This window comes from Helicobacter rodentium ATCC 700285, from assembly GCF_000687535.1.
Taxonomy (GTDB): Bacteria; Campylobacterota; Campylobacteria; order Campylobacterales; family Helicobacteraceae; genus Helicobacter_D; species Helicobacter_D rodentium.
Map to the genome: position 1 here is coordinate 56,826 of NZ_JHWC01000005.1, position 56,736 is coordinate 113,561.

The window sequence follows — 56,736 nt, forward strand, 5'->3', positions numbered from 1 at the left end:
GAGCGAATCAATCAAGCTTTAAAAAATTTATTGGAGGAATCTTAAGTTTGGTTGAAAATAGGATTATAGATTGCCACAAAAATTTTGCAAATTTTCTCGCAATGACGGAATCCAAATGCCTCGTCCTTGCGCCTTGTTGCTTTGTTGTTGCGAGGGCTTTGCCCGAAGTAATCTATCATCACGCAAAAGAGCAGTCTTTACAATAAAATCTTTAAGCCAAGATTCTTTATTGCGGATTGTGTGCTACATCTTTGCCCTGATCACTCCTTTTAAGGACAACAAAATAGCGTTTGCAATCGCACAATCAAAAAAGCTCAAAGTTTTTGCTGTTTTGGAAATTATAGGTTTTACCCTCAAAGTTAAATTTCAAACCATAAGCGTGAAGCATTAAGCGCGTTGCTCCAAAACATTGAATGCGTTTAGAATCGCTAAAGAAGTTTTGTCTCTCTTGTGTGATAAACTCATAATCCAAGTATTCTCTGCTGTGTTTATCCTCTGCTCCATAGAGCGGGTCTCCTAAAATCGGAAAACCAAGCGCATACAAATGGAGGCGAATTTGATGTGTGCGTCCTGTTTTTGGGCGCACTTTTAGCAGTGTGCAACAAGTGTTTCTTGGAAGAAGTTGTTTGCTTTGTTTTTCTTTAGAAAAAGCAGAAAATGAGCAATTTGTAGAATCTTGTTGTGAAATTTTTAAGTGTTTCAAAAATGATGAATGAAAATCCAATAACCCGAGTGTTTCAAATTCGCTTTTTGCTTCCTTAAACTTTAGCGATTCTGTCCCGCTTTGCCCCAAAAACTTAGAGCGCACACACAAATCCCCACCTTTTTGCTGTGTCGCAAGGGGCAAGGAGAGGCAAAAATCCCTTATTCCAAAACAGCTTTTACTAAAATCCCCTCGCACAAGTGCTAAATATTCTTTCATCACTTGATTGTTTGCAAACATTGCACCAAACTCTGCTATACTTTTTTTGTGCTTACCCACTACTACAAGTCCGCTTGTTTCTTTGTCTATGCGATGAACTAAACTAGCCTCCTTCCCATAAAGAGAGCGAATCTCATCTACCAAACTATGGTGCGCGAACCTGCCTTTTGGGTGGATTAGCATTTTAGCGGGTTTATTGAAAATAGCAAAATCTTGATTTTCATAGATTGGTTTTAATCCAATGGAGTCCGCTTCAAACACGAGGACACAGACACTTTTTTCTAATATCTTAGCTTTGTCATTATTGTTTAAAGGCTTTCCTTGATAAATTACTCTACCTTTGTTGATGTATTTTTGGGATTCTGCCATATTTAAGTGCAAATGTTGCATTAAAAATTGATAGGCTTTTAGGGGTGTTGGAATCAGAAATTCTTTAGTTACAAAGGGCATTGGGCAACTTTTAAGTAGGATTATGTTAAGATATTTTAACATACCTTAAGTAAGGATTCAAATATGGTAGAAAGATACGCACGAGAAGAGATGAAGAAACTATGGGATTTGAATGCAAAATATTCCGCTTGGTTAGAAGTAGAAAAAGCACTTGTAAGAGGATGGAATAAGCTAGGGTTAATCCCTGATAGTGATTGTGAGAAAATTTGCAAAAATGCAAAGTTTAATATCCAACGCATTGATGAAATTGAAGCGGTTACAAAGCACGATTTGATTGCTTTTACAACAAGTGTTTCAGAATCTTTAGGCGAGGAATCACGTTGGTTTCATTATGGTATTACTTCTAGTGATTGCATTGATACAGCTGTCGCCTTGCAAATGCGGGATTCTCTAAAGATAATTTTAAAAGATGTGGAGCTTTTACGCGAAGCAATCAAAAAAAGAGCAATAGAACATAAAGACACGCTTATGGTGGGGAGAAGTCACGGAATCCACGGAGAACCAATCACTTTTGGGTTGGTTTTGGCGATTTGGTATGATGAGATTGGACGCCATTTAGATGCGCTAAAAGCTACCCTAGAAGTTATTTCTGTTGGGCAGTTAAGTGGTGCAATGGGGAATCTTGCGCATACACCGATAGAATTAGAGGAACTTGTCTGTAAAGATTTGGGGCTAAAAGCCGCACCTGCTAGTAACCAAGTCATTCAGAGGGATAGATATGCGCGATTAATGAGTGATTTAGCACTAATGGCTAGTAGTTGTGAAAAAATTGCAGTAGAGATTCGGCATTTACAGCGCACAGAAGTGTATGAAGCAGAAGAGTATTTCTCGCAAGGGCAAAAGGGAAGTAGTGCAATGCCACACAAGCGAAATCCTGTTTTGAGTGAGAATATTACGGGGCTTTGCAGAATGATTCGTTCCTTTGCGATTCCAGCAATGGAGAATGTAGCCCTTTGGCATGAGCGCGATATTAGTCATTCAAGCGTAGAGCGGTTTATTTTGCCCGATTCTTTTATTACTACAGATTTTATGTTGGTGCGTCTTACCTCACTTATTGAAAATCTTGTTGTTTATCCTAAAAATATGATGAAAAATCTAAACCTCACGGGTGGGCTTGTGTTTTCCCAACGCATTTTACTAGAGCTTCCCAAAAAAGGTGTGTCGCGTGAAGATGCCTATAAAATCGTGCAACGCAACGCAATGAAAGTTTGGAGGGATTTGCAAGAGGGCAAAGCAGCAGTGAATGAAAAAGGAGAATCGTTATATTTGCAATATCTTTTGTCTGATTCTGAATTGGTTGGGTTAATCGGAGAAAACGCTATTAAAGAATGCTTTGAGTTTAGTTACTATACAAAGAATGTGAATGCGATTTTTAAGCGCGTATTTGAGAGATAAAATAAAAATGTTACAATTTAAACCTTATGAGACAATTACAAACAAAGGATTCCTATGTTTAATGACAAAAGCATTTTAATCACAGGTGGGACAGGGAGTTTTGGCAAATGCTACACTAAAACCTTGTTGGAGCGGTATAAGCCCAAAAAAATCGTAATTTTCTCGCGTGATGAGCTGAAGCAATTTGAAATGGCGCAAACTTACAATGCGCCCTGTATGCGGTATTTTCTGGGCGATGTGCGCGATGAAAGCCGATTAAAAGAAGCTACCATAGGAATAGATTATATTATCCACGCCGCTGCGCTTAAACAAGTCCCCGCTGCGGAATACAATCCCACAGAGTGCATTAAAACAAACATTTATGGTGCGCAAAATGTGATTAGTGCAGCCCTAGCAAATGGAATTGAAAAGGTGATTGCGCTTTCCACCGATAAGGCGGCAAACCCTATCAATCTCTATGGGGCGACAAAATTAGCAAGTGATAAGCTTTTCATTGCGGCAAACAATATTGCAGGGACGCGCAAGACGCGTTTTTCTGTTGTGCGCTATGGCAATGTCATTGGTTCGCGTGGCTCTGTTGTGCCATTTTTTCAAAAGTTGATTGTGGAGGGGGCGAAAGAATTGCCCATTACAGATATTGAAATGACGCGTTTTATGATTACCTTACAACAAGGCGTGGATTTTGTGCTAAAAAACTTTGAGAGAATGAAAGGTGGGGAGACTTTCGTTCCTAAGATTCCATCAATGAAAATGGTAGAAGTGGCAAAGGCTCTTGCGCCAAATTTACCGCATAAAATCATTGGAATCCGACCGGGTGAAAAAATCCACGAGACAATGTGTCCAAGCGATGATAGCCATATTACTTACGAGTTTAGTGATTATTATGTGATTGCCCCTACGATTCAGTTTAGCTTCATCACTGACTTTAGCAAAAACGCTCTTGGTGAGAGTGGAAAGCTTGTTCCGCGAGGGTTTTCTTATGATTCTGGCACAAATAAACAATGGTTAAGCCACGCAGAGTTTTTGGAGCTGTTGCGATGATTCCCTATGGCAAACAAGAAATTACACAATCCGATATTGACGCTGTTGTAGAAGCCCTTAAGTCTCCCTTGATTACGCAAGGACCTAAAGCGCAAGAGTTTGAAGAAAAGGTAGCAAGTAAAGTGGGCGCACAATTTGGCGTGAGTTTCAATAGCGCAACTTCCGCATTGCATTGTGCCGCCCTCGCTCTAGGCTTGGGCAAAGGGGATTATTTATGGACGACACCCAATAGTTTCGTAGCGAGTGCGAATTGTGGAATCTATTGCGGCGCAAAAGTGGATTTTGTAGATATAAATCCGCAAACCTACAACTTAGACGCAGAAAAGCTAGAAAAAAAGCTAAAATCTACCCCCAAACACAGACTTCCAAAGGTGCTTGTAGCGGTGCATTTTGCAGGGCAAAGCTGTGATATGGAATCCATTAGAACCTTAAGCAGAATCTATAAGTTTAAAGTCATTGAGGATGCTTCTCACGCGCTTGGCGGGAGTTATGGCGAATTTCCCATTGGTTGTTGTAAGTTTAGTGATATTACGATTTTTAGCTTCCACCCGGTAAAAATCATTACTTCCGCAGAGGGTGGAATCGCAACAACAAATTCACCCAAACTTGCTAAAAAAATGCAAATGCTAAAAAGTCACGGAATCACAAAGGATTCTGCAGACTTGAAGCGCAAGACACAAGGAGCTTGGTATTACGAACAGCAAATGCTAGGCTTTAATTACCGCTTAAGTGAGTTGCACGCCGCACTTGGAATCTCGCAACTCTCACGGCTAGAGGATTATGTGCGCACACGCAACGCACTTGTAAAAACCTATAACGAAAACTTGAGGGATTTGGAACTGATTACACCTTTTGTTGCGTCCTATAATTACAGCGCATTTCACCTCTATGTGATTGTGCTAACCAAAAAAAGCGGAATTACGCGCAAAGAATTGTTTGCAAAACTTCAAGCGGCTGGAATCGGGATGCAAGTGCATTATATCCCGATTCACTTGCAGCCTTTTTATAAAAAATTCGGTTTCAAAAAGGGAGACTTTAAAACTGCAGAATCCTATTATAAAAACGCAATTTCTCTGCCACTTTTCCCAACTTTAAGCGAACAAGAGCAACAAAAAGTGATTACCTTGCTAAGAGAAAATGTTGCCAAAAAGGTGTGAAATGCAGTCTAAATGTATTTGCATTATCCCTGCGCGGGGTGGGAGCAAGAGGATTCCTAGAAAAAACATTAAGGAATTTTGCGGAATCCCAATGTTAGCCCATAGCATTCAAATTGCAAAAAAAAGCGGAATCTTTGATGCTATTTTAGTCTCCACAGAGGATTCAGAGATTTCAAAAATCGCCATAGATTACGGAGCAGGGGTGATTTGCCGCCCGACACATTTAAGCGATGATTACATAGGGACGCGTGAGGTGATACTCCACGCGATAGATTTGTTACCGACATTTTTTGCAATGGGCGAGGAGGGCGATTGCGGTGAATTGCTTGACGCCACACAAATTTGGGTGTGCTGCTTGTATGCCACCGCACCATTGCTGGATTTCCGCACTTTGCAAGGCGCATTACAAAGGGCAAAAGAGGAGGCACAGGAGTGCTACTGCTTTAGCGCGGTGGAGTATGACTACTCTCCCTTCCGTGCCTTTAGCATTCAAGAGGGCAAAAATGCAATGCTTTTTAAAGAGCATTTTGCTAAACGCTCACAAGATTTAGAGAAAATCTACCACGATGCGGGGCAATTTTACTTCGCTACCGCGCAAACTTGGTGGAATCGTGAAAATATCTTTGAGGATTCTGTGAGTATCGTGCTACCCCCTATGCGTGTGCAGGATATTGACACATTAGAGGATTGGAAACTTGCGGAGCTGAAGTATCAGCTATTGAATCCTTAATCTAATGTTTTTGTAAATTAATCAACCTATAACGCAATTGAGTATCAAGCAGTTCTTCGTAAAGTTTGCGAAATTCTAAATGCCAAGTATCAAGCTCAAAACCCTTGCTAGAATTCAAAAGACTTTCTGTATCGGCAAAGGGATAACCAAGTGTAGAATCATTTGGGTAAATTCCCTGCTCATCAATCCACACACTGCGATTATAGGCAAATTCAAGTTTGTCGGATTCTATTTTGCCAAGCATATTGCGTCCTCCAAGATTGAGGGTTTCTACCCCGCTTAAAGTTAAAGCATATAGGGTTGGAAAAATATCTTTGTGTGAACCTACTCTTGTTTTGTTGTATGTAATGTCTTTTTGGTAGGGTTTGGGGATATAAAGATAAAAAGGAACACCAAAACCAAAAGCTTTTTCTGTACCAAAGTCTATTTTTAAATCTCGCACCCTATGATCTCCTGTTGCAGCAATAATGGTATTATCTTTCAGTGTGCTTTGTTTGATTTTGTTTAAGAATCTTGCAAATTCGTTATTGGCATAAACATAAGTATTAAGGATTGCGGAAGTGTTTTTGGGTATTTTGTCAAAAATTTCTAACGGGATTTGCTCTTTAGAAAATAAAATCGGCACTTCAGGATAAGGAGGATGGTTTGAGATGCTTAAAGCAAGAATCAAAAGCGGTTCTTTTGTGTTAGATAAGAGCTCCAATGCTTTTTGATACATAAACTCATCGCCTACTCCATAATGAGGATTATAATGTATTTTGCTTGATATTGGATAATCTTGAAGCAAAGTAATTTCATCAATGACTTCATCAATGCCTTGTGCTTTCATAAAAAAGCCTAAATCAAACCAAGTTGAATTGCCTGCTGTAAGAAAAATCACTCTATAACCTTGCTGCTTATAAACGTCTATTGGGCTAAAGGGTAAATAATGTTTCTTATATTTTGATTTTGAAAGAACAATGGGGCTTTGAAAAAACAAACAAAAGAAACTTGAGGCTGTGCCATTTTGACAAGGTAAAAAACGTGTCCATACAAAATCCTCTTCAAAATGTTGAGCAAGTTCTCCTAGCAGATTCAAGTTTTCCCCTTGCAAAGACAGCATTTGTGTGCCAAAACTTTCCATTAAATTAACCATAATATGCGGTTTATTGGCTAATGCAAAATCATTTTTGGGACTTGTGGCAAAAAGAGGAAAAATTTTTTCTAATTCCTCCAATCTCTCCATATTTGCAGGTTTTAAATCTAAAGTGTCTTTTTTGTAATCTCTTAATGCAAAATTAAAACTCATTAAAGGATTGAGGGCGAGAGCATTAAAATTTTCTAAATTAGAAAAACGATAATTTCCAGCTCTCATTGCAACATAGCTAAAATGTCCTCTTAAAGCTACAATGTAAAGCGCAAGGAAAATTAAAAGCAGAGCTAAAACAACAGGAAATTTCAAGTTAACACTAGGTAAATTTAAATTTAAAATTTTCTTATTTAGCCAAACGCAAAAAGCACTAAAAGCTAATGCGATAAGCAATAAAACTCCTAAAGGATAATCCTTAAAAACTATGTCCAAAATCGCTTGGGTATTGTCGTCTTTTAGCCCGAAAATAAAAATATCAATTTTTGTGTGATAAAGTTCGTATATAATTTGAGTATTTAAAAGATTTTAAAATACTTAGAGTCATTGCAACCAAAAGCGGCAAAAATGTGGTAGAAATAAGTCTTAAATCGCTAATAGCACCCAATGAAAAAAGTTTTATTGTATCTTTTAGATTGTCTTGCATTAATTCAATGCCAAGAAATTCTAAGCTCATTGTCAAGCGCATTAAGCAAAAAAGCAGGAGAAAAAGAAATGTAAAAATAATAATTTGAAAAAAGATAAAACGCATTTAAAGAACCCTTTAATTTTTAGTAAAATTGTATAATACAGAAAGTATGTTAAAGATTTAATGAAGCATTGACAATTAAGCTTTTAAAAAGTATAATTGCGCTTCTTTATTTTAGTCGGGGCGTAGCGCAGTCTGGTTAGCGCACTTGGTTTGGGACCAAGGGGTCGAAGGTTCGAATCCTTTCGCCCCGACCATTTTCTATTTGTATCAATGGTGGGCGTAGCTCAGTCGGTTAGAGCATCAGATTGTGGTCCTGAGGGTCGTGGGTTCGATTCCCATCGCCCACCCCATTGAATCTTAAGAATGAGCCACATAAACCTCTATTTTAAATCAATCTTTTTAAATTTACTGCTGCTTAAGCTAAAATTTGGCTACAATTCCATCTTATGAATGAAAGAATAAAAAACTTTATTAAAAATCATCATTTGTTAAGTTTGGCTGTCGTGGAGGAAAAATCCAAGACGCTTGAAGTGTATAGTGCAAGTTGTTATTACGCATTTGATGAGGCAAAGCTTAGCCTACTTTTCAAGAGTGAATGCGATTCTAAACATATTCAGCTTTGTATCTTAAATCCTAAAGTGGGTGTGATTATCGCAAAGGATTCCAAAAAACTTGTCGACATTCAAGGTTTGCAAATCAAAGCATTGTTTAAACCCGCAATAAAAGAGCAAAAGAGTATTTATTATGCCCTCTATCCTTTTGCAAAACTTGGAAGTGGAGAGATTTACTCACTAGAGATTCTATGGGCAAAATATACCGATAATCATCTCTTATTAAAAGAGAAATTAACATATATTAAGGAATAAGATATGAAAAAAGTTTTATTGTTAATGAGTGGAGGCGTAGATTCAAGTTATTGCGCTTATTTATTGCAAAAGGCAGGATACCTCGTGTATGGAGTGTATTTGAAACTGCACGACAAAGAGGAAAAACATCAATACTATGAAAAGAATATTCAACAATGTGCGGAGAAATTAGGAATCTCTTATGAAATTGTAGATGAGCGGGAGCTTTTTAAAAAAGCAGTTTATGATTATTTTGTAGAATCGTATGCTAAGGGACACACACCAAACCCTTGTGCTTTATGTAATCCGCTTGTGAAGTTTGGAATCGCATTTAAACTAGCGGATAAAATGGGCTGTGATTATGTCGCCACAGGGCATTATGCGCAAATCAAAAATGGCTATATAGCACAGGGTGTAGATACGACAAAAGACCAAAGCTATTTTTTGTTTGGATTAAAAAAACAATGGATTCCACGCATTCTCTTTCCTTTGGGAGATAAAATCAAGGCAGAAATAAAGCCTCTTGCGCTTAAAGAACTCCCTTGGCTTGGAAGCTTGGAGAGTTATAAGGATTCGCAAGAAATTTGTTTTGTGGAAAATACTTATATTGATGTGTTAAAAAAACATTTCAATGTGGAATCGCAAGGCAAGGTGCTAGACACGCAAAATAGGGAAATAGGCACACACAAAGGTTATATGCAATATACGATTGGCAAACGCAAGGGCTTTAGCGTCAAAGGTGCGCTTACTCCGCATTATGTGTTAAAAATCAATCCGCAAGACAACACGATTGTTGTGGGAGAAAAAGAGGAGTTGGCAACCCACCAAGTGTGTGCGTTAAATTTTTCCTTGCCTCAAGAAATTTTTGGGGATAAGGAGGAGCTAGAATGCGAAGTAAAGATTCGTTATAGAAGTCATAAGGCAAAGGCAAAAGTGCAATTAACGCAAGAATTGGATACGCAAGGCAATCCAAGAGAGATTTTGGTTGCGAATCTGCAAGAACCAACTTATGGTGTTGCAAGCGGACAGGCTTTAGTATTATATCAAGAGGATAAGGTGTTGGGGGGAGGGTTTATTCTCTGATGTAGAATCTGCAAAGGCAAGAATGGATTAAAATTGCCGTAAAACTAGAGGATTCTATTCCTTAAGTGCGCACCGCTTAAGGTGCGAGGTTTTATAGCCTTAAAAGCAAGGGTAGTTTTGTTCGCCTTGCTTTTAAGAGTTGGAATCTTTGAGATTTTATTTTTTAGAGTTTTCCTCTTTTTGCGCTCTTGCTTTTAATTCTTTGGTAAGATTTTGAAATTCTTGACTTGCTTTTCTATTGTTATACTCGGCTTTGTAAATATCGTATTCTGCTTGATTTTGGATATATTTAGCAAGTGTATAATTTAGTTCCGCACAAGTTTTATTGTATTTTTCAACCTCTTCTTCGGATAGTTGATACTCGCCCATTTCTTTTTCTAGGGTTTTTTGTTTTTTGGCTAAAGATTCTAATTCGGAAGCAGAGCCGATTTTCCTTGCCTTTTGGTTAATTTCTTTTATTTCATCTATATAGGATTGCACAAGTTCTTTGTGATAGGGATTGCCCCATACGCCATAAGTAACAACCTTTTCACATTCCGCCACTTGCTTTTTAAAAGTCCCAAAATCATCGGAAAATTTATCCACCAAATTTGCTTTTGTCCCACTTGCACCACAACCCACTAAAACGATTCCTAATGCACCTGCCAATGCGAGATTTGTTAAGAATTTTTTCATTCATTACCTCCAAAATTTAAAAATAATTTCGGTATAATATTAAAAATATATTAAAAATATAATTTAATTAATTAAGTTAAAATATTTATTATATTATTTTTTAAAAGATAAGTATCAATGCGTTGTTTTGTTTTTCTGCTGTATAACATTATGGATTGCCACGAATGCTACGCATTCTCGCAATAACAAAAAGTCGGCTGCTTCGTCATTGCGAACGGAGTGTTGCAGTCCATAATCAAGCATAATGTAAATATAGCAATGGAAGCTGTAAGGTAATTCAAAGTATGGATTATCGCAAGATTCCAATGAAGCTTGCGCAATGATGAAGTGGTAAATCTTTAAGCGTTTGCGGATTGCCACAATTCTACAAGTGGAATCCTACAAGGGTAAAGTAATGAGTGTTAAACACTTCTCACAAAGGCAAAAGGCTAATTAAGCCTTAGTTCCTCTTAAGCTGATTAACGATTTGGAGCATAGAATCCGCGGTTTGAATGGATTTAGAATTTGCTTCATAGGCTCTTTGTCCAACGATTAAGTCTGTCATCTCCTCTACTAACTTTACATTACTCGTCTCTACAAACCCTTGTCTTAGTTGCCCAAAGCCATTTAATCCCGGAGTTCCTACGATAGGGTCTCCTGAAGCATTGGTATTCAAATAGAGATTATCGCCTAATGCGTGCAAACCTGCGGGGTTGATGAAATTCACGGTTTCAATCTGTCCTAGTTGGTTTGTATCTGCTCCTTGCACAACAGTTACCGTTCCATCTACTCCGATAGTTAGCTGTGTTGCGTCGTCGGGGATTGTAATATTTGGCACAAGCAAGTAACCTTGAGAATTGACAACATTCCCCTCATCGTCCCTTTTGAATGAACCATCGCGTGTATAGGCAATCGTCCCATCAGGAAGTTCAATTTGAAAAAATCCATTTCCTGTGATTGCAACATCAAGGCTTTGCTCGGTTTCTTTGAAGTTTCCTTGAGAAAATAACTTTTGCACCGAAGTAGGGCGCACACCTAACCCCACTTCAATCCCTGTTGGGCTAAGTGTAGTTTCTGAAGTGCTTGAACCTGCATATTGAATCACTTGATGAAACAAGTCTGCAAATTCTGCTCTTTCTTTGCGATAACCAAATGTATTAACATTAGAAATATTGTTTGAAGTAACATCAATAAATAATTGCTGTCCTAACATACCTGTTGTTGCGGTGTAGAGTGCTCTCATCATTGGGAATCCTTTTTATGCTTTTGCTGCTAATTTTGTGATTGCTTCTGTGTTTAGCTCGTCCATGTGTGTTTTTAACACTTTAGAATAAGCTTCCACTAAACGATTGGTTTCAATCAATCCTGTCATTTCATAGACAACATTGATATTACTTTTTTCCAAAAACCCTTGACGCACTGCGCCACTTTGTTCTAACGCTTCGCGTTCATTGCTTCTCTCTTGCGGATAGGCATAGAGATTATCGCCCACTTTTTTAAGATATTTTGGATTCTCAAAAGAGACAATACCAATATTTGTGAGTAATTCCATTTCGCTAATTCCCTCATTGTTTAAGTCTCTTGTATAGATATTTCCGTGTGTATCCACTTCAACTTGGAATCCGTCAATAAATTCAATGTATTGTGGAGCGTCTAAATATTCGCGTGGCAATACAGGAAAGCCCTCTTTATTAACCAATCTCCCTTGTTCATTTAAGACAAAAGAACCATCACGCGTGTAACGAATCCCATCGGGTGTTTCAATCATAAAATACGCATTTTCTCGCCCAAGTGCGAAATCAAAGGTATTGTCTGTTTGCATCATTCCACCCAGTGAGCGGTCTGTAAATTCCTCCACGATGTGTGGCACACGATTTAAAGAGCGGTTGTAGAATTTTGCAGCATCTTTTGTCTGCTCATCAATAGGTAAAAACTCTTTGTGTTGCTCATAAAGTCTTAAAAAATCGCCAATCACAACATCATCGCGTTTGAATCCGGTTGTGTTTGCGTTTGCAATATTGTTTGCAATTACATCTAGGCGGTTGATTTGTGTAACCATACCGCCAACAGAACTATAATATCCACCTTGCATTGTATGCCTTTTGTTAAACTTTTGTGGAAGTTAAAGCAAAAGGTGTTCCAAAATTCTCTTTGCATTGATTGCGTTGTGAGATTCCATATTGCACTCCACTTCGTCATTGCAAGACTTCGTAGAAGTTGTGGTATGCTTTTGTGTAAGTATTTGCGTCCGACTTAGTGTAAATCTATAATTTGCCATTGTGTCATTGCGAAGCCTTTTTAAAAGGCTGTGGTAATCTATAATCTAGCATATTTTAGGTTTTACAATGGAATCTTTAAAAGGTTTGAAGCTGTAGAGTGATAGGCGAGATTCTGCATTATGGATTGCTTCGGCTTCGCCTCGCAATGACAAGGTGGCTAGTTTTCGTCATTGTGAGAATGCGTAATATTCGTGGTGTGCGTTGCGTAAGCAACTCACCCGCTTTAGCGCAAATCCATAATCTTAAATCGCTTTAAAGATTCCATTGTAAAAATAAGGTTTGTTAAGATTACAAATTGCTTCGTTACACTCGCAATGACGCAAGGGGTTCTCACCTTTTTGTATCCGCTTCCTTAAAAATGGAAATTAATTTTTATTGCTCATTTGCGCTTTGTTTTCAGTTTTATAGAGCCAAATAAACACTTCCACGACTGCTTTATAAAGTTGAGGCGGAATCTCCTCATCTAATTCTAAGTTAATCAGTGAATCCACAAGTGCTTTGCTTTGAAATAAAGGAATTTCGTATTCTTTAGCTTTTTCAATGATTCTTTGCGCAAGGAAACCCTCGCCTTTAGCGATGACTTTAGGTGCGCGTTGTTTGTTTTGCTCATAGGCGAGTGCGACTGCTTTTTGATTAAGAGGAAGTGGCGACATTAATAGCTCCCTAAGATTCTATCCACTGCTTCCCAGCTTAGGTTTTGAGCAGTGTTAGAATCCTTTATTGTTATGGAATTTGTATGCAAAAAATGCCATACCATACGCGCAAGGCAATCGGTTTCTATATTGACGCGCATTCCTACTTTGTAATTTTTAAAAAGCGTGGAATCAAAGGTATGCGGAATAATCGTTAAGCGCAAGGAGTCTTGCAGGATTTCATTAATGGTTAAACTAATGCCTTGAATCGCAATGCTTCCTTTTGGCACACAGAGTGCAAGGATTTTAGGGGTGGTGCGGATAAAAAAGTCTGTGCCGATTCTATGGGATTCTATTCTTGTAATTTCTCCGATTCCGTCAATATGCCCTTGCACAAGATGTCCATCTAATCTATCGCTTAGGAGCATAGCAGGTTCAATATGCACCAAATCTTTGTAGCTTTCTAATGCAAGTTGTTGTTGTGTTTCCTCACTAAGTTCCAATACAAAACCCTTGTTTAAAACTTGAATTGTGGTAAGACAAGCACCATTTACAGCAATAGAATCTCCAATTTTTGGCTTGTATTTTGCATTGATAGTGAGTTTTGCATTTTGCAAGGATTCCACTTTTCCAAACTCACGCACAAGTCCTGTAAACATTTACAACCTTTAAGTAAAATTGCATTAAAATTTGCAAATTGTAGCATAAAAAGGAGTAATATGCAGCTTTGTGATACACATTGTCATTTAGATGATGAAAGATTTGTGGAGGATTTTCCTTTAATGATAGAACGCGCGAAAGTTGCAGGAATCACGCGTTTTATTATTCCAGCAGCGCACCCAAGCGATTTGTTAAAAGCGCAAAAACTAGCACATAGTTATGAGGGCGTGTATTTTGCCACGGGGATTCACCCTGATGCAGCGTATCTTTATGATGAGAAATTTATACGGGGATTTTTGGAGGATTCTTTGTGTGTTGCTATTGGTGAATGCGGATTGGATTATTATAGAATGGAAGAGAAGTTGCAAAGCTTTAACACAGAGGATAAAGAAGAAATAAAAGCAATCCAAAAGCGTGTGTTTCTTGCCCAGATTCATCTTGCTATGGAATCGCAAAAGCCTTTGATTGTGCATATTAGAGACGCTTCGTTGGATAGCTTAGAGATTCTGCGTGAATTTGCGCCAAAGCTTAAGGGCGGAATCCTGCATTGTTTTAATGCAGATTTCCAGCTTCTATCTCTAGCGAAATTTAATTTTTATTATGGAATCGGAGGGGTTTTAACCTTTAAAAACGCAAGAAAGCTTGTAGAAATATTGCCCAAGATTCCACTAGAATCTCTTTTGCTTGAGACAGACGCTCCCTACCTCACGCCTCACCCTTATCGTGGGAAGCGCAACGAGCCAAGTTTCATTCCTTTAGTATTAGAAAAAATGAGTGAAATTTTAAATTTACCCCAAGAAACTTTAGCAAATCAAATCCGACAAAATACTGCAAGGCTCTTTGGAGTGTTATAAGGGGCAAGGATTAAAAAATCCCTGAAATCTGTGTAGAGATTTTATCCTCTAACACAGGAATCGCCTCTTGCAAAGTAAGGTTTAGCTTAGTTGCTTCCGCAAAAAGTTTGGTGGATTTTTCGGAGTAATTTCCTGTATAGGTCTGTCCGCTATATTGGACTTGATTGGAATTAAGCTTGCCCCCACCTTGTGTGCTAGCAACATTCCCGCCAAAGCTATTCATAAAACCAGCCCTTTGTCCATCACGCACACTTGATTGTCCGCTATCGGTTGCATTATAATTAATTGTGCCACCCTCAATTCTTTGTCGCACATTAATATCTACCTGCATTTGAAAAATTGTATCTTCGGTAAGTTTGCCCAAAAGCGCACCTGTCGCCGCACCTGCTAATCCACCGACAACCGTTCCTGTTGCAGAATGGTGATTATATCCTCCTACACCTGCACCCACGGCACCACCTAATACCCCCGCACCTACGGCGTTATTTTCTTGCTTTATATCACAATAAAGCACATTAGCTTGTAAGATGAAATTTGCTTTCTCTGGGTCATCTACAACTATGTAGCCTTTGCTTTGGAGTTTTTGTAAGATTTTAGATTCTAAATTTATTTCTTGTCCGCTTGTGTTGCGTAGTGCAACAAAAATTGTTTGTTTAGATTTTGCCACAGGGTCAATAAAAATACTTTGCGACATCGTAGCTTTGGTTTGAAGATTTGTTGTTAGACAACCGCTTAATGCTAGAGCGCACACGATAGGAATCCATATTGTTTTCATTGTTTGCCTTTCATTAGATTGAAAATTTGAGCAAAATTATACTAAATTTTCTTTGCAATGTAACTTTATTAAAGAAATACATTATTGTAGATTTGCGCTGAAGCAGGTGAGTTGCTTGACGCAACACACGCTAAGTATTGATAAAGCAATTCTCGCAATGACATACTACCACCTCGTCATTGCGAGGAACGAGCAAAGCAAATGACGAAGCAATCTATAATCTTATCTTTCTTGCGCGATTCCATTGCAACCATTAATGACTTCTTTTATTTATAGATTGCCACGATTCTACTAACGCAGAATCTCGCAATGACAGAATATCTTATCCCTCCGTCATTGCGAGGCAAAGCCGAAGCAATCCATAATCACAAACTTCTTTAAAGATTCCATTGCTGAATCTGATTTTTGCATAATTATAGATTGCCACGACTTCTTACGAAGTCTCGCAATGACGGGAAGCAGTAAAGCATAAAATATAAAGTATGCAGGATTATAGATTTGCAAATGTGGGTGCGTGTTGCGCTAACAACTCACCCAAACTTGCACAATTCCCTTGCAATGGCACATAATTGTAGCGATTTAATTAAAGGCTATTTTGCAAAAGCATATTGAGTCGCTTCACAAACGCCTTCACATCTTTGAGTTTGCCGCCCTCTAGCAGTTTGGCTTCTTCAAGCAGTAAATGCGCCACTTCCTCTTGCCTTTGGGATTCCGCGTCTAGCAGTTTTGTTAGAATCGCGTGGTTTGGATTTAGCTCCAAGATTGGCTTAGGCTCTGGAATCTCTGCGCCCATACCCATTGCGCCCATTTGTCTCATCATTTTCATCATCGCAGAATTTGGGTCATCTGGGTCGCTTACAATGACTGATGGCGCATCAATGAGCCTAGCACTCAAGCGCACTTCCTTGACTTCCTCGCCCAAAGTTTTGCTAAACTTCTCTAAGAGTGGCTTAAACTTCTCTTTGGTTGCTTCCTCAATGTTTTCCTCGCCTAAATCCTCTAATGCCTCCTTAGAAGTGATAGAACGCAAAGGAGTTTTATCAAATTCTTGCACCATTGGCATTACGATTCCGTCAATCTCCTCGCCAAAGAGTAGCACTTCAAACCCTTTTTTGTTGAACGCGTCTAAAAGTGGAGAATTTTTAAGTAGCTCCAAATCCTCGCCCTGCAAGTAATAAATCGCCTTTTGTCCCTCACTCATACGCTCTTTGTAGGTTTTAAATGCGATTTCCTTGCCCTCGCTTTTGGTAGATTGGAATCGCAAAAACTCTAGCAACTTCTCTTTGTTTTCAAAGTCGCTATAAACGCCCTCTTTAATGCAGCGTCCAAACTCTTTGTAAAATTTAGTGTATTTTTCCTCATCTTTTTGCAATGCTTCTATTTCGCTTAAGATTTTTTTAGTGGAAGCGGATTTAATCGTGGCTAGGATTCTGTTTTGTTGTAGAATCTCACGGCTGACATTAAGCGGTAAATCCTCGCTGTCAATGATTCCGCGCACAAATCGCAAGTAAGAGGGTAAAAGCTCCTTGTCATCATCGGTGATAAACACGCGCTTAACATAGAGTTTCACGCCACTTTTGTAATCCACGCGATACAAGTCAAAAGGCGCAGTTTGTGGGATATAAAAAAGCGTGGTGTATTCCAATGTTCCCTCAACTTTTGTGTGAATCCAAGAGAGTGGCTCGGTGGAATCGTAACTCAAGTTTTTGTAAAACTCCTTGTATTCCTCGTCTTTTAAATCTTTTTTAGAGATTCTCCAAAGTGCGGAGGCTTTGTTGATTTGCTCATTTTTCTGTTCTATAATTTCTTTTTTATTCTCGCCCTCTCCCTCACTTTTTATCTCTGTGTAATGCAAGAAAATCGGGAATGGAATGTGGTCGGAGTATTTTTTTACAATTTCCTCAATCCTCCAACGGCTTGTAAATTCCTTCTCGTCCTCTTTTAAATAAAGTTTAATCTCGCTTCCGTGCGATTCTTTTTCGCATTTTTCAATCTCAAATTCCCCGCTTCCATCGCTAATCCAAGCATAAGCTTGTGTTTCACCTGCTTTTTTGGTTGTTACGATAATCTTGCTTGCCACCATAAAGGCAGAATAGAATCCCACGCCAAATTGCCCAATGAGTGCAGAATCCTTTTTCTTATCCCCGCTTAATTTAGAGAGAAAGTTTTTTGTCCCACTCTTAGCGATTGTGCCTAGATTCTCTATTAAGTCTTGCTCGTTCATTCCGATTCCACTATCGCTAATGGTTAGGATATTTTTTTCACTCTCAAAAGAGATGTCAATTTTGGGGGTAAAATCCAAATTTTTGAGCTTATCGTCTGTAAGCGTTAAATATTGTAGTTTATCAAGCGCGTCTGAAGCGTTGCTAATGAGTTCGCGCAAGAAGATTTCTTTATTAGAATATAAAGAATGAATCATTAAGTCCAAAAGTTGATTGACTTCGGTTTGAAAAGTATGTTTTGCCATTTGTGATTCCTTTTAAAGCTATAAAAATTTGGCGCAATTATAGCAAAAGTTTTGATAATGTCAATAAAGTTGATACTATTATTATAAAGTTTCATTATATTATTACTATAAAAGTAATAATTTAGAATCTAGTTTTTGTTTGAATTGCAACTTTTAATAAAAGGATTTGTTATAATTAGCGGTTAATTTAAAAATAAAGGTTTATTTTGGATTCAAAAGTTTCACCTCTTGATTATATTATTATTACCAATGCTAAAGAAAACAACTTAAAAAATATTCATTTAAGTATTCCCAAGAATAAGCTTGTTGTCTTAACAGGGCTTAGCGGAAGTGGCAAAAGCACTTTGGCGTTTGATACGCTTTACGCAGAGGGGCAACGTCGCTATATAGAATCTCTTTCAAGCTATGCAAGGCAGTTTTTAGACAAAATCGGCAAACCCGATGTGGATAAAATAGAGGGATTAACCCCAGCCATTGCCATAGACCAAAAGACAACAAGTAAGAATCCGCGTTCCACCGTTGGCACAATTACAGAGATTTATGATTATTTTCGTTTGCTTTTTGCGCGTATAGGAGTGCAGCATTGCCATTTATGTGGTAAGCCAATTTCAAAGATGAGCGCAAGTGATATTATTGCAGAAGTGTTGAAGATAAAAGAAAATACAAAAATTCTAATCCTAGCCCCCATTATCCGAGAAAAAAAGGGAAGCTTTAATGACAAGTTGGAATCCTTGCGACAAAAGGGTTATATTAGGGCGCAGATTAATGGCGTGTTGGTGCGGTTAGATGAAGAGATAAATCTAGCGAAAACAAAAAAGCACACGATAAAAGTTGTGATTGACCGCGTAGTTGTAAGCACAGAGAATAAGGACAGAATCGCAGAGGATATTGAAAAGGCATTAAAAGAATCCTATGGTGAGGTAGAAATTGAAATTTTGCCAGAGGATAAGGAGGGCAAATCTACTCTAGTGCATTATAGTGAGCATTTAGCGTGTTTTGATTGTAAGGTATCTTTTAATCCCTTAGAACCCCTTAGCTTTTCTTTTAACTCTCCCAAAGGTGCTTGTCCTAAATGTGATGGGCTAGGCATACGTTACACAATGGATACAAAAAAGGTAATAGATTCTAGTTTGCCCTTAAGTGAGGGGGGAATTAAGATTATTTATGGCTTTAATAAAAGTTATTATAATGAGCTATTTCGCGCCTTTGCTTTAGCAAATCATATCAATCCAAAATCTGCTTTTGAGGATTTGAGTGAGCATCAGCAAAAATTAATTTTGTATGGAAGCAGTGAGGAAGTGGAGTTTAGTTGGAAAAATTCCAAACTAAAACGTCCTTGGGCGGGTGTGATTTCTATTGCCTATGATATGTTTAAAGATAATAAGGATTTAGGCGATTATATGAGTGAGAAAACCTGTGAGGCTTGTGGTGGGCATAGGCTTTTGCCCGAATCCTTAGCGGTTAAGGTTGCAAACAAAAGTATAGCAGATTTGCTAGACTTGCCTATTGAGGAATGCTATGGTTTTTTTGCAAATCCTGCACATTTTGAGCATTTGGATACCCAAAGTGCAATGGTTGCTGCTCCTATTTTAAAAGAGATTTGCGAAAGACTTTATTTCTTGTATGATGTTGGGCTTGGATATTTAAGTTTAGGACGTGATGCGCGTAGCATTAGTGGAGGAGAATCCCAACGCATTAGAATCGCAAGTCAAATTGGTAGTGGATTAACGGGCGTAATGTATGTGTTAGATGAGCCAAGCATTGGGTTGCACGAGAGAGATACATTAAAGCTTATTAAAACTTTGCGGAGCTTACAGCAAAAAGGCAATTCAGTGATTGTTGTAGAACACGACAAAGAAACGATTGAACACGCAGATTTCATTGTGGATATTGGACCAGGAGCTGGTAAATATGGTGGAGAAGTAGTGTTTAGCGGGAATCTCACACAATTATTAAAAAGCAAAACACAAACCGCTCAATATTTAAGTGGGGCAAAAAAGATAGAATATTTTATCCGCAGGAATCAAGAAGAATGGATTGAGATTTTAAATGTCAATATTAACAATATCCACAATTTAAATGTTAAGATTCCCTTAAAGAACTTTGTGTGTGTAACAGGTGTGAGCGGGAGTGGCAAAAGCTCTCTTGTGTTGCAAACTCTATTGCCTGTTGCGCAAGAGTTGTTAAACAATCGCAAGAAAGTGAAAAAAGTAGATGGTGTGGAAATTGTAGGCTTAGAAAAATTAGACAAAGTTATTTACTTAGACCAAAGCCCTATTGGACGAACTCCACGCTCAAATCCTGCAACCTATACGGGAGCAATGGACGAGATTCGTTTGCTTTTTGCACAGACAAAAGAAGCCCAGATTCGTAATTATAGTGTTGGTCGTTTTAGCTTTAATGTCAAGGGTGGAAGATGTGAAAAATGTATGGGAGAGGGAGAAATCAAGATAGAAATGCATTTTTTGCCGGATATTTTGGTGAAATGTGATGCGTGTAATGGCACAAGATATAATGCTCAAACTTTAGAAGTAAGCTATAAGGGAAAAAATATAGCACAAGTGTTGAATCTTAGCGTAGATGAAGCGTGTGAATTTTTTGCCAAGATTCCACGCATTTATCAGAAACTAAAGACTTTACAAGATGTGGGATTAGGATATATTACTTTGGGGCAGAATGCTGTTACTCTAAGTGGTGGTGAAGCACAGAGAATTAAACTTGCTAAGGAATTAAGTCGCAAGGATACAGGAAAGACACTTTATATTTTAGATGAGCCAACCACAGGTTTGCATTTTGCGGATGTAGATAGACTTGTGCGTGTGTTGCATCATTTGACAGAGTTAGGGAATAGCGTGATTGTGATTGAGCATAATTTGGATATGATTAAAAATGCAGATTTTATTCTTGATATTGGACCAGAGGGCGGGAGCAATGGTGGAAATATCGTGGATAGTGGCTCACCTGAACGCGTTGCAAGACGTCATAAAAAAACAGCAAGTCATACAGGCAAGTTTTTGGCTAAGGAATTAAATATAAAAGCCTAGCCTAAAACTTTTTATTGCTTGTCTCGTTTAAGACTTCTGTAGCTAGGTTATCTACAACTTCAGAAATCTCTGCACAAGAATTTGCAATGGATTCATTTTTTTGTGTGAGTTGCTCTAGTTTTTCTACTACTTGGCTGATTTGCTCTACGCTTTTAGTCTCCTCTTTGACAGATTCACTCATATCGTTAATGCCTTGCACTAAAATATTCACATTTGCTTCAATCTCATTGAGTGATTTTCCGGTGCGTTCGGCTAGTTTTCGGACTTCATCAGCAACAACTGCAAAGCCTCTACCGTGTTCTCCAGCTCTTGCCGCTTCTATTGCAGCATTTAAAGCAAGCAAGTTTGTTTGGTCTGCAATGTCTTTAATGACACTGACGACATTTCTAATATCATCACTTTGGGCAATTACTTCACTGCTTTTGTTTGCAACATTCTGCATAGATTCTGTGATTTCTGTTACCGCAGTATTGGTTTGGAGCAAAGATTGCGTTTGAGCGTGAGAGGATTCTTGCAGATTGGCTACGCGTTCTTGTAGAGTGCTAGAATGTTGTTTGAGGGTTTGAGCAATTCCGCTAGAGTGTTTTAGCATTTTTGAAATATAACTTCCCAAATCATTAATATTTTCTACGACACGGAGTAATGCGCCCTTGCTATCGTGTGTTTCCGCAATATGGGTAAAATCGTCCCCCTTATAACTTGTCAATGCTTTTTCTATTGTTTCAAAATTTTGATTTAAATCCTGAAGTGTTTGATTGAGGTAGAGTTTGATATTGTTTAGTTGTTTGTTGTTGGATTCTGTTTTTATAAAATGTCCAAAATCTCCGTCTTTAGCAAACTCAAGGGATTCCAATGTTTCTTGAACGCAAGTGCGTTCTTTTTCCAAATTGGTTTGAATCTCTTTGATGTTTGCGTTGATAGCTCTTGCCATTTCTCCTAGCTCATCGTTTGTGTTAATGTGCAATAGCTTGACGCTAGTGGTTTTTAAATGCAAATAATCAAAAAATTCTAAAATTCCTTTTCTTAAGGATTCAATGGGTTTTAAAACTTTTCTAGTAGAGAGATTAATAAGCGCAATAAGGAGAATCGCGAATACAATCAAAGAAATTGCCAAAAATGTAGCATTTTTATGAACGACTTGATAAAGAGTATTTTCATCTCCTACTAAACATACATTCCAAGATGTAAGGGGGTTTAAGGAGCAGATTCCAAATTGTTTTTTATTGTCTTGAACAAAAAAGATAAACTGATTTTGGTGGTTTTTAGATTTTTCTACTAATAATTTAGAGACTTCACTCTGATTTAGAATCTCATCGGGATTTTGTGAAAGCACAATTTTGCCACTTGGGTCTGTTGCAAAGAATGTAAGATTTTCTTCCTTTTGTAGGGATACCAAGTAGTCGTTAAGAGGTTTTAACGCAATATCTCCACTCACAACACCATAAAAATTTCCCTCATAGTGGAGAGGAACGCCAAATCCAAAAACAGGAAGCTTTTTACTTGCTTGTAACCAAGCATTGTTGAGTATAATGGATTTATTTTGTGCTTTGGTTTCAGAATACCAACTCCGTTTGCGCGGGTCATAGCCGCTTTCTGGAAATACATGGTTTCCATTGCTGCGCAACATTCTCCCATTGGTTTCTACGCCAAAATACACAAGGTTGAATCCTCCTGTTTTTTCAACCAATTCCAAGCTTTTTGCGATGGATTGTTCGTCATTTAAATGGTTAGCAATATCCTCTTGGAGGCGATGGATAGCAATTTGTTTTTCATTGATGTAAGAGACAAGCAAAAGTTGAATGGAGTTTAATTTGCCTTGATGACTTTTTTCTTCGGTTTGTAGAGTGGTATTTTTTGTGGTTTGATATTGTAAAATCCCAAAAATTAAAAACCCAATGATAGCCGTAATTGTAATGCTTAATATTACTTTTAGCCCTAAAGTTAGCTTCATTCTTCAATCCTCTCTCTCCCTAAGCTAGTATGAAGTTTAATCTTATAATAAAATAAATTAAGATTTCTTTAATTCTAAAAAAGAGAATATTTCATCTTGGTGCTACATTGTTACACAAAAATGAGAGCAAAATTTTGCAATTTTGTAGTTACAAGGGGAATTATGCTATAATCCAAAAAATTTCATTTATAAGGATTCAATAATGGGAATAGGTTGGCAACAATTACTGATTATATTATTAATCATTCTTGTGTTATTTGGAGCAAAAAAGATTCCAGATTTGGCTAAGGGCTTGGGTTCGGGAATTAAAAATTTCAAAAAAGCGGTTAAAGAGGACGATGAAGAAAATATAGCGCAAAATACTAAAATTGAGCAAGAGAATAAAGATTCTGTGAAAAATTCTTCTACTGAAACTACTGAAAAGACAAAAGTATAACCCAATGACTCAAACCATTAGACAAATTGTAGATGAGACATTAAATCTTTCTTGCGTTTTAGAAAAGCCACGCGATAAAAAGTTTGGACATTTTGCTTTGCCAACTTTTAGTTTTGCTAAAACTTTGCGTAAGAATCCACAGGCGATCGCGCAGGAGTTTGCACAGAAGTTGGAATCCCTTCCACAAATTGCAAGCGTTAATGTAATGAATGGATATGTCAATTTTAGTTTGAGTAATTCATTTTTGTCTGAATGCGCGTGGAAGTTTTTGCAGCAAGATTCTTCAAATCAACAGGCAAAAACAGAATCTCAAAATGTTAGAGAGCATATTTTGTTAGAGTATGTGAGTGCAAATCCAACCGGTCCATTACATATCGGACACGCGCGTGGAGCAGTTTTTGGCGATAGTTTGGCGCGTATTGGTAGATTTTTGGGCTTTTGCATTACGACAGAATATTATATCAATGACGCAGGAGTGCAGATAGAGAATCTTGGCAAATCCATTTATTTTAATGGGAGACATTTGTTTTTTAATGAATCTTGTGCGTTACCAGAGGATTGTTATAAGGGCGAATATGTGTTGCAGTTAGCCCAAGAAGCAAAAGAGTCTCTAGGGTTGGAAATTTTTAAAGATTCCTCCAATATCGTAACCTTAAGTGTTTTTGGCAAAGACAAGATGTTAGAGGAAATTAAAGCAAATTTGGCGCAAGTTGGCATTGTGTTTGATAATTATGTCAGCGAAAAAGAGCTTTTTGAAAATTGGGATTCTACTTTGGAATCCCTTAAGGAGCATTGCGGTGTTTATGAAAAAGAGGGGAAGTTATGGTTAAAATCCAGTGAGTATGGCGATGAAAAAGATCGTGTGATTGTGCGCGAGAATGGAGAACCAACTTATCTTGCAGGGGATATTATTTATCATAGGGATAAATTCATCCGTTCTTTTGAAAGATATATCAACATTTGGGGGGCAGACCACCACGGATATATTGCGCGAATCAAAGCAGCCATTGCCTTTTTGGGTTATGATAGCGGTAAGCTTGAAGTATTATTGTCTCAAATGGTTGCTTTGTTAAAGGGTGGGGAAGCTTATAAAATGAGTAAGCGCGCAGGAAATTTTATCTTAATGAAAGACATTGTGGAGGAAGTGGGAGCAGACGCATTGCGTTTGATTTTTTTGAGTAAAAAAGCCGATACACATTTAGAATTTGATATTGAGGAATTAAAAAGACAAGATGCAAGTAATCCTGTGTATTATATTAACTATGCACACGCAAGGATTCACACTTTGTTTGCAAAGTCGGATTTTAATATCAAAGATTTTGAGAATCTTCCCCAAGAAAAATATATAGAATCGTTAGGGCAAATGGAAGAGAATTTGCGTGATTTATTGGTTTTGGCACTTGGATTGGATAAGGTTTTATTGGATTCTTTTGCGCAAAGATCTCCCAATAAAGTAGTGGATTTTCTAAAAACGCTCGCAGGAGAATTTCACCGATTTTATAATGAAACAAAAATTCTAAATACCGCAAAACAAGAACAGATTTTAAAAGTATTAGTGGTGGTTGCGAAGTCTTTAAGTTTAGGACTTGCACTGCTTGGTGTTACCGCTAAAAAAAGTATGTAAAGGAGTAATTTTGAGTATAGGAGTGATTTTTCCCGGTCAAGGCAGTCAAAGTGTCGGAATGGGTAAAGACTTATTTGAAAATAGCGTAGAAGTGAAAAGATATTTTGAACAAGCAAGTGATATTTTAAAAGAAGATATGGTAAAGCTATGCTTTGAAGAAAACAAAAAGTTAAATTTAACTCAATACACTCAACCTGCAATTTTGTTGGTGAGTTACAGCGTTTTTTCGCTTGTTTTGCCAAAGATTAAAAACCAAATTTCTTTTGGCTTAGGACATTCTTTGGGAGAATTTAGTGCGCTTTGTGCAAGTGGAGCTTTAAGCTTTGAACAAGCAATCTCTTTGGTTAGCAAACGCGGTTATTTAATGGAAGAATCTTGCAAATCCAAAAAAGCTGGAATGATGGTTGTGCTTGGTTTGGAAGATGGGATACTAGAGGAGTTTTGCGCTAAGAGGCGTAATCAGGGGCTTAAGGTTTGGTGTGCAAATTATAATGGCGATGGACAAATGGTGCTTGCGGGCAGCAAAGAGGATTTGTCTGCACTAGAGGTGGAGATTAAAGGGCTTGGGGCAAAACGCGCCTTAATGCTTCAAATGTCTGTGGCGAGCCATTGTCCTATTTTGCAAGGAATGTGCGCAGACTTTAAGGTGTTATTAGAGGAATCGTTGGGAGATTCTTTTGAATTTCCTATCATTTCTAATGTAAATGCAAAGCCTTATCAAAGCAAAGTACAAGCATTAAATTTACTTGCCGAGCAGTTAATTTCTCCTGTGCTTTACAAGCAATCTATCAAAGATAACGATAAAGAGATTGACATCTTTATAGAATGCGGTGGCAATGTCTTAAAGGGATTAAACAAGAGATTAAGTCAGAAAGAAACCATTTCTTTGCAAAATTATGCAGAGATTCAAGATTTTTTGCAAAAGGATTAAAATGATACTCGGAATTATCGGTGCTCTCCCAGCAGAAATTGCTCCTTTATTGGCGCATTATAAAGATTATGAAACGATAGAATTTGGTGGCAATACCTTTTATAAGGTAAAATTGGCAAACAAAACTGCCATCATTGCTAAAAGTCGTATTGGCAAAGTGCATTCTGCTTTGACCGCTAGTAGTATGATTTTGCATTTTGGTTGTGAAAAAATAGTCTTTAATGGAATCGCAGGTGCGCTTAATCCAACTTATAGGGTAGGAGATTTGCTCTTTGCAAGTAAGCTGTGTCAGCACGATGTGAATTTGAGTGTTTTTGGCTATCCGTATGGATTTATTCCAGAGAGTGAGACATTTGCCTCAAGTGATTCTACTCTTAATGCTGTTGCAAAGCAAGTTGCAAAGGAGCTTGGAATCTGTATTTATGAGGGTATTGTTGCTTCAGGCGACCAGTTTATCAACCATAAGGATAAAAAACAATGGATAAGAGAGACTTTTAAAGCAGATGCAGTAGAAATGGAAGGGGCTAGTGTGGCGGTGGTGTGTGAAAATCTTAATGTGCCTTTTTGCGTTATTAGAACCATATCTGATAGTGTAAATGATGAGCATTTAGAGGAATACAACGAAGAAGAAAGTGGCAAGAGAAATGTGGCTTTCATCATTAAAATGGTAGAAAAAATTTAAATTAAGGAGGTTTAGATGAGGTTAATTTTAGTGCGACACGCAAAAGCGGAGGACAGAGAAAAGTGGGTTGGTGAAGACGATTTGAAACGACCTCTTACTAAAAAGGGTATTAAACAAGCAAAAAAAATTGCAAAATATATTGGGAAAAAATATCCTGATGTAGATGCAATTATTTCATCTCTTGCTTTACGCGCTTGTGATACAGCGAAATATATTTCCAAGAAGCAATCCAATAGCACATTTTTTGTGAATCCAGATATTAATCCAGAGGAAGGGTTGCAGGGGTTTTTGGAACACAAAGATGAGATTGAAGAGGATTGGCAAACGCTTGTAATTGTAGGACACGAGCCAAGCATTAGTGAGCTTGTGCGATTTATTTGCGCGAAAGGGACTTTAAATTTGCGCGTAGGTAAGGGTTGTGTGGTAGAATTAGAGAGAGAAAGCGAAGAAGAGGATTGGTTGCTTGTAGGTTTGCATAATTTCTAAGGGGATTCTATGTTTTTGGGCTATTTACCAGATATTGCAAGTAAATTTAAAAAGAATGAGGTGTTAGGGAGGGTTTTTGGCTATCTCTTTGATGTGCTAGATGAAAATAGTGAAGCGCATAAACGCATCACTTCTCTAAAACCTCAAGAGGAATTTATCGTGCATTTTGATGGTGGGGCAAGGGCTATTGAACAAGCCTATTATACAAAAACCCCCCAAGAGGCTTTTTATGAAAGCCACAGCGAAATGGTGGATTTTCAAATGGTTGTCTGTGGCAAGGAGATTTTTTTTGTTGCGCCCCATAGTTTGTGTAAAATTAAAAGCCCTTTGGATTCCACAAAAGATTTGATTGAATATTGTCCTAGTGCTTTTCTTTCAAGCATTCAGTTGTTTGCGGGGAATCTTGCAGTGTTTGAAGCAATAGATGTCCATGCAGGTGGAATCTCAACCAATGCAGAATCCACATTGGTGCAAAAGGTTGTGGTAAAAGTTCCAAAGCAATTTGTGAAATTGAATTTCTAAAGGCTCTTGTGTAAGAATCTATTTGTTTAGCTTTGGCATTGTGGGCAAATACCAAGCAGAACAACAGAAGCTTCTTTAACCTCAAAAGAAGAAGCATTAGCACAAGTTTTTTTCAGGCTCTCAAGAGAACCATTCAACTCCATATCTACAATTTTTCCGCAATTTTCACATATAAGATGAATGTGTGGATTTTTCGTCAGCTCATAACGTTGTTTCTGATTAGGCAATTTTACTTCATCAATAATTTTGGCTTCTTGCATAGAGGCAAGATTCTTGTAAATTGTGGCAAGAGACATAGAGGGATTACTTTCTTTAATGTTTTCATAGATTTCATCAATGCTAATATGCCCAAATTTTTGAATCTCTTTTAAAATAGCCAAACGTTGTGGCGTAATTTTTAAATGGTTGTCTTTTAAAATTTTTTCAAACATTTTAAATTTCCTAAAAACTTAATAGTTAAAATTATTATTTTTTAAAATTTATATTTTACTAAAAATTATTTTTATTATCAATAATTATTTAAAGATACAACTTATTTTTTACCAATTTAAAATAAATTGATTTAATTTAGCCTTATTATTTTTTGGATACAATCACAAATTATTTTGTAAAATTTTAGGAGTGAAAGCTGTGAGAAGCCATTATTGTGCGGATTTAGGAGAGCAAAATATCGGAGAAGTGGTGCAGTTGTGCGGTTGGTGTAATACCTATCGCGACCACGGAGGCGTTGTTTTTATTGATTTGCGCGACCGCAGCGGACTTGTGCAACTTGTATTTGACCCAAAAGATAGCGGGGAAGCACATAAAATTGCGAGTGAAGTGCGTGATGAGTATGTTTTGATTGCAAAAGGAAAGGTGCGTTCAAGGGGTGAGGGGCTAGAGAATCCCAAGCTCAAAACAGGCAAAATTGAAGTGCTTGTAGAATCACTAGTGATTGAAAATAAAAGTTTAACGCCGCCCATTGCCGTAGGCGATGAGAGTGTGGGCGAAGATGTGCGTTTAAAATATCGCTACTTGGATTTGCGCAATCCGCGTTTGCAAGAGATTTTTATTATGCGCTCCAAAGTAGCACAAGCCACGCGCAATACTCTAAGCAACTTAGGATTCCTAGAAGTGGAAACGCCCATTTTGACAAAAGCCACTCCAGAGGGTGCAAGGGATTATCTCGTTCCTAGCCGTGTGCATCACGGGGAATTTTACGCGCTTCCACAAAGCCCACAACTTTTTAAACAGCTTTTAATGGTAAGTGGGTTTGATAAATATTTTCAAATTGCAAAGTGCTTTAGAGACGAGGATTTACGCCTTGATAGGCAGCCGGAATTTACACAGATTGATATTGAGATGAGCTTTTGTAAGCAAGAAGATGTAATGGCGGTTGCAGAGGAGGTTTTAAAGGCGATTTTTGGAGTCTGTGGAATTGCTGTGCAAACGCCTTTTGAGCGTCGCACTTATAAGGAAGTAATGGAATCTTATGGAAGTGATAAGCCGGATTTGCGCTTTGATTTACCGCTTGTGGAAGTGGGAGATTTGTTTGTGGATTCTAGTAACGATATTTTTTCTTCCATTGCGAAGGATTCTAAAAAGAATCGCTTTAAGGCTCTTTGCGTTAAGGGCGGAGATTCTTTCTTTACGCGCAAGACTTTAGGAGAAGCAGAGGAATTTGTGCGTAAATTTGGCGCAAAAGGTTTGGCGTATATCCAAATTAAAGAGGAAGGCGCAAAGGGACCGCTTGTGAAGTTTTTAAGCGAAACAAGCCTTAAAACCTTATTAGAACGCGTAGGCGCAAGTGTTGGGGATATTATTTTCTTTGGCGCGGGAGAGAAAAAAATCGTGTGGGATTATATGGGACGCTTGCGTCAAAAAGTCGCACAGGATATGGGGTTAGTAGATGAGAATCAATACAGATTCCTATGGGTTGTGGATTTTCCTATGTTTGAGCGCAATGATGATGGCAGTATCTCGGCACTACACCACCCTTTCACAATGCCCAAAGATTTAGATGTAGAGGATTTGGAGGATATTAGCTCTGTGGCGTATGATGTGGTGTTGAATGGTTTTGAGATTGGTGGAGGAAGCATTAGAATCCACAAGCAAGAGATTCAAAGTCGCGTATTTACATTGCTTGGAATCTCTAAAGAGGAAGCACAGAGTAAATTTAGCTTCCTGCTTGAAGCTTTGCAGTTTGGTGCGCCTCCGCACGGCGGTTTAGCCTTTGGAATGGATAGAATCATTATGCTACTAAGCCGTGCAAATTCTATTCGTGATGTGATTGCATTCCCTAAAACACAAAAAGCAACTTGTCCGCTCACAGATGCACCAAGTGCGGCGGGTGAGGAGCAACTAAGAGAGTTGCATATCAAGGTAAGAGAAACCAAAAAATAAGGAGATGAAATGAAAAAATTATTTTTAGTTATTGGCGCACCCGGCAGTGGTAAAACAACAGATGCGGAAGTTATTAGCAAAAACAATAGCGAAAGTATGGTGCATTATTCCACAGGAGAATTGCTCCGCGCAGAAGTGGCAAGTGGAAGTGAGCTTGGAAAATTGATTGATAGTTACACAAGCAAGGGGAATCTCGTGCCTTTGGAGATTGTTGTTAAAACGATTGTAGATGCGATTTCTAATGCAATAAAGGATATTGTGCTAATTGATGGTTATCCTAGAAGCGTGGAGCAAATGGTGGAGCTAGATAAGATTCTACAAAACAAAAGCGATATTGCGCTTGTGAGTGTGATTGAAGTGGAGGTGAGCGAAAAAACTGCGTGCGATAGGGTGCTTGGACGCGCAAGAGGTGCAGATGATAATGTAGAAGTCTTTAACAATCGTATGAAAGTTTATCAAACGCCGCTTCAAGAGATTCAGGATTTTTATAGCAAAAAAGGAATCTTAAAGAAAATCAATGGTGAGCGCACAATTGAGGAAATTACTGCCGAAATGGAAGCGTTTATTAAGAGCAAGATTTAAAGGAGAAAATATGGATTTAAGTAAAATTGAAGTGGGAGAAAACCCTAGCAAACTTAATGTGGTAATTGAGATTCCTTATGGAAGCAATATTAAATACGAGATTGACAAGGAATCCGGTGCGGTGGTTGTGGATAGAGTGATGTATAGCGCAATGTTTTATCCTGCAAATTACGGGTTTGTGCCAAATACTTTGAGTGATGATGGCGATCCTGCGGATGTGCTTGTGTTAAATGAATATCCACTCCAAGCTGGAAGTGTGATAAAGGCGCGTTTGATTGGCGTTTTGATTATGGAAGATGAAAGTGGAATGGACGAAAAGCTCCTCGCAGTGCCTATTTCTAAAATTGATCCAAGATATGATAGAATCCAAAGCCTAGAGGATTTACCGCAAATCACATTGGATAGAATCAAAAATTTCTTTGAAACCTATAAAACACTAGAGCCTAACAAATGGGTAAAAGTCAAGGAATATAAAGATTTAAATGCGGCAAAAGAGATTTTGGATAAGGCGATTAAGAATTATAAATAAGTTTGGGGATTTTAAAGATTAAAGCTGATTGAAGTAGAATCTTTTGTGTGTAACTCACAAACAAGAGAAGGAGAACCTAAATTTAACAAGTAAATTTGTCCTTATTGCTTGTTCGCTACACATAAAAGGATTCTACTGATTTAGCGATTGTTTCAAAAAGTAATTTTTAACACGCAAGATTGTGGGTTCTTAAAGGAATCGCAAGAGATTTTTAGTTTTTTATCTTGTGTTTATTCCAAAACCTTGTAAAATAGTTTATCTTAAAAATATCATTTAAAGGAGACGATGATGAAAAAAATCATTTTAGCTTCAGTATTAGTGGCATTTGCGCTAGTTGGTTGTGGTGGCGAGAATAAAGAGGCAGCTGCGAGTGCAGCGGGTGATAAAAAAGTGTATGAAGTGAAGTTTGCGCACGTTGTTAGCGCGAACACTCCTAAGGGGAGAGCGGCAGATTTCTTTGCTAAAAGAGTAGAGGAGCTAACCGATGGGCAAATTAAAGTGCATGTATTTCCTTCTGCGCAATTAGTAGATGATGATAAGGTGTTTCAAGAATTAAAGCGCAACAATGTGCAACTTGCAGCACCAAGCTTTTCTAAATTCACGCCTTTTGCAAAAGAGTTTAACCTTTGGGATGTGCCTTTTATTTTCCGCGATACAGACCATTTACATAAAGTAATGGACGGAGAGGTAGGAAAAATCCTAAAAGATGTGATTTCTAATAAAGGATATATTGCGCTTGATTATTGGGACGCTGGATTCAAGCAATTTAGCACAAACAAAAAGCCCATCATCGTGCCAAGTGATGCGGAGGGGCAAAAAATGCGCATTATGAGTTCTAAGGTGCTAGAGGAGCAAACAAAAGCAGTTAAAGCGATTCCACAAGTGTTGCCTTTTGGTGAAGTGTATTCGGCTTTGCAAACCGGTGTTGTTGATGCAGCAGAGAATCCACTCTCTAACCTCTATAATTCTAAATTCTATGAAGTGCAAAGCTCTATTACAATCTCTAATCACGGGTATTTAGGCTATTTGGTTGTTGCGAGTGAAAAATTTTGGAAAGAATTGCCACAAGATTTGCAAGAAAAATTTACTGCTGCAATGCGTGAGGCAACGATTTTTGAACGCGAAGAGAGTGCAAAAGAAGAGGAAATGCTACTCAATAAGCTTAAAGCAGACGATAAAACAAATACAACGATTTACGAGCTAGACGAAAATCAAAAGAAACAATGGCAAGATATTATGGTAGCCATTTATCCTAAATTCTACGATTTAATCGGTAAAGAGTTGATTGACAAAACACTAAACACAAAATAGTTTGTCCATTTTGAATTGATAAAAGGGCTTAATATGCGTGGTTTATTGTTGATGATTCAAAAACCTTTTTTGTGGGCACATAAAGACCCTAGCGTGAATAAAATGTTTGCGATTCTTGATAAAATTATCGCAGGGGTTAATAAAAATGTCGCTGTGGTTGGAATGGCACTTGGAATCCTCATCACCGCCATTAATGTGAGTATGCGCTATATTGCGGGATTCTATCCCGAGATTGGCTCTCTCACTTGGGCGGAGGAAGTGGCGCGGTATTGTTTCTTGTGGTCTGCATTTTTTGGCGCAGCGTATGGCTTTAGAAAAGGGGTGCATATCTCGGTAACAATGCTTGTTGAAAAATTCCCACCCGCACTTGCTAAGACTTGCGTTATTTTGACACATATTTTAAACTCTGCGTTTTTGGGTTTTATGTTTTATGCAAGTTTGATGGTTTGCTATCTAAACTATGAAATGGGCTATATGAGTGAGGCATTGCACGAAGTTCCCTTATGGGTTTTCTTGATGTGTTTGCCGATTGCCTTTTTGGGTGCAACTTATCGTTCTGTGGAAAAAATCTATGAGGTTTCTTGGACAGATGCGGATAAAGTCGTTAAAAACGCAGAGGAAGAGATGATTCACGATTCCGTGGTGAAAGATTAAGGGGGGTTGGAGTTAATGAGTGTAGCCTTTTTACTCATCGTATTATTTGGTTTATTGTTAGTGGGTGTGCCTGTTGCCATTTCGCTAGGTGTTAGCGCGGTTCTCACGATGCTTGTCTTTACCTCCTACGATATTATGGGTGTGCCAGAGATAATGCTTAATGGCTTAAAACCCGCGTTAATGGCGATTCCAATGTTTATTTTAGCGGGTTCGCTAATGAGCAAAGGAAGTTCCGCACAAAGAATCGTAGATTTTGCTAAAAGTATCGTAGGGCATTTGCCCGGCGGTTTGCCAATGAGTGCGATTCTTGCTTGTATTATCTTTGCTGCTGTGAGTGGAAGCTCTCCTGCAACGGTTGTGGCGATTGGCTCTGTAATGTTTGCAGCTTTAAATAGTGCGGGGTATCCTAAAAGCTATTCTGTGGGTGCAATCACTTCAGCAGGAAGTCTTGGAATCTTGATTCCGCCTTCTGTTGTGATGATTGTGTATGGGGTAACGGCGGAAGTTTCGATTGAAAAGCTTTTTATGGCAGGTGTTGTTCCGGGCGTGATGATTGGCGGAATGATGCTAGTTTATGCGTATTTTGGGGCAAAACGATTAGGTTTTAAGGCAACAAAACCAGAATCTCTAAGCAGTCGTTGGAAAAAGTTTAAAGAAGCTTTTTGGGCGTTGCTCATCGTTTTGGTTGTCATTGGTGGAATCTATGCAGGGATTTTTACTGCCACAGAAGCAGCGGGAATTAGTGCGGTTTATGCCTTTATCATCTCTGTTTTTGTGTATAGAGACATTAAGATTAAAGATTTGTATGGCGTGTTGTTAGATGCAGCCATTACCACAGCGATGATTTTCTTTATCATTGGTTTTGCGGTTGTGTTTGCGCATTTCTTAACAAGCGAGAGAATCCCGCATATGATTGCAGAATCCCTTGTCAATATGAATATGAGTTGGTGGGTATTCTTGATTTTGGTTAATATTGCGCTTTTCATAATGGGGCAGTTTATGGAACCTAGCTCTGTAATTATGATTATGACGCCTTTGCTTTTGCCAATTGCCTTGCAGCTAGGCATTGACCCCATTCACTTTGGAATCGCAATGATTGTGAATATGGAGCTTGGAATGCTAACGCCACCTGTGGGGTTGAATCTCTTTGTTGCGAGTTCTCTTACCGGTTTAAGCCTAAAAGATGTTACAATCTCCGTGCTTCCGTGGCTTTGCGTGTTACTTTTTGGTTTAATCCTTGTCGCGTATGTGCCTAGCATTTCGCTTTGGTTGCCTAGTTTGTTGGATTAAGGTTGAAGGTGGAAGAATCACTGCTTGGGCTTTTTGAGAGTGCGCCCCATTTGATGAGCCTATTTGCAGGGATTCTAACCTTTATTAGTCCTTGCATTTTGCCACTGATTCCTGCTTATTTCTCCTATATTTCTGAAATTTCATTGCAAGAAATGAAAGATTCTAAAAGTTTGGATTTAAAGAAGCGATTTAGAATCCTAAGAAGTGCAATCTTTTTTATTTTAGGCTTTGGAATTATTTTTGTGCTATTTGGTGCGGTTGCGGCGAGGATTTTACAAGGTGGGATTCTTTTAAGCCCGATTTTACGCTATTTTGCTGGTGGAATCCTTATCGTCTTTGGTTTGCATACTTTAGGGGTGCTTAGGATTCCATTTTTAAACTACACCAAAAGCTTACATATCAAAGGCGAATTTGGAATCTTAAAAGATTTTTTTACTCCCTTTCTGCTTGGTATGAGCTTTGCGCTTGGTTGGACGCCTTGTGTTGGTCCGATTTTAGCAAGTATTATCGCTCTTGCAAGTTTAGATGGGCAAAGCGGAATCGCATTGTTAGCGATTTATACGCTTGGGCTTTCGCTCCCTTTCTTGCTTTGTGCGGTGTTGATTGGTTATGCGTTTGCTTTCTTGGAATGGATTAAGGCTTATTTTAAATGGATTGAATGGTGTGCCGGTGGGCTTTTGATTTGTATTGGAATCCTTGTTGCAAGTGGGGGAATGAGCGCATTATCTGCTTATCTTGTAGGAATTTTAGGCTAGGATTCTGTGATGATATTGAAAAACTTTGTGGATTTAAACGAAATTGAAAAGGTTTTGGTGTTTGGGTGGCGCAATCACCTAAAAATCGCTCCTTTGATGAAAACACAGACGATTACACTAAAAGAACACTTGCAATTTATGGAATCCTTGAAGCAGGATTCCACGAAGCAATATTTTTTGGCTTTGCAAAACGATGAAATCTTGGGTGTGCTTTGCTTTATAGACATTCAGCGCGGAATCTCTTGTGAGTTTGGAATCTATCAAAACCCAGACTTAAAAGGAAATGGAGCGGCATTAATGCAAAAAATGCTACAATACGCACAAGAGACGCTAGGGGTTAAGAGTATTTATGCTTGTGCATTAAACACGAATCAAAAAGCAATTTCTCTTTACCAAAGATTTGGTTTTCAATTTACAAATAAGGACGCGCAAATGAGTTATTTCGTATTCTCTGCGGGGGGGGGGGATTTGTAGCCTTAAAAGCCACTTTACTCCATTTTTTTACCACACAAACTACAATTTTAGCCATACGGGATTCCATACTTTGCAAAATACACAAATCCTTGAAAAATGCGGAATCGCAAAGCTTAAGGGCGATTCCAAGTTCATTTTCAAGCCTGTGCGCGTAAAGGCGGCATAGATGAAAGTGGCGATTCTCACCTCACCAAACCAGTGGTTTATCCCCTATGCTAAGGAGCTAGAGGGCAAGATTCCTAACTCTAGGTTGTATTTCTCCCATTGTGAAATCCAAGAGCCTTATGATATTGTTTTTATCCTTTCTTACCACCAATTAATCGCGCAAGAATTTTTAGATTTACACACATATAATTGTGTGATTCACGCGTCCGCATTGCCTAAGGGCAAGGGTTGGTCGCCTCTGTTTTGGCAGGTACTAGAGGGCAAAGATTCCATTGTTTTTACGCTTTTTAATGCAGATGCAAAGGCGGATAATGGCGCAATTTATTTGCAAGAGACTTTGCATTTAAGCGGGTTGGAGCTTTATGAGGAGTTGCGCGAAAAACAAGCTAAGATGTGTCAAAAGCTATGTTTGGAGTTTTTGGAAAATTTTCCAACTTTAAGCCCAAAGGCGCAGAGTGGAGAGGAGAGCTTTTATCCCAAACGCACACCTAAAGATAGTGAGCTAGATATGACTAAAAGTTTGGAATCGCAATTTAATCTCTTAAGGATTGTGAGCAATGAGGAGTTTCCCGCGTTTTTTGTTAAAGATGGCAAGAAATTTGTGCTAAAAATCTATGCGCACGATTCTGCTGATTCTGTGGGGGGGGGGGGAATAATTTAGAGATTCTTTGCTTGGAGATAGAGGATTATGTTGTTTTAAGTGATTTGGAGAAAAAAGAGGTTTTACAATGGCGCAACCACCCTGAAGTTGCCAAAAACCTCTACAATCAAAAGGAAATTTCACTGCAAGAGCATTTAGTATTTATAGAATCTTTAAAACAGAATCCTAAAAAACAATATTTTCTTTTGCGATTCTGTGGGGTTGGATTGGGGAGTATTAATTTTACCAAGAAAAATAGCAAGGAAGTGGAGTTTGGATTCTTTAGCAATCCAAACTTAAAACTTAGTGGAATCGGACGTGTTTTGGAGCAAGCGAGTTTATTTTATGCCTTTAATGTATTGAGGGCTAGAAAGTTGTGCTTAGAGGTTTTTGTAAGTAATAAGCAGGTGATAAACTTGCACAAGAAGTTTGACTTCCAAATTATTGGCAAAAAGGAAGTCAAGGGTGAAAAAGTGTTGGAGATGTGCAAGGATAACACAAGAATCTTGCCACTTCGTCATTGCGAGAAACACGCAGTGTTTCGTGGCAATCTATAAACAAAAGAAGTTGTTAATGGTTGCAATGGAATCACGCAAGAAAGATTAGATTATAGATTGCTTCGGCTTTGCCTCGCAATGACGAAAGTAGTGGGATTGACGAAAAACTACCCTTTGTCATTGCGAGATTCTGCGTTAGTAGAATCGTGGCAATCTATAATCTTATCAACTTTTGATTCAACAATGGAATCTTAAAAGGTGAGATTCTACATTATGTGTCGCAAAAAGCCTAAAGATTTTCTTGTAATGGCAAGAGAAGTCTCTTTGGGCTGTCCTTTAGTGTGGGTTTTTGTTTGCAAAGGCAAAGTAAATGTGAATGGTAATAAATTATTATCAAACTATGCTTTTGCCTCTGTTGTATCATATTTTTTTGGAATCTTCATCCAAAGTTTTGCGTTGCGCTTGACAATCTCTAAAGTTGCGTCCATTCCTCCCGCAAGAGAAAAAAGCCAAAATTTATGCGCATAGAGCCAATCAATTTGTTTGACTTGTTTTTCAATTTTTGTATAGACGGGACGCACGACAATTTTTGCAAATTCTAATTCTTGATGCACGATATAGGATTGCACGGCGTCAATGAAAACCTTAACAAAAGTGTCTTCTAAAAAGAAATTTTTAACATCATCAATCTCCTCTAGTAGTAAATCCATTTTTGCAAAATTGATTTTTTCTAGTTTGTTTGCGCGATTGAGTCGCTCCAATTCCTCTGTCATTTTGACAACTTTCAAGAAAAGTTTTTCCACAATTTTTTTCTTTTTGTAGCCGTAATCCAATAATTCTTTTACTTTTGCTTCCATTTGTTTTTTGTTGGCAGTAATTTCTGCTTTGGTAGGTGGTGTAAGCTGGATAAGAGATTTTTTTACTTTTGGTAGAGATTCTAGCACTTCTTGGAAGGGAATCTCTTTTGTCCCTTCAATCCTCGCTCCGCCCTCTGTGGAGTTAATCACTTCTAAGTCATAAGGTGTTTCTGCAATGTCTTTTTCAAAAAAGTTTAAAAACATTTTCCACACAACACTTGTTTCCACAAAGCCATTGCCACCATAGGCTGGAATCAAAATTTTTTCCAATACGTTGTCGGATTTTTTGTATTGGGATTCGTTTTCGCCAAAAATCGCGTCTTTAGAATGCGTTCTGCCATCGGGAGCAAAGGCTAAATCCTGCCCGATAAAAATACACCTCTCAAACTTGCTATGCACAATCAGCTCATAAGCCATATTTGCGGCACTCATTCCGATTCCTGCATAACCATATTCTTGTAAATCAAAGAATCGCGTATAGCCAAAGGGGCGCATACTAAAGCTTTTGATTCCTTTTGTGATTGCCTTTGTCGTGGCTTGATGCACAATGCTTGTGAGTGCAAAGATAATATCTTTTTGCGCTGCTTTGGGAGTCTTTTTATAAAAGTCCGCCGTGGGTTCTACACGCTCTAAGGTTACGACAATATCGGGTTTGATTCCGTGCTTAGTAAGAATCGGGAAAGACGCATCTACGCAAAAAATTGTGAGATAAGGTGCGTATTCTTTCAGCAAAGGGAGCTGTTTATAAAGTGAAGGTCCTGTGGAGACAATCACGGCAGTGTTTGTATTCTTGGATTTTGTAATGAGTTCTTTCATTGAGGCAGTTGTAATCATTTCGGGCAAGTTTTGTAAGTGGTGTTCTAGCCCAATGAGTGCGTCTGTGGAATCGTTACCCACAGAAATAACATGGTGTCCTAATGAGCGCGTGATAATGGAGTTAAGATTCAAGCATTCCTCACTATATCGCCCATAATAGCTATTATAAAGGTGTAAATTATAAATGCGTGAATAAATCCATTGCCCATCACTTGCCAAATGCGCGTCTAATTCTCCAAAATTTGTTGTCCCTGTCCAAAAAATCAAGAGTTTTCTTTGTGCAATTTCCTCACTAAAATCCGCGAAATTTAACGCAATATAGATAATCTCCAATTCGGGTTCAAAGATAAAGAGTTTTTTAAGGTTTTTTGCATTTTCATTGAGTAGCAAACGATAAAAGACTCCATTGCCAAAGCCAAAAAAATACAAAAAAGGATAGAGTTTAAGAGGTTCAAATTCTTTGATTTTCTCTAATGTTTGCACAAGTGGTTCTCTAGCATAAAGCGCAAGCTTATTTTCTTTGTCGTAAATGTTGATATTCAAAGGGTCTTGTCCGATATAAACTTCATATTTTTTATTGGGTTCTAAAATTTGGAGTTGTGCGGCAAGGAGGGGATTAACCTTAAAAAGTGCTTCAAGATTTTTATTAAATCGGGAGTTTAGAGATTGAGACATAGGGATTCCTTAAAATTGGATAAAAGATAAATGTATTATAGCAAAAAGCCCAAAGAAATTGGGCTTGTATTATTGGAGAAGTTTAAGAACATTTTGTTGCACTTGGTTTGCTTGAGCCATTGCAAAGCTTCCAGATTGTGCAAGAATGTTTGTCTTAGAGAAGTTAGCGGATTCACTTGCAAAATCCACATCACGGATTTGAGATTCTGCAGCTTTGACATTGACTTGTGTTACGGTGATGTTGTTAATGGTAACTACGAGTTGTTGTTGCACAGAACCCAAGTCCGCACGGATTCTATCTAGATGTTCTTGTGCGGATTGTGCCATATCCATAACCGCCATTGCACCTTCCATACTTGTAACACCTGCTCCGATTCCATTTGCATTGACGGCTGCAACGGCGGTGTTATAGTTTGCACCGATTGCAGAGGCAATGTTTGCGCCAAACTCTCCATTGACGCTACGGAGATTCACGGTGTATTGTGCGATTCCAGAACCTGCTTGAATATTGGTGGCTCCAGAATGTAATCCCACTTGAGAGAAATTTGCACCAGAGACTAAAATATCTCTTGCGTTGAGACGAATCAAAGTCAAGCGTCCGACAATCGCGTGTGTTGTGCCTGAAATTCCTGCAAACGAACCACCCGGAACGGCAGCTCCATTGGCATCAACGCCATTAAGAACGGAAGAGCCACTTGTTACGCTAACAGAAATAGCGCGTCCGTCATTGCTCGTGAGTTGTAATGCGCCGGAGATGCTAAGGGAGGCTTGCACACCTGTGCGCTCCTTTTGGGAGTTAATCGCATTAATCAATCTACCATCATAGTCGTTTCTTTGCACATCATTAATATCGCCAATTTGGATTCCATTAATCGTAAGTCCGCGCACGGTTCCAGAACCAATTGGAGCTGAACCTTGTCCTTGAACAACATAAGTCGCACGCACTCCTAGTGTATCAGAGTTTTTATTGATAGCTTCTGCAAGAGCCCCGATTCCTGTCCCTGCTGAAGTAGAGATTTTAATAGATTCAATAGAATAGTTATTTGTGCCATCTGTATTTAAGAATTTAAGTGTAACTTCTGAAAAACTATCTGCACCCGCACTTACAGACATTTCTGCGGCAGTCTCATAGCGAACATGCCCAATTTTGTGGGAGTTTGTAGGCTGAATAGAGGCTTTAACGGTGGTGTTAGAATATGCACCAATTTGGAATTCTTTGTTTGTGAAGGCACCTGAAAGCATTTGTTGCCCGTTGAAACTTGTGGTGTTTGCAATATTATCTAATTCTTCCATAAGTCTTAGAATATCGCTTTGAAGCGCATTTCTTGTTGTTCTAGTTTGTCCATCTTGTGCCGCTTGGGTTGCTTTGGTTTTGATTAAATCTAAGATTTTGATTTGCTCGTCCATTGCTTTATCGGCAGTTTGAATCATACCGATTGCGTCATTGGCGTTGTTGGTCGCTTGTCCAAGTGCAGCAGCTTGAGAGCGCAAACTATCGGCGATTGCCATTCCTGAAGCATCATCGGCTGCTTTGTTGATTCGTAAGCCAGAGCTTAACTTCTCTAGCGATTCCGCCATATTGCGATTATTCACAATTCCTGAAGTGTGTGCGTTTAACGCATTCACATTGGTGTATATCCTATAACTCATTATGCATCCTTTGCAAAAAATTGAATTTGCAAGTGATAAAGCAAATGGTGTTCCACTTTTTGAAATTATGTTGTAAAAGAGGCGGTTTTGTCTGTTGTTGCGGGGATTGTTGCGCCTATTATTGCGAGGACTTTGCCTGAAGCAATCTATAATGCTGAAATGCTTTTAGGCTTTCTACTTTGTCATTGCGAGAAAACCGCAGGTTTTCGTGGCAATCTATAATCTAGCAAATAGAAACCTTTGCAATGGAATCTTTAATGAAGTTCCTTATTATGGATTGCTTCACTTTGTTCGCAATGACGAAGCGGGTGAAAATGCTAACGCATTCGCACGCCACAAGATTTTACAAATCTCTCGTAAGCAATGGTTAGGCTTTCGTCATTACTAGGAATAAACGAAGACGAGAGACGAAGCAATCTATAATCAAGCAAAAAGTAGCTTCAGCAATGGCAAAAATTTTTGATTTTAACTAAAGTTTTGCTAAAATCCGCCGATATTTACAGAATCCTAAAACTAAAGACAAAGAATGCAACCTACACAATTAATTGGACAAGAAATTTTAACAAAATTAAAAGCAGCAAGTCATAAGATAGCACTTGATGAGGTCATCTTGCTGATTCGCTCTCTTGGGAAACAAGGGCAAGAGGAATTAGAGTTGGCAACGCGGTTAGAAATTATTGCGTTGTTGCGGCAAAAAATATTGGATTTGATTTATAACAAAGGCGATATTCCTGATTATAATTTTTTATGGTGTTTTGGAATCTTTGGGGATTGTGGAGCGGATTATAAGATTCCGCAAGATACGCGTTTTGATGGCTTTATAGATTTGGCAAGTTATGTCAAAAGCACGGAATCTGATTATGAGCGGTTGGTGTTTATTAACTGCATTAGCGTGGCAATGTTGCTTAGGGGGGATAGGGAAGAGGCGATTAAGTTTTTCTTGCGGCATATTATTTATTTGGATTTGGTTGAGCAATATATGGAGGGGCTAAATACCTTTGTGCTAGATTTTTGCTTTTATTACCAACTCCCTGTTGAGTGGATTTTAAAGATTCAAAAAGAGGCTTTGGAGGAGGAGTATTTTTGGCAGATTTCAGATAGGAAGAAAAAATCCATTTTTCTGTGGAGTATGCATATTTTTTGGAATGTCAAGCATTATTTTAATGACTTAAAATGGCGCGAGAATTTTCCTGTGTGGCTTGGAGTTTTAAAGCGGCTTTTGGAGCAGGGAAATTTGGATTTGGCAATGTATGTGGAATTTTACATTTACCATAAATTTGGAAATTCTGCGCAGACACAGGAGGATTGGCAGGAATATAATGATAAGGTTGTGAAGCTTGTAGAGCCTCATTTTGTGGAGTATGGCAAGGCATTACCCAAATGTAAAGAGGCGGTGGATAGGAGTGCGGGGCGCAAAATAAAAATTGGAATCTTAAAGGATAGAATTGTTGCAAATTCGCCTTATAAAGTGGAGTATTCTTTGATTAAGGCGTTGCTAAGTGAGGAGGAGTTTGCAAGTCAATATGAAATTGTGGTGTATTCTATGGCATATATTCAAAAAAGCATTGATGATGTTAAAGCAATGCAATCTTTGGTGGAGATTGGCGCGTCTGTGGTGAGTCCCGCTTTTGGTTTGGTGCAAGAGCATAGCTATTATGTCCCGCATTTGCAAAAGGCGATGATACTTAGGAATAGAATCCTTGCTGATGAAATAGATATTCTCATCTCCACAGGCACGATTGATGGGAGTGATTTTCTCTTTGCTACAAGAAGTGCGCCTAAGCAAATCTTTTGGAGTCACGGGAATGGCAGGTATGATATTAGCGGGATTGATGAGAGGATTTCACACGCTCCGCCGCCAAGTTCCCCTTATATATTTAAAGACTTTAAAGTGCCTATGGATAGGGATAGATTCTATAATCCACCCCGCGCACCCGAAGTGATTGCAGCAGAGAAAGCTAAGTATCCTATTGGGGAAGATACGATTGTGCTAGGCGTGATTGGAAGGCTTGTAAAAGTAGATAGTGATGCGTATTTAGGGGCGATTGCGGAGGTAATGCAAAAGCACAAAAATACGATTTTCATTGCGGCTGGGGCTGGGAATATTCCTGTGATTAGACAAAAGGTGGAAAAGCTTGGAATCTCGGAGCGGTTCTTTATGCCCGGATTCGTAGATCCGCATATTTATGGGCATATTATTGATATATTTTGTGATACTTTTCCAATGGAACAAGGAGAATCTAGAACAGAATTTACATATAAATTCAGAGGTGTTTCTTGTACGGCGCGTTTAAGTATATCAAAACAAGAACTACATAATATCCGCTTACAATCCATTGAGGTATGCAAGCAAAATTTCTTTTTGGCGGAAAATTCTCCTTTATCTTTTAAAGAATTTGAAAAGTATTTTTGGTTGGCAGATAATACTTGGTATAGCAATACTTCAGAATGTATTGAAAACCTAAACAACATAATAAATATTTTTAATGATGTTAAAAAAAGAGAAAAATTCATTAGCTTTTTTAGGGTGCATTATGGTTTATATCATAAAATAGAGCAAAATAATTTTATGAAATTGATTTTGGAGGTATTAGCAGTATGACGCCAATTATATTACAGGAATTATTTAGCGAGTTAAGAAAAGAGAATCTTTCTTTTTGCATAACCAACTTGAATTATAATAAGGTAATAATGAATCGTGAGTCCCAAGTGCAAGATAGCGGGGGGGGGGGCATTATTAGCGCTATCGTTTATCCCTATGAAGAATTATTGGGAGAAATTGGGGATTTTGAGGAAAGAAATGCGTTTGAGGGTGAAGCTCCTAAAGTTGTACCTAAAGAATTGGCGGAAAAAATCGCAATGCATTTATTGAAATATGCAAAATTAAAAACAATTTATTTGCAAGTAACTACAAAGTGTAACTATGTCTGCCCTATGTGTCCGTTCCACGGGGAGGGTTACGAGGGAAAATACTTCAAGGATAATCCAAGCTTAAAACCTCAAAATATGCCCTTAGAGGAAGCTAAAAGTTATGTGGATAAAATAGCGGATTATGGTGCGAATATGGTTGCAATGTCTCCTAGTGGAGAATTTTTTGTCTATCCTCATTGGAAGGAAATTAGTCGTTATATTAAATCAAAGGGTTTAAAGATTTCTGCAACGACTAATGGCTCTTTTCTCACAAAAGAGGTGATTACTGAACTTAAGGATATGGGATTTGATGAGTTGATTTTCTCTATTGATTCTGTCAAACAAGAAACTTATGCTAAGGTGAGAAGTCCAAAGGAAAAGGATTATGAAACCGCTATTAATGCTCCAATTCTTGCAGCAGAAGCAGGAATTTATACGCACGTGCATTTTGTCCAGCAGCAGCCAAATAGTGGAGAAAAGCAAGAGGTGCTTAAATTTTATGAAAATTCTAATGTGAAATTTATTTCTTGTGGCATTGAATTACATACAGATTGCGATAAGGAAATGACGATTCTGCCAATTAATAGACAGCAATATATCCATGGATTGTGTGGAGCTTATAATAATATTGTGATTTTAATAGACGGAAATCTCGTTACTTGTTGTGGTTTTGCGAATCGCTATAAATATATAAAGCATAAACTAGATATTTGCTCCTTAAAAGAACATTCCATAAAGGAAGTAATTTCTTATCAACATTCCTTAATGGTAGATAAAGATGCAGATGTGATGAAGTTGTGTTGTAATTGCGATTTGTATCAAATGACTTTTAAAAGACAAAAAGAAATGTCTATTGAGGGCAAATATCTTGCTATAAACGAACAAGAATTTAAACAATATTTTAAGATTCCAAAAGAATTGCAAGGCACCCCAAATCATATTTTATTATGGTTGTATCAAAACAATCTCGTTACCAAAATGAAGCAAGATGGAATCCTAAAGCCAAATTAACATTGTTTTTTTTAAGTTATCTTGTGAGATAATAAAAGCCAAATTATAAAGGTTTTTATATGGTTTTTATTCATTCTACTGCAAATGTTGCAAAAGAGGCAAAGATTGGAGAGGGAACGAAGGTTTGGCAGAATGTTCAAATCCGTGAGTTTGCTAATATTGGCGAAAAATGTATCATTTCCAAAGATGTATATATTGCTGAAAATGTTTCCATTGGCGCAAGATGCAAGATTCAAAATAGTGTCTCTATTTTTCAGGGGGTTACTTTAGAAGATGATGTGTTTGTTGGACCCAATGTTGCTTTTACAAACGATAAGATTCCTAGAGCTTTCAATGAAAATTGGGAGATTACACCAACTTTTGTGAAAAAAGGAGCAAGCATTGGCGCAAATGCCACGATTGTTTGCGGTGTTACGATTGGCAAGTATGCAATGGTGGCTGCAGGTAGCGTAGTAACTAAAGATGTAGAAGATTATAGTCTTGTAATGGGAAATCCAGCAAAACATTATAGTTATATTGATAAAATGGGGAATAAGGTCAATGTTAAGCCAAACTGATAAATGGATAAAAATCGGCTTACTAGGTGTAGGTAGAATGGGGCAGAATCATCTGCGTATTTTATCTATGTTAAAGCATGTTGAGATTAGTTTTATTTATGATATTGCAGAAGATTCTGCTAGAGAGATTGCCGAACAATATCAAGTGCCACTTTCAACAAATCTTGATGAGGATTTGAAAAAGGTAGATGGTGTGATTATTGTAACGCCAACTTTTACGCATAGTGATTATTTCTTTAAAATTGCTCCATTGGTAAAAAATATTTTTATTGAAAAACCTTTGGCGCACACTTTGGAAGCAACTAGGGAAATTGCTCAATATGTCCAACAGCACAAGATGTGCTTACAAGTAGGTTTTATAGAGCGTTATAATCCAGCAGTTACCGCCTTAAAAAAAGCAATCCACAATAGTCAAGCAGTGATTAATATGGATTTTACGAGGACAAATAAAATTAGCAGTCGTATTACCGATGTAGATGTTGTGTTAGATTTGATGATTCACGATATTGATTTAGCATTGTATCTCAATGGAGCAGTGGATAAAATTTATGCTTATGGTTGTTGTGAGAGAGAGATGATAGAATTTGCAAGAGCAATCATTACACATAAAAATGGCGTGTTTTCTTCTATTACTGCTAGTCGTATCACAGAAAAGCGTATGCGATACATTAGTGTTACTTGTGATAATATGTATGTGGATTGCAATCTTTTAAGCAAAGAAGTTTTTGTGAATAAACAATCTTTAGAGCAGTATCTTGAAAATGTTTCTATCACTTCTAAAATGGAAACTATTGATGTGAAGCCAAGAGAAGCACTTTTGCTAGAATTGATTGATTTTATTGAAGTTTGTAGGGGTAATCAAAGAGAGATTATTCAAGCAAAAGATGCTTTAGCAGCTATGGAAGTTGCTTATGAGATTCAATCCCAAATTAAAAGAGCATTATAATGGAATCTTTAAGAAAGCCCATTTGCGATAGCGTGATTCTTGTTACAGGTGGAGCTGGGTTTATTGGCAGTCATTTGATAGATAGATTGCTCAAAGAAGGAGCAAAGCAAGTTATTGTGGTTGATAATTTATTTTTGGGTGATGAAGAAAATCTAAAATCTGCTATTCAAAAAGGAATTATTTTTTATAAAGACGATATGGAGATTCTTTCGTCTGTGGAATATATTTTTGAGCGACATAAAATTGATATTGTTTTTAATTGTGCCACCAAAGCTCTTAATTATTCATTTGTGAATCCAAAAAATAGCTTTAGTGTCAATAGTGCGATAATACTCAATCTTTTAGAAGCGCAGAGAAAGGGCTCGTTTAAAACTCTCGTGCATTTTTCAACTTCAGAAGTCTATGGTAGTGCAGTTTATGAGCCAATGGACGAACAGCACCCCATTAACCCAACAACAACTTATGCAGCAGGCAAGGCTGCTGCTGATATAGCTTTAAAAAGTTGGGTGTCTATGTTTGGGTTAGATTCTTTTATTGTGAGACCTTTTAATAATTATGGACCTAGACAAAATTATAAGGGTTATTTAGCAGGAGTGATTCCCATTACAATTTATAGGATATTAAAAGGAATCTCGCCAGAGATTTATGGAAGTGGTTTGCAAAGTAGAGATTTTATTTATGTAGAAGATACGATTGATGCAATTATTAAAGTTTATCCTTTGATGCAAAAGGGAGAAAGTGTCAATATTTCAACAGAGGGGCAAATTTCTATCCAAGAAGTTATCAATAAAATTGCAAAGTTTATGGATTATAAGGGGGAGATTTTAAAAAAACCTCCTAGAAATTCTGATGTAGAATGCCATAATGCAAGTAATGCGAAAATTAAATCTTTAATTGACTATCAACTAACCCCTTTTGATGAAGGCTTAAAACGAAGCATACAATGGTATCGGGAGCATATTAAATGATAAAGTTAATTCAACCTTATATTTGTTTTGACGAAGTCAAGGAAGATTTTAAAGAGATTTTTGATTCTGGTTGGCTGACAAAGGGTAAATATATTCAGCAGTTTATGCAAAATTTAAAGGATTATATGAATATCCAATACGCCTATGCAACAACATCGGCAACTACTGCTTTGAGTATTTGCCTTAAGGCTTTGAATCTGCAAAGTCAAGATGAAGTCATTGTATCAGACTTCTCCTTTCCTGCTACTTCAAATGTATTGGAAGATTTAGGAATTAAGCCTATATTTGCGGATGTTTGTTTATCTACTTTTAATATGCTTCCAGAGGAGCTTGAAAAGAAAATCTCTAAAAAAACCAAAGCAGTTGTTTTTGTGCATGCATTAGGGAACCCTAGTGGTATTTCTAAGATTCAAGAAATATGTCGGCATTATAAGATTCCATTGATAGAGGACGCAGCTTGTGCGATAGGCAGCAGTGAGTATGGTAAAAAAGCCGGCACATTTGGTGAGTTGGGTTGTTTTAGTTTTCACCCTAGAAAACTCTTAACAACAGGAGAAGGCGGGGCAGTTGTTTTTAATAAGGAAAGTTTTAAGGAATTTTTTGAAATCAAATTGAATCACGGAGCAGTGTTTCATCAAGATAAATTTGACTTTGTGGATTTTGGTTATAATTATAGACTTCCAGAATTACAAGCTGTGATGGGTATCAAGCAATTAAAGAAGTTGGACAATATAATTCAAGAAAGAAACCAAATCAGGGAAGCATATATTCAATATTTGAATCCTTTAGGATTTCAAGCTCAAGAAATTAATAAAGAAGTAGTTTTTAATGTGCAGTCTATGGTTTTTGTCGTCCCAAAAAATATTTGTAGAGATGATTTAATTGCTTATTTATATCAAAATGGTATAGAAAGCACTTTGGGCACTTATTGTTTAAGCAACACAACTTTTTGTAAGAATAAATACAATGCGATTCAAAAGAATGCAAAATTTTTAGAAGATTCTACTTTGACGCTTCCTTGTTATAAAGGGGTTGATGTAGAGTATATTTCTAAAACTATTCAAAAGTTTTTAGCATAGGAAAATAATGAAAAATAAAAATGTTTTAAAACAGAGAGGAAAGATATTTGGTTTCTTTTCTCGCTTGAGGGATAGAAAAAAGATAAAATACAATAGAGTTTTGCCCTTGAATGAATATTTGGGCAATCGTTGGGAAAAGGCAAGTTATTTACAATGGGGAGAGGGGAGTAACTGCTATGATAATGTCTATATTTTTGGCGATGTGCAAGTAGGAGAAAATACCTTTGTTGGTCCTTTTTGTATTCTTGATGGAGGCGGAGGGTTAAGAATTGGCAAGTTTTGTTCTATTTCTGCTGGGGTGCAGATTTATACACATAATAGTGTGCAGTGGTCTCATCAAGGAGGAGGCTCACTTGAGTATGCTCCTGTTGTAATAGAGGATTATTGCTATATTGGTCCAAATTCAGTCATTAGTATGGGTGTTACAATCGGTAAAGGGGCTATTGTAGGGGCTTGTAGCTTTGTAAATAAAGATGTTCCTCCTAATACAAAAGTTGCAGGTTGTCCTGCAAAAATTATTTCAACAAATACAGGAGGAAATATGAAAGATATAAATATTAGTGCGGGGGGGGGGGGTAATTCCCTTAATTGCAAACACGATTCCACCTTTCTCTGTGTGGCATAGGAGGGTGGCGTGAGAACTCCTAATTTTATTATTGGTGGCACTGCCGCAGGTGGAACAAGTTATTTATATGAACTTCTAATCCAACACCCCGAAGTTTATTTGCCCAAGCAAAGAATTCCAGAACCTCATTATTATTACAAAAGTTGGGAATATGCAAAGGGTTTAGAATGGTATTTAAAAGAATATTTTAATGATGTGCCAAAAGATAAAATAGCAGTTGGCGAACGCTCTAGCTCTTATCTCTATGGTGGTGCAAAGGTTGCACAAAGAATCGCTAAAGACTTTCCGCAAATGAAATTTATCTTTATGCTACGCAATCCTATCCAAAGGGCTTGGGGTAATTACCGCTTTACTGCACTGCAGGGTTTAGAGGAATTGAGTTTTCAAGATGCAATCAAGCAAGAAAAAATTAGAATCAAAGAATCACAGGGGATTTGGAGCGAGATTCAACCTTATGATTACACAGGCAGAGGATTTTACGCCAAGCAGTTAAAAGAGTTTTTAGAGTTTTTCCCAAAAGAGCAGATTTTATGTATTAAATCAGAGTCTCTCTCTAATGAGAATTTAGAACCTCTTTTTAAAATTTATCGTTTTTTGGGGCTTTTGGATACTTCTTTTATGCCTCTTCCTGCTCCAATTCACGCAAGCCCAAGTGTTGTAAGTGCTAAAGCGCAAAAGGAGCTAAGAGATTATTTTGGGGGAGATAAATTTAGCTTTTTAATGAATAATATTCGCAAAGAAGAAAATGTGGAGATTCAAGATAAACAAAAATATTTACAACTTCAAGAAAATCTTAAAGGCAAAAAAGAAGCAATACCACAAGATTGTGAAAAGATTTTGCAAGAGGTTTTTAAATCTGACATAGAAGAATTAGAAAAAATGGTGGATTTTGATGTGAAATCTTGGCAAACAATTTCTGCGGGGGGGGGGGGCTTTTAGCTGATAATTCTTTTCGTTGCTTTTCAGTTTGCGAGGTGCGTTATGCGAGTTGAAAAGCTACATCCTCATTTGCATAACTCTTATAATGCGTTTTTAGAGTCTATGCCAACGATGCTTTATTATTCTTTAAATTTTAAAAAACTTCTAGAAGATATTTTACATTGTGATTCGCATTATATGGTTGCTTTAGAGGGGGATAAGGTTTGTGGAATTTTGCCTTTGATGTCTAAAAGTGGCTCATATGGAGAAGTTTTAAATTCTTTACCATTTTATGGGAGTAATGGAGGGATTATCGCAAATAATATGGAAGCTAGTTTTATTTTAAGAGAATGCTATAATCAATTTGCTTCTACATTCGCAAGTACAAATTATATTCAAAACCCATTAACAATAGAATCTAGCGGTATTTTGCACGATTTTGTAGATAGGCGACTTTCGCAATGGACTAAACTAAAGGATAAAGACGCTTTGTTTGCTTCGTTTGCATCTAGTGCAAGACGCAATATCAAAAAATCTCTTAGGGAGAATATAAAAGTTACTACGACAAAAAAGATTGACTTTTTGTATCAAACACATAGAGAAAATATTTTAGCCAACAATGGAATCCCAAAAGAAAAAATATTTTTTGAAAAAATCTCTAAATGTTTTAAAGATGGAGAGTATAAAATTTATGCGGCATTTTACAATGATAAGCCCATAGCGGCTTTGCTACTCTTTTATTTTGGGGGAATTGTGGAATACTATACCCCGGCTACCTTGCTAGAGTTTAGGAATCTACAAGCTCTCCCTTTGTTGGTTTATATTGCTATGGTGGATGCTTATGAAAAAGGTTACCAGTGGTGGAATTGGGGTGGGACTTGGGGAAGTCAGGAAAGTTTATATAGATTTAAAGAAAAATTTGGTGCAATAGAAAAGCATTATAACTATTATTGCAAATTGAACAATCAAGATATTTTGAATGCCAAAGCTTCGGAATTATTGAGGGAATATCCTTATTTTTATGTTGTTCCATTTAGTGCTTTAAAGGAGAGTGAATGAATATCGCATTTTTTTGCACAGGAGAGGGTTCGTTTTTTAAATTTATTTGGAACAATAAACATTTGTTAAGAATTGATAAAATCATTTTGTTATCCGATAGGGATTGTGGAGTAATGACATTTTTGCAAGATGAGAAATTGAGCAAAACAATTTATGCTAAAAAATGTGGAGATAAGGAGTTTGAATCACAAGCAAAAGAATGGTTTTTAAGTGAAAAAATAGATTATGTTTTTCTGTCTTGCAATAAAATTTTGCGTTACGATTTATTAGAGTGTTATGGGAATAATCGCAAAAGAATGTTTAATTTTCACCCAAGTCTTTTACCAAAATATATTGGGCTAAATTCCATTCAACAAGCCTTTGATAATCAAGATAAATTCTATGGAGCAAGCATTCATTATGCAATCAAAGAAGTAGATTGTGGAGAGATTCTTGCGCGTTGCGTGGTAGAAAGAGCAGAAGAGGACTTTGACTCATATCGTCATAGATTATTTGTGAATCAAGCGGTTTTGGGGCTAGACTTTATTTATAAATTGTCTTTAGGCAAAACATTTCACACGCTTAAAGGTGTAGCGCAAAAAACAGGATTTGATCCGCAATTAACAATTCCAATAGAATCCATAGAATTTTTTAATGTAATGGATTACAAATTACTCCAAATATTTTGATATAATTAAGGCTTTAATTTAAGTCTTTGGGTTTAATGTGGTTTTTGGCAATATAGGTGAAATTAATTTAGAGAATCCTAGCTCATATCAAAAGATATTTTTAACCTTTGATATAGATTGGGCAAGTGATTTTGTGTTGGATTCTTGCATTAATCTTGTAGAATCTGTGGGTGTAAAAGCGACTTGGTTTGTAACGCACGAAACTCCACTCTTGGAGCGGTTACGCGCAAATCCAAATTTCGAACTTGGAATCCATCCTAACTTCAATCCTTTGTTAGAGGGAGATTTTGCCTATGGAAAAAATTATAAAGAAGTATTAAGGTATTTTTTAAATATTGTCCCAGAGGCTAAATCTATGAGAAGCCATTGTCTCGGAATTTCTAGTAGAATCTTGCAAGAGGCTAAAAATTTAGGTATCACACACGAGAGCAATATTTGTATTCCTGCTATGGCTGCGGGGGGGGGGGCTTTTTGAAGCCTTATATTAATTGGGATAGATTGATTCGATGTCCTTATCATTGGGCAGATGATGTGGCTTGTATGTATGAACAAAAAATTGATTTTACGCAATTTTATTTTTTAAAAAATCATTACTTTATTATTTCTTTTCACCCAATTCACTTGTTTTTAAATACAGAATCTCTAAGCCGTTATGAAAGTGCAAGGAATCACTTTTATGATTATAAGCAGCTTAAGAAGTATCAAGGGGATTCCCCTATAGGGAGTCGCAGCATTTTAAATAGTTTTTTAAATCAATTCAAGTGATATTACGGGGGTAAAATATGGTTTCACATTTAGATATGAATAGAATTTCTCTTGAACAATGGGGTGTAGAGTATCTTGGTGCAGTAGAATCTATGGTTGAGAATACATTAAGCTATGCCGAGAATAAAACATTTTTTTTAAAGGCGGTTGCTAATCCAAATATTATAATTCTTCTTACAACAGAATCTGTTTATTTGGAGTTGAAGCCTTACATTAAAAGAGAAATTTTAATCCTCCTTACAAGTAACCCAAAGTTTTATTTTTGGAGTATTCATAACCAATATGGTTCAAGATTTAAAGAGCATATTTGCCATATAGAAAGCTATCGTGGCATCAATGTGAAAATTCACCCAACTGCATATATTGAAGAGAATGTTTATCTAGGAGATAATGTAGAAGTGGGTGTGAATGCTTATGTTGCGGCAAATTCTTATGTAGGGAATGATTCTTATGTGGGGAATGGCGTGGTTGTTGGCGCACAAGGGTTAGAGATGGCTTATAATGGTTATGAAAAGATTGCTATTAAACGTTATGGGGGTGTAAGAATTGCAAACGATGTGCATATTATGGATAATAGTGTTGTGAGTAAGTCTGTGTGGGGGATTACGGAATTACAGGATTCCGTATCCGTGTCGGTTCTTTGTAATATTGCGGCAAATTGTAGTATTGGTAAGCTTACACGAATGTCAGGGAATTGTTTGGTAGGTGGAAGTGCAAAGCTTGGAGAAAATGTGATTTTAGGACCTTCTGTAACGATTAAGGACGGAATTAAGATTGGTGCAAATTCAAGGGTTAGAATCGGCAGTGTTGTCGTGCAAAATTATCCTGAAAACTCCGATATTTCTGGAAATTTTGCATATGAACATATTAAAAATGTTCGCAATTTTGCGAGGCTTAGAAATGGATAAATTTCAACCAATTTTGCTAGATGATTTGTATTATTTAGGCGATAGAAACTATATTCAAGGTGGGACGATTTATGAGCTTTTTTTGCCAAAGCTTTTGCAAAGATTTCCCAAGATAAAAAGCTTGGACTTTACTTATCGTTCCATTATTAATCAAAACCTTATTTTTTTTGATAAGCAACAAGATAACAGCATAATCAAAGTTGTTTTAAGTTTGAAATGTGCAGATAGCACTCGCAAGCTTTACGGCTATCATCAAGAGGAGATACAAACAATTCAAGAAAGAATCCCTTATGACGAAAAAGAGATTCTAAAAACAGCAATAATCCACAATAACGATATTTATTTAAATGCTCCTTTTCAAAAAATTTCTGTTGTGCGTTATGCGATTGCAATGAATAAAGAATTGCTTAATTCTCTATTTAAAAGTGAAGTTAAAAACTTTAAATGGTTTCTTTCAAGATTAACACTTAATCAGGTGATAGAGGAAAATCAGATTCAAGAAATTCATTTGCAATATTTGTCAAGGTTTGAATTTCAAATTGTTAAAACAGAAATTTTTATCAATCAAAAGAGTGTGGGATTCATCTATTTTTCGCTTAAAGGAGAGGATTATGTGCTTTGAGAATCTTTATAGTGATTTTGTGTTTAAGGGTGATAGACAATATGTACACGGCACGAGCATTTATGATTTTCTACTAGAAAATGTTGGCGGGGGGGGGGGCATTTTGCAGCTTGATTTAATGTTTTATCATCTTGCAAAAAGAAATCTTTGTTTTACGATAGATAAACCAAAGGATTTGACAGAGATTCTGTGCGTGGCAAAATTTAAAGATGAAAAAAGAAGGAGTTTTAAAGTTTTTGGAATAGAATACGAAAAGGAAATCACAAAAAGAATCCCATACGATGAGAGTGTAATTATAAAAGAAGCCATATTCAATGGCGAGGAAGCAAGTGTCTCCAAAAATAGTCAATATTCTTTCATTGAGCACCTTGTTTCTTTAAATAAGTCTTCACTTTCTAAAATTTTTGACGATATTAAGGGAAAGTTTTACTTTTCGCGCCTTGAGCTTAAAAATGGCTTTATTAAGGATTTTGAAACGATACGACTTTGTTTCAAGACGCATTTTAATTATCAGTTAATGCAATCAGTCGTATCTGTTGATGGACAAGAAGTAGGGCAAATTTATTTTTCTTGCAAGTAAGAAAATTGAGAAATTATAAGGATAACTTAAAATGATAGGGATAGTAGGGATTGCAGGTTATATTCCCGAAAATAGAGTTTCTAACAAAGTTTTAGCAAAAGAATATGGCTTAGAAGAAAGATTTTTGCACGATAAAATAGGAGTGCTTAATCGCTCTATAATGGATAAAAGTGAGACTGCTTTAACGATGTGTTTAAAGGCATTTGAGGAATTAAAGCATCAAGTAAATATAGAAAAGATTGATGTTGTCGCAGTGGTTACACAGAATCCTGATTATAGTGTGCCTCATCTTTCTGCTTTATTGCATAAGGAACTAGGATTGGACAAGGATACTGCTTGTTTTGACATTTCTTTAGGGTGTTCAGGGTATGTTTATGGCTTGTCCATTTTGCAATCTTTTATGCTTTGCAATGGATTTAAAAGTGGGTTGCTTTTTACGGCTGATCCTTACTCGCGGATAGTGGATAAAAAGGACAAGGATACCGCTTTGCTTTTTGGTGATGCTGCTTCTGTTACCCTTTTAGGCGAAAAAGCAATTTTTTATCCTAAAAAAACTTTATTTGGTAGTGATGGCGTTTTGGGTTGGGATTCTTTGATTTGCCGCAATCAAAAATTGGAAATGAACGGAAGACAAGTGTTTAGCTTTGCCGCCACAGAAGTGCCAAAACAGATTCAACAGCTTTTGACGAGGGAGAATCTAAACATTCAAGAGATTGATTTATTTATTTTGCATCAAGGAAGTCGCTATATCGTGCAAACGATTCAAAAGCGTTTGGAAATAGAAGAGGAGAGAGTGCCTTATGAAATTTTAGATTATGGTAATACAATCTCCTCTTCTATTCCATTAGTTTTAAGGAATCATCTTCACGCAAATGCAAGAAAAATTGTAATCAGTGGTTTTGGTGTTGGATTTTCTTGGGCAAGTTCAATTTTAATAAAGGAGTAAAAATGGAAATTAGTAAAGAAGCAATTAGAGAGATTCTTAAGGAGATTGATATTTTAAGTGAAGTTGATGGGTTATCCGATGAGTTAGGGCTTGTAGAACAAGGTGTAGATAGTTTGGATATGGCAAATCTATACCTTAAACTAGAGGAAAAGTTTAAGATTAAGATTCCAGATACTGATTTGCATTTGGTGCAGAGTATTAATGGAATTTATGAATATCTGCAATCAAAAAGAGAAAGTTAATGCGCATTTTGCTCGGATTAGACGAAATTTCAAATGATTTACAAAATCTCAAAAGAGGGTTTGATTTAGTGGGGGTTTCTAGTGATATTATTTTGCTTAGTGATTATAAATTTGGTGTAGATGAAAGTTTAATTACGCAAAATTGGAATATTATTCTAGCTAAATATGCAATTAAAATGTATAGCAAATATAAAAAAAAATCATTATTAAAGCATTTTTTTTCACTTTTTTCTTGGTCTGCAAGATTTGTTTTATTTGTGCGTTGTTTGCTGACCTATGATGTGTTTATTTTAATGGCTTATTCAAGATTTTTAGGTTACAAAGAATTGCCTATTTTGAAAATTTTTAACAAAAAAGTTATTTTTCAGGTTATGGGTTCTGATTTTAGACCTCCTTACTTGAATGGTTCTTTTGCTGAAGCGAATATAGCGGATATTTATCAATTAACCTTAGAAACAAAAAGAAGAGTTGAAATGATTGAAAAATACGCCTCATATATTATTAGTTATAAGGCGGCATCACATTTTCAAACTTTACCCTATATTGACTATCGTTATTTTGGATTACCCACAGATTATAGCTATATTCAAATGAAAAATATTCCCATATCTTATCACAAAAAGCGAACCGTTAAGATTGTGCATGCTCCGACAAATCAGGCTGCAAAGGGAACTTCAGTCGTTGTAAATACGATTGAATCTTTAAAGAAAAAGTATGATATAGAATTTGTTTTGCTCTTTAATATGAGCAATCAAGAAGTCTTATGCCATATAGCAACTTGCGATTTTGCGATTGACCAGATTTATTCTGGTGGTGGATATATGGCAGGATTTTCAAGAGAGGTAGCCTTTTTCAAAAAGCCTGTTATTGTAACGGGTTATGATACTCCATATTTTTATGATGGTTTTGAGGATAAAGAAAAAATACCTCCTGTAGTATGCGGATTACCAGAAGAGTTGGAAAGTTTAATTGTGCGTTTGCTTGAAGATAAGCAATATTGCATAGCAATGGGAGAAAAGGCTTATCGGTTTGTTATGGGGGAGTGGAATCCTCTTGCGATTGTTAAGAAAATTAAAAAATTAATTGATGGGGATGTTCCTAAAAAGTGGTGGTGCAATCCATTAGAAAATGAGAGGCTTTGGCATTATGGTAGGAGTAACCAAGCAGCACAAGAATTTTTGAGGGAGTATATAACAGAAAAAGGTAAATGCGCTCTAT

General features: G+C 37.3%; 62 protein-coding genes and 2 tRNA genes (2 of these 64 running past the window's edge). 49 read left to right on the top strand and 15 right to left on the bottom strand.

What is annotated here, in order from left to right; translation table 11 throughout:
- Together gltX and BS85_RS11360 are read left to right on the top strand one after the other, a co-directional pair.
- Positions 1 to 45, top strand: the 3' portion of a protein-coding gene (gltX, locus tag BS85_RS0104840; RefSeq protein WP_026943817.1) for a glutamate--tRNA ligase. Its footprint begins 1,359 nt before the window's first position; only the last 45 of its 1,404 coding nucleotides appear in the window; its start codon lies beyond the left edge, outside the window; its stop codon occupies positions 43 to 45.
- Positions 46 to 47: 2 nt separating this feature from the next.
- Complete coding sequence (locus tag BS85_RS11360; protein ID WP_156938056.1) at positions 48 to 206, top strand: hypothetical protein; 159 nt, start codon at positions 48 to 50, stop codon at positions 204 to 206.
- Positions 207 to 304: 98 nt separating this feature from the next.
- Here BS85_RS11360 and BS85_RS0104850 read toward each other — a convergent pair whose 3' ends face one another.
- A complete protein-coding gene (locus BS85_RS0104850; protein ID WP_026943818.1) occupies positions 305 to 1,372 on the bottom strand; it encodes an RluA family pseudouridine synthase in 1,068 nt (355 codons plus the stop codon).
- Positions 1,373 to 1,435: 63 nt separating this feature from the next.
- Here BS85_RS0104850 and purB point away from each other — a divergent pair, with 63 nt between their 5' ends.
- The 4 genes from purB to pseF are packed head-to-tail and all read left to right on the top strand — an operon-like array spanning position 1,436 to position 5,695.
- Complete coding sequence (purB, locus tag BS85_RS0104855) at positions 1,436 to 2,767, top strand: adenylosuccinate lyase (RefSeq protein ID WP_026943819.1); 1,332 nt, start codon at positions 1,436 to 1,438, stop codon at positions 2,765 to 2,767.
- A 54-nt stretch (positions 2,768 to 2,821) separates the two neighbouring features.
- Complete coding sequence (pseB, locus tag BS85_RS0104860; protein ID WP_026943820.1) at positions 2,822 to 3,808, top strand: UDP-N-acetylglucosamine 4,6-dehydratase (inverting); 987 nt, start codon at positions 2,822 to 2,824, stop codon at positions 3,806 to 3,808.
- A complete protein-coding gene (gene pseC, locus BS85_RS0104865) occupies positions 3,769 to 4,965 on the top strand; it encodes a UDP-4-amino-4,6-dideoxy-N-acetyl-beta-L-altrosamine transaminase (RefSeq protein ID WP_245596293.1) in 1,197 nt (398 codons plus the stop codon). Before pseB ends, pseC begins: the two co-directional genes overlap by 40 nt.
- A 1-nt stretch (position 4,966) precedes the next feature.
- Complete coding sequence (gene pseF / locus BS85_RS0104870; protein WP_026943822.1) at positions 4,967 to 5,695, top strand: pseudaminic acid cytidylyltransferase; 729 nt, start codon at positions 4,967 to 4,969, stop codon at positions 5,693 to 5,695.
- Between the two features lies 1 nt (position 5,696).
- Here pseF and BS85_RS0104875 read toward each other — a convergent pair whose 3' ends face one another.
- A complete protein-coding gene (locus BS85_RS0104875; RefSeq protein ID WP_051604693.1) occupies positions 5,697 to 7,217 on the bottom strand; it encodes an LTA synthase family protein in 1,521 nt (506 codons plus the stop codon).
- Positions 7,218 to 7,688: 471 nt separating this feature from the next.
- Between BS85_RS0104875 and BS85_RS0104885 the strand changes: the two genes are divergently transcribed.
- The 4 genes from BS85_RS0104885 (at position 7,689) to mnmA (ending at position 9,440) form a co-directional block, all read left to right on the top strand.
- A tRNA-Pro gene (locus BS85_RS0104885) sits at positions 7,689 to 7,766 on the top strand.
- A gap of 19 nt (positions 7,767 to 7,785) precedes the next feature.
- Positions 7,786 to 7,862 (top strand) — tRNA-His (locus BS85_RS0104890).
- A gap of 96 nt (positions 7,863 to 7,958) precedes the next feature.
- Positions 7,959 to 8,378, top strand: coding sequence for a hypothetical protein (locus tag BS85_RS0104895; RefSeq protein WP_026943825.1), 420 nt, complete (start codon positions 7,959 to 7,961; stop codon positions 8,376 to 8,378).
- A gap of 3 nt (positions 8,379 to 8,381) precedes the next feature.
- Positions 8,382 to 9,440 carry a tRNA 2-thiouridine(34) synthase MnmA gene (gene mnmA, locus BS85_RS0104900; RefSeq protein WP_026943826.1) on the top strand — a complete coding sequence of 353 codons (1,059 nt, stop codon included), beginning with the start codon at positions 8,382 to 8,384 and terminating at the stop codon, positions 9,438 to 9,440.
- A 156-nt stretch (positions 9,441 to 9,596) separates the two neighbouring features.
- On the opposite strand, the gene BS85_RS0104905 is transcribed toward mnmA, so the two are convergent.
- The 5 genes from BS85_RS0104905 to BS85_RS11370 all read right to left on the bottom strand — a co-directional run bounded on the left by BS85_RS0104905 (position 9,597) and on the right by BS85_RS11370 (position 12,372).
- Entirely contained in the window at positions 9,597 to 10,115 is a 519-nt protein-coding gene (locus tag BS85_RS0104905; protein WP_026943827.1) for a hypothetical protein, read from the bottom strand.
- A gap of 114 nt (positions 10,116 to 10,229) precedes the next feature.
- Positions 10,230 to 10,475, bottom strand: coding sequence for a hypothetical protein (locus tag BS85_RS11365; RefSeq protein ID WP_156938057.1), 246 nt, complete (start codon positions 10,473 to 10,475; stop codon positions 10,230 to 10,232).
- 79 nt (positions 10,476 to 10,554) lie between these two features.
- Positions 10,555 to 11,340: a flagellar basal-body rod protein FlgG gene (gene flgG / locus BS85_RS0104910; RefSeq protein ID WP_026943828.1), complete on the bottom strand. Its 786-nt coding sequence runs from the start codon at positions 11,338 to 11,340 to the stop codon at positions 10,555 to 10,557.
- Between the two features lie 12 nt (positions 11,341 to 11,352).
- Positions 11,353 to 12,186: a flagellar hook-basal body protein gene (locus tag BS85_RS0104915; protein WP_026943829.1), complete on the bottom strand. Its 834-nt coding sequence runs from the start codon at positions 12,184 to 12,186 to the stop codon at positions 11,353 to 11,355.
- 30 nt (positions 12,187 to 12,216) lie between these two features.
- Positions 12,217 to 12,372, bottom strand: coding sequence for a hypothetical protein (locus BS85_RS11370; RefSeq protein ID WP_156938058.1), 156 nt, complete (start codon positions 12,370 to 12,372; stop codon positions 12,217 to 12,219).
- A gap of 98 nt (positions 12,373 to 12,470) precedes the next feature.
- Here BS85_RS11370 and BS85_RS11375 point away from each other — a divergent pair, with 98 nt between their 5' ends.
- On the top strand, positions 12,471 to 12,629 hold the full coding sequence (locus BS85_RS11375; RefSeq protein ID WP_156938059.1) for a hypothetical protein: 159 nt from the start codon (positions 12,471 to 12,473) through the stop codon (positions 12,627 to 12,629).
- A gap of 109 nt (positions 12,630 to 12,738) precedes the next feature.
- Here the strand turns inward: BS85_RS11375 and BS85_RS0104930 are convergent, their stop codons facing one another.
- Both BS85_RS0104930 and ribE read right to left on the bottom strand, forming a co-directional pair.
- The gene (locus BS85_RS0104930; RefSeq protein ID WP_026943830.1) at positions 12,739 to 13,026 is read right to left on the bottom strand and encodes an EscU/YscU/HrcU family type III secretion system export apparatus switch protein; all 288 of its coding nucleotides are present in this window, start codon (positions 13,024 to 13,026) and stop codon (positions 12,739 to 12,741) included.
- A complete protein-coding gene (gene ribE / locus BS85_RS0104935) occupies positions 13,026 to 13,664 on the bottom strand; it encodes a riboflavin synthase (protein ID WP_026943831.1) in 639 nt (212 codons plus the stop codon). Before ribE ends, BS85_RS0104930 begins: the two co-directional genes overlap by 1 nt.
- 60 nt (positions 13,665 to 13,724) lie before the next feature.
- On the opposite strand from ribE, the gene BS85_RS0104940 reads away from it, so the two are divergent.
- Complete coding sequence (locus BS85_RS0104940; RefSeq protein WP_026943832.1) at positions 13,725 to 14,519, top strand: TatD family hydrolase; 795 nt, start codon at positions 13,725 to 13,727, stop codon at positions 14,517 to 14,519.
- A 10-nt stretch (positions 14,520 to 14,529) separates the two neighbouring features.
- Here the strand turns inward: BS85_RS0104940 and BS85_RS0104945 are convergent, their stop codons facing one another.
- Together BS85_RS0104945 and htpG are read right to left on the bottom strand one after the other, a co-directional pair.
- Positions 14,530 to 15,294 carry a complement resistance protein TraT gene (locus tag BS85_RS0104945; RefSeq protein WP_026943833.1) on the bottom strand — a complete coding sequence of 255 codons (765 nt, stop codon included), beginning with the start codon at positions 15,292 to 15,294 and terminating at the stop codon, positions 14,530 to 14,532.
- A gap of 583 nt (positions 15,295 to 15,877) precedes the next feature.
- Positions 15,878 to 17,761: a molecular chaperone HtpG gene (gene htpG, locus BS85_RS0104955; protein ID WP_026943834.1), complete on the bottom strand. Its 1,884-nt coding sequence runs from the start codon at positions 17,759 to 17,761 to the stop codon at positions 15,878 to 15,880.
- A gap of 206 nt (positions 17,762 to 17,967) precedes the next feature.
- On the opposite strand from htpG, the gene uvrA reads away from it, so the two are divergent.
- Positions 17,968 to 20,805 carry an excinuclease ABC subunit UvrA gene (gene uvrA, locus BS85_RS0104960; protein WP_026943835.1) on the top strand — a complete coding sequence of 946 codons (2,838 nt, stop codon included), beginning with the start codon at positions 17,968 to 17,970 and terminating at the stop codon, positions 20,803 to 20,805.
- Position 20,806: 1 nt separating this feature from the next.
- Here uvrA and BS85_RS10280 read toward each other — a convergent pair whose 3' ends face one another.
- On the bottom strand, positions 20,807 to 22,756 hold the full coding sequence (locus BS85_RS10280) for a methyl-accepting chemotaxis protein (RefSeq protein ID WP_051604694.1): 1,950 nt from the start codon (positions 22,754 to 22,756) through the stop codon (positions 20,807 to 20,809).
- A 202-nt stretch (positions 22,757 to 22,958) separates the two neighbouring features.
- Here BS85_RS10280 and tatA point away from each other — a divergent pair, with 202 nt between their 5' ends.
- Genes tatA through BS85_RS0104995 form a run of 6 tightly spaced genes read left to right on the top strand, consistent with a single transcriptional unit; the run spans position 22,959 to position 27,437 of the window.
- On the top strand, positions 22,959 to 23,192 hold the full coding sequence (tatA, locus tag BS85_RS0104970) for a twin-arginine translocase TatA/TatE family subunit (protein ID WP_026943836.1): 234 nt from the start codon (positions 22,959 to 22,961) through the stop codon (positions 23,190 to 23,192).
- Positions 23,193 to 23,196: 4 nt separating this feature from the next.
- Positions 23,197 to 24,816: an arginine--tRNA ligase gene (gene argS / locus BS85_RS0104975; protein ID WP_026943837.1), complete on the top strand. Its 1,620-nt coding sequence runs from the start codon at positions 23,197 to 23,199 to the stop codon at positions 24,814 to 24,816.
- Positions 24,817 to 24,826: 10 nt separating this feature from the next.
- A complete protein-coding gene (gene fabD / locus BS85_RS0104980) occupies positions 24,827 to 25,747 on the top strand; it encodes an ACP S-malonyltransferase (protein WP_026943838.1) in 921 nt (306 codons plus the stop codon).
- Between the two features lies 1 nt (position 25,748).
- Entirely contained in the window at positions 25,749 to 26,429 is a 681-nt protein-coding gene (locus tag BS85_RS0104985; RefSeq protein WP_026943839.1) for a 5'-methylthioadenosine/adenosylhomocysteine nucleosidase, read from the top strand.
- Positions 26,430 to 26,444: 15 nt separating this feature from the next.
- Positions 26,445 to 26,915, top strand: a complete 471-nt coding sequence (locus BS85_RS0104990) for a SixA phosphatase family protein (protein WP_026943840.1) — start codon at positions 26,445 to 26,447, stop codon at positions 26,913 to 26,915.
- A gap of 9 nt (positions 26,916 to 26,924) precedes the next feature.
- Entirely contained in the window at positions 26,925 to 27,437 is a 513-nt protein-coding gene (locus BS85_RS0104995; RefSeq protein ID WP_026943841.1) for a YhcH/YjgK/YiaL family protein, read from the top strand.
- Positions 27,438 to 27,463: 26 nt separating this feature from the next.
- Here BS85_RS0104995 and BS85_RS0105000 read toward each other — a convergent pair whose 3' ends face one another.
- Complete coding sequence (locus tag BS85_RS0105000; RefSeq protein WP_026943842.1) at positions 27,464 to 27,868, bottom strand: Fur family transcriptional regulator; 405 nt, start codon at positions 27,866 to 27,868, stop codon at positions 27,464 to 27,466.
- 199 nt (positions 27,869 to 28,067) lie between these two features.
- Here BS85_RS0105000 and aspS point away from each other — a divergent pair, with 199 nt between their 5' ends.
- From aspS to pseH (BS85_RS10285), 10 genes are all read left to right on the top strand, one after another.
- Positions 28,068 to 29,819 (top strand): aspartate--tRNA ligase, encoded by a 1,752-nt coding sequence (aspS, locus tag BS85_RS0105005; RefSeq protein ID WP_026943843.1) that lies wholly within the window; start codon positions 28,068 to 28,070, stop codon positions 29,817 to 29,819.
- Between the two features lie 9 nt (positions 29,820 to 29,828).
- Positions 29,829 to 30,401, top strand: a complete 573-nt coding sequence (locus BS85_RS0105010) for an adenylate kinase (protein ID WP_026943844.1) — start codon at positions 29,829 to 29,831, stop codon at positions 30,399 to 30,401.
- A 10-nt stretch (positions 30,402 to 30,411) separates the two neighbouring features.
- Positions 30,412 to 30,930, top strand: a complete 519-nt coding sequence (gene ppa / locus BS85_RS0105015; protein ID WP_026943845.1) for an inorganic diphosphatase — start codon at positions 30,412 to 30,414, stop codon at positions 30,928 to 30,930.
- A 288-nt stretch (positions 30,931 to 31,218) separates the two neighbouring features.
- On the top strand, positions 31,219 to 32,241 hold the full coding sequence (locus BS85_RS0105025; RefSeq protein WP_026943846.1) for a DctP family TRAP transporter solute-binding subunit: 1,023 nt from the start codon (positions 31,219 to 31,221) through the stop codon (positions 32,239 to 32,241).
- A 51-nt stretch (positions 32,242 to 32,292) separates the two neighbouring features.
- A complete protein-coding gene (locus BS85_RS0105030; protein ID WP_051604708.1) occupies positions 32,293 to 32,895 on the top strand; it encodes a TRAP transporter small permease in 603 nt (200 codons plus the stop codon).
- 15 nt (positions 32,896 to 32,910) lie between these two features.
- Positions 32,911 to 34,185 carry a TRAP transporter large permease gene (locus BS85_RS0105035; RefSeq protein WP_026943848.1) on the top strand — a complete coding sequence of 425 codons (1,275 nt, stop codon included), beginning with the start codon at positions 32,911 to 32,913 and terminating at the stop codon, positions 34,183 to 34,185.
- Positions 34,186 to 34,193: 8 nt separating this feature from the next.
- Positions 34,194 to 34,940 (top strand): cytochrome c biogenesis protein CcdA, encoded by a 747-nt coding sequence (locus tag BS85_RS0105040; RefSeq protein ID WP_026943849.1) that lies wholly within the window; start codon positions 34,194 to 34,196, stop codon positions 34,938 to 34,940.
- A 9-nt stretch (positions 34,941 to 34,949) separates the two neighbouring features.
- Complete coding sequence (gene pseH / locus BS85_RS0105045) at positions 34,950 to 35,414, top strand: UDP-4-amino-4,6-dideoxy-N-acetyl-beta-L-altrosamine N-acetyltransferase (RefSeq protein ID WP_211246900.1); 465 nt, start codon at positions 34,950 to 34,952, stop codon at positions 35,412 to 35,414.
- Between the two features lie 166 nt (positions 35,415 to 35,580).
- Complete coding sequence (locus BS85_RS0105055; RefSeq protein WP_026943851.1) at positions 35,581 to 36,240, top strand: formyltransferase family protein; 660 nt, start codon at positions 35,581 to 35,583, stop codon at positions 36,238 to 36,240.
- Between the two features lie 11 nt (positions 36,241 to 36,251).
- A complete protein-coding gene (gene pseH / locus BS85_RS10285) occupies positions 36,252 to 36,776 on the top strand; it encodes a UDP-4-amino-4,6-dideoxy-N-acetyl-beta-L-altrosamine N-acetyltransferase (RefSeq protein ID WP_051604695.1) in 525 nt (174 codons plus the stop codon).
- A gap of 338 nt (positions 36,777 to 37,114) precedes the next feature.
- On the opposite strand, the gene BS85_RS0105065 is transcribed toward pseH (BS85_RS10285), so the two are convergent.
- Positions 37,115 to 39,064: a motility associated factor glycosyltransferase family protein gene (locus BS85_RS0105065; RefSeq protein ID WP_026943852.1), complete on the bottom strand. Its 1,950-nt coding sequence runs from the start codon at positions 39,062 to 39,064 to the stop codon at positions 37,115 to 37,117.
- Between the two features lie 69 nt (positions 39,065 to 39,133).
- Complete coding sequence (locus tag BS85_RS0105070) at positions 39,134 to 40,714, bottom strand: flagellin B (protein ID WP_026943853.1); 1,581 nt, start codon at positions 40,712 to 40,714, stop codon at positions 39,134 to 39,136.
- Between the two features lie 87 nt (positions 40,715 to 40,801).
- Between BS85_RS0105070 and BS85_RS12075 the strand changes: the two genes are divergently transcribed.
- The 20 genes from BS85_RS12075 to BS85_RS0105165 all read left to right on the top strand — a co-directional run.
- Complete coding sequence (locus tag BS85_RS12075) at positions 40,802 to 40,936, top strand: hypothetical protein (protein WP_281173573.1); 135 nt, start codon at positions 40,802 to 40,804, stop codon at positions 40,934 to 40,936.
- Positions 40,923 to 41,102: a hypothetical protein gene (locus tag BS85_RS0105080; RefSeq protein WP_026943854.1), complete on the top strand. Its 180-nt coding sequence runs from the start codon at positions 40,923 to 40,925 to the stop codon at positions 41,100 to 41,102. Before BS85_RS12075 ends, BS85_RS0105080 begins: the two co-directional genes overlap by 14 nt.
- Positions 41,103 to 41,240: 138 nt before the next feature.
- Positions 41,241 to 43,316 (top strand): tetratricopeptide repeat protein, encoded by a 2,076-nt coding sequence (locus BS85_RS10290; protein WP_051604696.1) that lies wholly within the window; start codon positions 41,241 to 41,243, stop codon positions 43,314 to 43,316.
- Positions 43,317 to 43,405: 89 nt separating this feature from the next.
- Positions 43,406 to 44,635, top strand: a complete 1,230-nt coding sequence (locus BS85_RS0105090; protein ID WP_034551191.1) for a radical SAM/SPASM domain-containing protein — start codon at positions 43,406 to 43,408, stop codon at positions 44,633 to 44,635.
- A 59-nt stretch (positions 44,636 to 44,694) separates the two neighbouring features.
- Positions 44,695 to 45,192: an acyltransferase gene (locus BS85_RS10295; RefSeq protein WP_034551194.1), complete on the top strand. Its 498-nt coding sequence runs from the start codon at positions 44,695 to 44,697 to the stop codon at positions 45,190 to 45,192.
- Positions 45,176 to 46,138 (top strand): Gfo/Idh/MocA family protein, encoded by a 963-nt coding sequence (locus BS85_RS0105100; protein ID WP_034551196.1) that lies wholly within the window; start codon positions 45,176 to 45,178, stop codon positions 46,136 to 46,138. The genes BS85_RS10295 and BS85_RS0105100 overlap by 17 nt, the downstream gene beginning before the upstream one ends.
- On the top strand, positions 46,138 to 47,106 hold the full coding sequence (locus tag BS85_RS0105105) for a dTDP-glucose 4,6-dehydratase (RefSeq protein ID WP_026943857.1): 969 nt from the start codon (positions 46,138 to 46,140) through the stop codon (positions 47,104 to 47,106). Before BS85_RS0105100 ends, BS85_RS0105105 begins: the two co-directional genes overlap by 1 nt.
- The gene (locus BS85_RS0105110; RefSeq protein ID WP_026943858.1) at positions 47,103 to 48,185 is read left to right on the top strand and encodes a DegT/DnrJ/EryC1/StrS family aminotransferase; all 1,083 of its coding nucleotides are present in this window, start codon (positions 47,103 to 47,105) and stop codon (positions 48,183 to 48,185) included. The genes BS85_RS0105105 and BS85_RS0105110 overlap by 4 nt, the downstream gene beginning before the upstream one ends.
- Before the next feature lie 7 nt (positions 48,186 to 48,192).
- Positions 48,193 to 48,810, top strand: a complete 618-nt coding sequence (locus BS85_RS10300) for an acyltransferase (protein WP_084310181.1) — start codon at positions 48,193 to 48,195, stop codon at positions 48,808 to 48,810.
- 9 nt (positions 48,811 to 48,819) lie between these two features.
- The gene (locus BS85_RS10305; protein WP_051604697.1) at positions 48,820 to 49,749 is read left to right on the top strand and encodes a sulfotransferase family protein; all 930 of its coding nucleotides are present in this window, start codon (positions 48,820 to 48,822) and stop codon (positions 49,747 to 49,749) included.
- Positions 49,750 to 49,791: 42 nt separating this feature from the next.
- Positions 49,792 to 50,787: a peptidoglycan bridge formation glycyltransferase FemA/FemB family protein gene (locus tag BS85_RS0105125; RefSeq protein ID WP_026943859.1), complete on the top strand. Its 996-nt coding sequence runs from the start codon at positions 49,792 to 49,794 to the stop codon at positions 50,785 to 50,787.
- On the top strand, positions 50,784 to 51,455 hold the full coding sequence (locus BS85_RS0105130) for a formyltransferase family protein (RefSeq protein ID WP_026943860.1): 672 nt from the start codon (positions 50,784 to 50,786) through the stop codon (positions 51,453 to 51,455). Before BS85_RS0105125 ends, BS85_RS0105130 begins: the two co-directional genes overlap by 4 nt.
- A gap of 37 nt (positions 51,456 to 51,492) precedes the next feature.
- A complete protein-coding gene (locus BS85_RS10310) occupies positions 51,493 to 51,930 on the top strand; it encodes a polysaccharide deacetylase WbmS family protein (RefSeq protein ID WP_051604698.1) in 438 nt (145 codons plus the stop codon).
- On the top strand, positions 51,927 to 52,220 hold the full coding sequence (locus BS85_RS10845; RefSeq protein WP_051604699.1) for a polysaccharide deacetylase WbmS family protein: 294 nt from the start codon (positions 51,927 to 51,929) through the stop codon (positions 52,218 to 52,220). Before BS85_RS10310 ends, BS85_RS10845 begins: the two co-directional genes overlap by 4 nt.
- A gap of 17 nt (positions 52,221 to 52,237) precedes the next feature.
- A complete protein-coding gene (locus BS85_RS0105140; RefSeq protein ID WP_026943861.1) occupies positions 52,238 to 53,128 on the top strand; it encodes an LbetaH domain-containing protein in 891 nt (296 codons plus the stop codon).
- Positions 53,121 to 53,750: a hypothetical protein gene (locus BS85_RS0105145; RefSeq protein ID WP_026943862.1), complete on the top strand. Its 630-nt coding sequence runs from the start codon at positions 53,121 to 53,123 to the stop codon at positions 53,748 to 53,750. Before BS85_RS0105140 ends, BS85_RS0105145 begins: the two co-directional genes overlap by 8 nt.
- A complete protein-coding gene (locus BS85_RS0105150; protein WP_026943863.1) occupies positions 53,740 to 54,330 on the top strand; it encodes a hypothetical protein in 591 nt (196 codons plus the stop codon). The genes BS85_RS0105145 and BS85_RS0105150 overlap by 11 nt, the downstream gene beginning before the upstream one ends.
- 31 nt (positions 54,331 to 54,361) lie before the next feature.
- The gene (locus tag BS85_RS0105155) at positions 54,362 to 55,276 is read left to right on the top strand and encodes a ketoacyl-ACP synthase III (RefSeq protein ID WP_026943864.1); all 915 of its coding nucleotides are present in this window, start codon (positions 54,362 to 54,364) and stop codon (positions 55,274 to 55,276) included.
- 2 nt (positions 55,277 to 55,278) lie between these two features.
- Entirely contained in the window at positions 55,279 to 55,518 is a 240-nt protein-coding gene (locus tag BS85_RS0105160; RefSeq protein WP_026943865.1) for a phosphopantetheine-binding protein, read from the top strand.
- Positions 55,518 to 56,736, top strand: partial view of a glycosyltransferase family protein gene (locus tag BS85_RS0105165; RefSeq protein WP_026943866.1) — the 5' portion only. 56 nt of this gene lie beyond the right edge of the window; only the first 1,219 of its 1,275 coding nucleotides appear in the window; the start codon lies at positions 55,518 to 55,520; the stop codon falls past the right edge of the window. Before BS85_RS0105160 ends, BS85_RS0105165 begins: the two co-directional genes overlap by 1 nt.

Coding starts and splice junctions, on each gene's coding strand:
- BS85_RS0105055 (WP_026943851.1), top strand. CDS start 35,581: ATGAAAGTGGCGATTCTCACCTCACCAAACCAGTGGTTTATCCCCTAT.
- BS85_RS0105150 (WP_026943863.1), top strand. CDS start 53,740: ATGTGCTTTGAGAATCTTTATAGTGATTTTGTGTTTAAGGGTGATAGA.
- BS85_RS0105065 (WP_026943852.1), bottom strand. CDS start 39,064: ATGTCTCAATCTCTAAACTCCCGATTTAATAAAAATCTTGAAGCACTT.
- BS85_RS10300 (WP_084310181.1), top strand. CDS start 48,193: ATGAAAAATAAAAATGTTTTAAAACAGAGAGGAAAGATATTTGGTTTC.
- BS85_RS0104945 (WP_026943833.1), bottom strand. CDS start 15,294: ATGAAAACAATATGGATTCCTATCGTGTGCGCTCTAGCATTAAGCGGT.
- ribE (WP_026943831.1), bottom strand. CDS start 13,664: ATGTTTACAGGACTTGTGCGTGAGTTTGGAAAAGTGGAATCCTTGCAA.
- BS85_RS0105105 (WP_026943857.1), top strand. CDS start 46,138: ATGGAATCTTTAAGAAAGCCCATTTGCGATAGCGTGATTCTTGTTACA.
- BS85_RS0105160 (WP_026943865.1), top strand. CDS start 55,279: ATGGAAATTAGTAAAGAAGCAATTAGAGAGATTCTTAAGGAGATTGAT.
- BS85_RS0105090 (WP_034551191.1), top strand. CDS start 43,406: ATGAATCGTGAGTCCCAAGTGCAAGATAGCGGGGGGGGGGGCATTATT.
- BS85_RS0105100 (WP_034551196.1), top strand. CDS start 45,176: ATGTTAAGCCAAACTGATAAATGGATAAAAATCGGCTTACTAGGTGTA.
- BS85_RS0104990 (WP_026943840.1), top strand. CDS start 26,445: ATGAGGTTAATTTTAGTGCGACACGCAAAAGCGGAGGACAGAGAAAAG.
- BS85_RS0104850 (WP_026943818.1), bottom strand. CDS start 1,372: ATGCCCTTTGTAACTAAAGAATTTCTGATTCCAACACCCCTAAAAGCC.
- BS85_RS0105070 (WP_026943853.1), bottom strand. CDS start 40,714: ATGAGTTATAGGATATACACCAATGTGAATGCGTTAAACGCACACACT.
- BS85_RS10295 (WP_034551194.1), top strand. CDS start 44,695: ATGGTTTTTATTCATTCTACTGCAAATGTTGCAAAAGAGGCAAAGATT.
- BS85_RS0104995 (WP_026943841.1), top strand. CDS start 26,925: ATGTTTTTGGGCTATTTACCAGATATTGCAAGTAAATTTAAAAAGAAT.
- BS85_RS0105125 (WP_026943859.1), top strand. CDS start 49,792: ATGCGAGTTGAAAAGCTACATCCTCATTTGCATAACTCTTATAATGCG.
- pseF (WP_026943822.1), top strand. CDS start 4,967: ATGCAGTCTAAATGTATTTGCATTATCCCTGCGCGGGGTGGGAGCAAG.
- BS85_RS0105035 (WP_026943848.1), top strand. CDS start 32,911: ATGAGTGTAGCCTTTTTACTCATCGTATTATTTGGTTTATTGTTAGTG.
- BS85_RS0105130 (WP_026943860.1), top strand. CDS start 50,784: ATGAATATCGCATTTTTTTGCACAGGAGAGGGTTCGTTTTTTAAATTT.
- pseH (WP_211246900.1), top strand. CDS start 34,950: ATGATATTGAAAAACTTTGTGGATTTAAACGAAATTGAAAAGGTTTTG.
- BS85_RS0105025 (WP_026943846.1), top strand. CDS start 31,219: ATGAAAAAAATCATTTTAGCTTCAGTATTAGTGGCATTTGCGCTAGTT.
- BS85_RS10290 (WP_051604696.1), top strand. CDS start 41,241: ATGCAACCTACACAATTAATTGGACAAGAAATTTTAACAAAATTAAAA.
- pseB (WP_026943820.1), top strand. CDS start 2,822: ATGTTTAATGACAAAAGCATTTTAATCACAGGTGGGACAGGGAGTTTT.
- BS85_RS0105010 (WP_026943844.1), top strand. CDS start 29,829: ATGAAAAAATTATTTTTAGTTATTGGCGCACCCGGCAGTGGTAAAACA.
- BS85_RS11370 (WP_156938058.1), bottom strand. CDS start 12,372: ATGGCAAATTATAGATTTACACTAAGTCGGACGCAAATACTTACACAA.
- BS85_RS0105110 (WP_026943858.1), top strand. CDS start 47,103: ATGATAAAGTTAATTCAACCTTATATTTGTTTTGACGAAGTCAAGGAA.
- pseC (WP_245596293.1), top strand. CDS start 3,769: ATGGTTAAGCCACGCAGAGTTTTTGGAGCTGTTGCGATGATTCCCTAT.
- argS (WP_026943837.1), top strand. CDS start 23,197: ATGACTCAAACCATTAGACAAATTGTAGATGAGACATTAAATCTTTCT.
- BS85_RS0104940 (WP_026943832.1), top strand. CDS start 13,725: ATGCAGCTTTGTGATACACATTGTCATTTAGATGATGAAAGATTTGTG.
- BS85_RS0104905 (WP_026943827.1), bottom strand. CDS start 10,115: ATGAAAAAATTCTTAACAAATCTCGCATTGGCAGGTGCATTAGGAATC.
- flgG (WP_026943828.1), bottom strand. CDS start 11,340: ATGATGAGAGCACTCTACACCGCAACAACAGGTATGTTAGGACAGCAA.
- BS85_RS10280 (WP_051604694.1), bottom strand. CDS start 22,756: ATGAAGCTAACTTTAGGGCTAAAAGTAATATTAAGCATTACAATTACG.
- BS85_RS0105155 (WP_026943864.1), top strand. CDS start 54,362: ATGATAGGGATAGTAGGGATTGCAGGTTATATTCCCGAAAATAGAGTT.
- BS85_RS0105140 (WP_026943861.1), top strand. CDS start 52,238: ATGGTTTCACATTTAGATATGAATAGAATTTCTCTTGAACAATGGGGT.
- mnmA (WP_026943826.1), top strand. CDS start 8,382: ATGAAAAAAGTTTTATTGTTAATGAGTGGAGGCGTAGATTCAAGTTAT.
- ppa (WP_026943845.1), top strand. CDS start 30,412: ATGGATTTAAGTAAAATTGAAGTGGGAGAAAACCCTAGCAAACTTAAT.
- BS85_RS0104985 (WP_026943839.1), top strand. CDS start 25,749: ATGATACTCGGAATTATCGGTGCTCTCCCAGCAGAAATTGCTCCTTTA.
- BS85_RS0105030 (WP_051604708.1), top strand. CDS start 32,293: ATGATTCAAAAACCTTTTTTGTGGGCACATAAAGACCCTAGCGTGAAT.
- BS85_RS0104915 (WP_026943829.1), bottom strand. CDS start 12,186: ATGCAAGGTGGATATTATAGTTCTGTTGGCGGTATGGTTACACAAATC.
- tatA (WP_026943836.1), top strand. CDS start 22,959: ATGGGAATAGGTTGGCAACAATTACTGATTATATTATTAATCATTCTT.
- BS85_RS0105000 (WP_026943842.1), bottom strand. CDS start 27,868: ATGTTTGAAAAAATTTTAAAAGACAACCATTTAAAAATTACGCCACAA.
- htpG (WP_026943834.1), bottom strand. CDS start 17,761: ATGGCAAAACATACTTTTCAAACCGAAGTCAATCAACTTTTGGACTTA.
- BS85_RS0104930 (WP_026943830.1), bottom strand. CDS start 13,026: ATGTCGCCACTTCCTCTTAATCAAAAAGCAGTCGCACTCGCCTATGAG.
- BS85_RS0104895 (WP_026943825.1), top strand. CDS start 7,959: ATGAATGAAAGAATAAAAAACTTTATTAAAAATCATCATTTGTTAAGT.
- purB (WP_026943819.1), top strand. CDS start 1,436: ATGGTAGAAAGATACGCACGAGAAGAGATGAAGAAACTATGGGATTTG.
- BS85_RS0105145 (WP_026943862.1), top strand. CDS start 53,121: ATGGATAAATTTCAACCAATTTTGCTAGATGATTTGTATTATTTAGGC.